This window comes from Pseudomonas sp. F9001 (assembly GCF_013385435.1).
Classification (GTDB): Bacteria; Pseudomonadota; Gammaproteobacteria; order Pseudomonadales; family Pseudomonadaceae; genus Aquipseudomonas.
In genome coordinates this window covers 194,558-248,279 of record NZ_JACAPX010000032.1, presented here as the reverse complement: position 1 = coordinate 248,279, position 53,722 = coordinate 194,558, and the positions used below count along the sequence as shown (strand labels likewise).

The 53,722-nt window shown below is 60.0% G+C and carries 46 protein-coding genes and 2 pseudogenes; 20 read left to right on the top strand and 28 right to left on the bottom strand.

The features are described from left to right. Nucleotides 1-345: 345 nt before the first annotated feature. On the top strand, nucleotides 346-1,584 hold the full coding sequence (locus tag HX818_RS25820) for an MFS transporter (protein WP_177020968.1): 1,239 nt from the start codon (nucleotides 346-348) through the stop codon (nucleotides 1,582-1,584). Between the two features lie 143 nt (nucleotides 1,585-1,727). Continuing rightward, the gene (locus HX818_RS25815; RefSeq protein WP_256346372.1) at nucleotides 1,728-4,235 is read left to right on the top strand and encodes a membrane-targeted effector domain-containing toxin; all 2,508 of its coding nucleotides are present in this window, start codon (nucleotides 1,728-1,730) and stop codon (nucleotides 4,233-4,235) included. Nucleotides 4,236-4,296: 61 nt separating this feature from the next. Here the strand turns inward: HX818_RS25815 and HX818_RS25810 are convergent, their stop codons facing one another. The 4 genes from HX818_RS25810 to HX818_RS25795 all read right to left on the bottom strand — a co-directional run bounded on the left by HX818_RS25810 (nucleotide 4,297) and on the right by HX818_RS25795 (nucleotide 8,546). Then, nucleotides 4,297-6,480 (bottom strand): xanthine dehydrogenase family protein molybdopterin-binding subunit, encoded by a 2,184-nt coding sequence (locus HX818_RS25810; protein ID WP_177020967.1) that lies wholly within the window; start codon nucleotides 6,478-6,480, stop codon nucleotides 4,297-4,299. Continuing rightward, on the bottom strand, nucleotides 6,477-7,466 hold the full coding sequence (locus HX818_RS25805; protein WP_003215563.1) for a xanthine dehydrogenase family protein subunit M: 990 nt from the start codon (nucleotides 7,464-7,466) through the stop codon (nucleotides 6,477-6,479). The genes HX818_RS25810 and HX818_RS25805 overlap by 4 nt, the downstream gene beginning before the upstream one ends. After that, on the bottom strand, nucleotides 7,463-7,987 hold the full coding sequence (locus tag HX818_RS25800; protein WP_008436633.1) for a (2Fe-2S)-binding protein: 525 nt from the start codon (nucleotides 7,985-7,987) through the stop codon (nucleotides 7,463-7,465). The genes HX818_RS25805 and HX818_RS25800 overlap by 4 nt, the downstream gene beginning before the upstream one ends. A 106-nt stretch (nucleotides 7,988-8,093) precedes the next feature. Then, nucleotides 8,094-8,546, bottom strand: a complete 453-nt coding sequence (locus HX818_RS25795) for a DUF4879 domain-containing protein (RefSeq protein ID WP_177020966.1) — start codon at nucleotides 8,544-8,546, stop codon at nucleotides 8,094-8,096. 200 nt (nucleotides 8,547-8,746) lie between these two features. Here HX818_RS25795 and HX818_RS25790 point away from each other — a divergent pair, with 200 nt between their 5' ends. Then, on the top strand, nucleotides 8,747-10,042 hold the full coding sequence (locus HX818_RS25790) for an NCS2 family permease (RefSeq protein WP_003215557.1): 1,296 nt from the start codon (nucleotides 8,747-8,749) through the stop codon (nucleotides 10,040-10,042). After that, on the top strand, nucleotides 10,039-11,118 hold the full coding sequence (gene trmA, locus HX818_RS25785) for a tRNA (uridine(54)-C5)-methyltransferase TrmA (RefSeq protein ID WP_177020965.1): 1,080 nt from the start codon (nucleotides 10,039-10,041) through the stop codon (nucleotides 11,116-11,118). Before HX818_RS25790 ends, trmA begins: the two co-directional genes overlap by 4 nt. 163 nt (nucleotides 11,119-11,281) lie before the next feature. Here the strand turns inward: trmA and HX818_RS25780 are convergent, their stop codons facing one another. The 7 genes from HX818_RS25780 to HX818_RS25750 form a co-directional block, all read right to left on the bottom strand. Next, nucleotides 11,282-12,610 (bottom strand): TolC family outer membrane protein, encoded by a 1,329-nt coding sequence (locus HX818_RS25780; protein ID WP_177020964.1) that lies wholly within the window; start codon nucleotides 12,608-12,610, stop codon nucleotides 11,282-11,284. Further along, entirely contained in the window at nucleotides 12,607-13,938 is a 1,332-nt protein-coding gene (locus HX818_RS25775) for an HlyD family type I secretion periplasmic adaptor subunit (protein ID WP_177020963.1), read from the bottom strand. The genes HX818_RS25780 and HX818_RS25775 overlap by 4 nt, the downstream gene beginning before the upstream one ends. Next, entirely contained in the window at nucleotides 13,935-15,677 is a 1,743-nt protein-coding gene (locus HX818_RS25770) for a type I secretion system permease/ATPase (RefSeq protein ID WP_177020962.1), read from the bottom strand. Before HX818_RS25770 ends, HX818_RS25775 begins: the two co-directional genes overlap by 4 nt. Nucleotides 15,678-15,853: 176 nt before the next feature. Beyond that, on the bottom strand, nucleotides 15,854-16,474 hold the full coding sequence (locus HX818_RS25765; RefSeq protein ID WP_003215551.1) for a heme acquisition protein HasA: 621 nt from the start codon (nucleotides 16,472-16,474) through the stop codon (nucleotides 15,854-15,856). A gap of 108 nt (nucleotides 16,475-16,582) precedes the next feature. Then, on the bottom strand, nucleotides 16,583-19,333 hold the full coding sequence (locus tag HX818_RS25760; RefSeq protein WP_102369949.1) for a TonB-dependent receptor: 2,751 nt from the start codon (nucleotides 19,331-19,333) through the stop codon (nucleotides 16,583-16,585). Nucleotides 19,334-19,467: 134 nt separating this feature from the next. After that, nucleotides 19,468-20,457 (bottom strand): FecR family protein, encoded by a 990-nt coding sequence (locus HX818_RS25755; RefSeq protein WP_177020961.1) that lies wholly within the window; start codon nucleotides 20,455-20,457, stop codon nucleotides 19,468-19,470. 63 nt (nucleotides 20,458-20,520) lie between these two features. After that, nucleotides 20,521-21,042: an RNA polymerase sigma factor gene (locus HX818_RS25750; protein WP_003215543.1), complete on the bottom strand. Its 522-nt coding sequence runs from the start codon at nucleotides 21,040-21,042 to the stop codon at nucleotides 20,521-20,523. Between the two features lie 205 nt (nucleotides 21,043-21,247). Here HX818_RS25750 and aroQ point away from each other — a divergent pair, with 205 nt between their 5' ends. After that, complete coding sequence (gene aroQ / locus HX818_RS25745; RefSeq protein WP_087693554.1) at nucleotides 21,248-21,688, top strand: type II 3-dehydroquinate dehydratase; 441 nt, start codon at nucleotides 21,248-21,250, stop codon at nucleotides 21,686-21,688. Continuing rightward, complete coding sequence (locus HX818_RS25740; protein WP_166742179.1) at nucleotides 21,685-22,551, top strand: shikimate dehydrogenase; 867 nt, start codon at nucleotides 21,685-21,687, stop codon at nucleotides 22,549-22,551. Before aroQ ends, HX818_RS25740 begins: the two co-directional genes overlap by 4 nt. Nucleotides 22,552-22,673: 122 nt before the next feature. Here HX818_RS25740 and HX818_RS25735 read toward each other — a convergent pair whose 3' ends face one another. Both HX818_RS25735 and quiC read right to left on the bottom strand, forming a co-directional pair. Further along, nucleotides 22,674-23,339: a TetR/AcrR family transcriptional regulator gene (locus HX818_RS25735; protein WP_003215538.1), complete on the bottom strand. Its 666-nt coding sequence runs from the start codon at nucleotides 23,337-23,339 to the stop codon at nucleotides 22,674-22,676. 71 nt (nucleotides 23,340-23,410) lie between these two features. Continuing rightward, nucleotides 23,411-25,309, bottom strand: a complete 1,899-nt coding sequence (gene quiC / locus HX818_RS25730) for a 3-dehydroshikimate dehydratase QuiC (RefSeq protein ID WP_177020960.1) — start codon at nucleotides 25,307-25,309, stop codon at nucleotides 23,411-23,413. 254 nt (nucleotides 25,310-25,563) lie between these two features. Here quiC and HX818_RS25725 point away from each other — a divergent pair, with 254 nt between their 5' ends. Continuing rightward, complete coding sequence (locus tag HX818_RS25725) at nucleotides 25,564-26,898, top strand: MFS transporter (protein ID WP_003215533.1); 1,335 nt, start codon at nucleotides 25,564-25,566, stop codon at nucleotides 26,896-26,898. Between the two features lie 5 nt (nucleotides 26,899-26,903). Here the strand turns inward: HX818_RS25725 and HX818_RS25720 are convergent, their stop codons facing one another. Continuing rightward, nucleotides 26,904-27,782, bottom strand: coding sequence for a DMT family transporter (locus tag HX818_RS25720; RefSeq protein ID WP_003215531.1), 879 nt, complete (start codon nucleotides 27,780-27,782; stop codon nucleotides 26,904-26,906). A 186-nt stretch (nucleotides 27,783-27,968) separates the two neighbouring features. On the opposite strand from HX818_RS25720, the gene HX818_RS25715 reads away from it, so the two are divergent. From HX818_RS25715 to HX818_RS25705, 3 genes are all read left to right on the top strand, one after another. Beyond that, on the top strand, nucleotides 27,969-28,385 hold the full coding sequence (locus HX818_RS25715) for a hypothetical protein (RefSeq protein WP_008436613.1): 417 nt from the start codon (nucleotides 27,969-27,971) through the stop codon (nucleotides 28,383-28,385). Between the two features lie 115 nt (nucleotides 28,386-28,500). After that, a complete protein-coding gene (locus tag HX818_RS25710; protein WP_003215526.1) occupies nucleotides 28,501-29,391 on the top strand; it encodes a neutral zinc metallopeptidase in 891 nt (296 codons plus the stop codon). Continuing rightward, nucleotides 29,392-30,369 carry a hypothetical protein gene (locus HX818_RS25705; RefSeq protein ID WP_003215523.1) on the top strand — a complete coding sequence of 326 codons (978 nt, stop codon included), beginning with the start codon at nucleotides 29,392-29,394 and terminating at the stop codon, nucleotides 30,367-30,369. 135 nt (nucleotides 30,370-30,504) lie between these two features. Here the strand turns inward: HX818_RS25705 and HX818_RS25700 are convergent, their stop codons facing one another. Genes HX818_RS25700 through HX818_RS25690 form a run of 3 tightly spaced genes read right to left on the bottom strand, consistent with a single transcriptional unit; the run spans nucleotide 30,505 to nucleotide 32,569 of the window. Further along, nucleotides 30,505-31,092: an HAD family hydrolase gene (locus HX818_RS25700; RefSeq protein WP_177020959.1), complete on the bottom strand. Its 588-nt coding sequence runs from the start codon at nucleotides 31,090-31,092 to the stop codon at nucleotides 30,505-30,507. Beyond that, nucleotides 31,089-31,958 (bottom strand): acyl-CoA thioesterase II, encoded by an 870-nt coding sequence (tesB, locus tag HX818_RS25695; RefSeq protein ID WP_003215520.1) that lies wholly within the window; start codon nucleotides 31,956-31,958, stop codon nucleotides 31,089-31,091. The genes HX818_RS25700 and tesB overlap by 4 nt, the downstream gene beginning before the upstream one ends. A gap of 41 nt (nucleotides 31,959-31,999) precedes the next feature. Further along, nucleotides 32,000-32,569 carry a GNAT family N-acetyltransferase gene (locus tag HX818_RS25690; protein ID WP_177020958.1) on the bottom strand — a complete coding sequence of 190 codons (570 nt, stop codon included), beginning with the start codon at nucleotides 32,567-32,569 and terminating at the stop codon, nucleotides 32,000-32,002. A 76-nt stretch (nucleotides 32,570-32,645) separates the two neighbouring features. Here HX818_RS25690 and HX818_RS25685 point away from each other — a divergent pair, with 76 nt between their 5' ends. Together HX818_RS25685 and HX818_RS25680 are read left to right on the top strand one after the other, a co-directional pair. Continuing rightward, nucleotides 32,646-33,566: a histone deacetylase gene (locus tag HX818_RS25685; protein WP_008436610.1), complete on the top strand. Its 921-nt coding sequence runs from the start codon at nucleotides 32,646-32,648 to the stop codon at nucleotides 33,564-33,566. A 172-nt stretch (nucleotides 33,567-33,738) separates the two neighbouring features. Beyond that, nucleotides 33,739-34,983, top strand: coding sequence for a TIGR03862 family flavoprotein (locus HX818_RS25680; protein WP_177020957.1), 1,245 nt, complete (start codon nucleotides 33,739-33,741; stop codon nucleotides 34,981-34,983). Between the two features lie 43 nt (nucleotides 34,984-35,026). Here HX818_RS25680 and HX818_RS25675 read toward each other — a convergent pair whose 3' ends face one another. The 3 genes from HX818_RS25675 to yedA all read right to left on the bottom strand — a co-directional run bounded on the left by HX818_RS25675 (nucleotide 35,027) and on the right by yedA (nucleotide 38,032). After that, nucleotides 35,027-35,554 carry a hypothetical protein gene (locus HX818_RS25675; protein ID WP_238544249.1) on the bottom strand — a complete coding sequence of 176 codons (528 nt, stop codon included), beginning with the start codon at nucleotides 35,552-35,554 and terminating at the stop codon, nucleotides 35,027-35,029. A gap of 195 nt (nucleotides 35,555-35,749) precedes the next feature. After that, entirely contained in the window at nucleotides 35,750-37,087 is a 1,338-nt protein-coding gene (locus HX818_RS25670; RefSeq protein ID WP_003215511.1) for a DEAD/DEAH box helicase, read from the bottom strand. Between the two features lie 48 nt (nucleotides 37,088-37,135). Next, the gene (yedA, locus tag HX818_RS25665; RefSeq protein WP_008436601.1) at nucleotides 37,136-38,032 is read right to left on the bottom strand and encodes a drug/metabolite exporter YedA; all 897 of its coding nucleotides are present in this window, start codon (nucleotides 38,030-38,032) and stop codon (nucleotides 37,136-37,138) included. Nucleotides 38,033-38,192: 160 nt separating this feature from the next. Here yedA and HX818_RS25660 point away from each other — a divergent pair, with 160 nt between their 5' ends. Beyond that, a complete protein-coding gene (locus HX818_RS25660; protein ID WP_003215506.1) occupies nucleotides 38,193-38,654 on the top strand; it encodes an Lrp/AsnC family transcriptional regulator in 462 nt (153 codons plus the stop codon). Between the two features lie 192 nt (nucleotides 38,655-38,846). Here the strand turns inward: HX818_RS25660 and HX818_RS25655 are convergent, their stop codons facing one another. After that, entirely contained in the window at nucleotides 38,847-39,101 is a 255-nt protein-coding gene (locus HX818_RS25655) for an acyl carrier protein (protein ID WP_177020956.1), read from the bottom strand. A 197-nt stretch (nucleotides 39,102-39,298) separates the two neighbouring features. Between HX818_RS25655 and HX818_RS25650 the strand changes: the two genes are divergently transcribed. Beyond that, nucleotides 39,299-39,592 (top strand): DUF6124 family protein, encoded by a 294-nt coding sequence (locus HX818_RS25650; protein ID WP_177020955.1) that lies wholly within the window; start codon nucleotides 39,299-39,301, stop codon nucleotides 39,590-39,592. Nucleotides 39,593-39,722: 130 nt separating this feature from the next. On the opposite strand, the gene HX818_RS25645 is transcribed toward HX818_RS25650, so the two are convergent. The 3 genes from HX818_RS25645 to HX818_RS25635 all read right to left on the bottom strand — a co-directional run bounded on the left by HX818_RS25645 (nucleotide 39,723) and on the right by HX818_RS25635 (nucleotide 41,735). After that, a complete protein-coding gene (locus tag HX818_RS25645; protein WP_003215504.1) occupies nucleotides 39,723-40,334 on the bottom strand; it encodes a PolC-type DNA polymerase III in 612 nt (203 codons plus the stop codon). 24 nt (nucleotides 40,335-40,358) lie between these two features. Beyond that, entirely contained in the window at nucleotides 40,359-40,835 is a 477-nt protein-coding gene (locus HX818_RS25640; protein ID WP_003215502.1) for an NYN domain-containing protein, read from the bottom strand. Between the two features lie 129 nt (nucleotides 40,836-40,964). Then, nucleotides 40,965-41,735 carry a DUF2076 domain-containing protein gene (locus HX818_RS25635; protein ID WP_008436594.1) on the bottom strand — a complete coding sequence of 257 codons (771 nt, stop codon included), beginning with the start codon at nucleotides 41,733-41,735 and terminating at the stop codon, nucleotides 40,965-40,967. Nucleotides 41,736-41,914: 179 nt separating this feature from the next. Between HX818_RS25635 and HX818_RS25630 the strand changes: the two genes are divergently transcribed. Further along, nucleotides 41,915-42,574, top strand: coding sequence for a YciC family protein (locus HX818_RS25630; protein ID WP_003215498.1), 660 nt, complete (start codon nucleotides 41,915-41,917; stop codon nucleotides 42,572-42,574). Between the two features lie 40 nt (nucleotides 42,575-42,614). Further along, complete coding sequence (locus tag HX818_RS25625) at nucleotides 42,615-43,703, top strand: endonuclease/exonuclease/phosphatase family protein (RefSeq protein WP_177020954.1); 1,089 nt, start codon at nucleotides 42,615-42,617, stop codon at nucleotides 43,701-43,703. Between the two features lie 138 nt (nucleotides 43,704-43,841). On the opposite strand, the pseudogene hrpB reads toward HX818_RS25625, so the two are convergent. Beyond that, a pseudogene (gene hrpB / locus HX818_RS25620) lies at nucleotides 43,842-45,983 on the bottom strand (ATP-dependent helicase HrpB); the annotation flags it as partial. 72 nt (nucleotides 45,984-46,055) lie between these two features. Between hrpB and HX818_RS25615 the strand changes: the two are divergent. The 4 genes from HX818_RS25615 to HX818_RS25600 are packed head-to-tail and all read left to right on the top strand — an operon-like array spanning nucleotide 46,056 to nucleotide 52,440. Beyond that, on the top strand, nucleotides 46,056-48,305 hold the full coding sequence (locus HX818_RS25615; protein WP_177020953.1) for a hypothetical protein: 2,250 nt from the start codon (nucleotides 46,056-46,058) through the stop codon (nucleotides 48,303-48,305). Next, complete coding sequence (locus HX818_RS25610) at nucleotides 48,259-50,412, top strand: site-specific recombinase (RefSeq protein ID WP_256346374.1); 2,154 nt, start codon at nucleotides 48,259-48,261, stop codon at nucleotides 50,410-50,412. The genes HX818_RS25615 and HX818_RS25610 overlap by 47 nt, the downstream gene beginning before the upstream one ends. After that, the gene (locus HX818_RS25605; RefSeq protein ID WP_087693564.1) at nucleotides 50,399-50,998 is read left to right on the top strand and encodes a hypothetical protein; all 600 of its coding nucleotides are present in this window, start codon (nucleotides 50,399-50,401) and stop codon (nucleotides 50,996-50,998) included. The genes HX818_RS25610 and HX818_RS25605 overlap by 14 nt, the downstream gene beginning before the upstream one ends. Beyond that, complete coding sequence (locus HX818_RS25600) at nucleotides 50,995-52,440, top strand: site-specific integrase (protein ID WP_177020952.1); 1,446 nt, start codon at nucleotides 50,995-50,997, stop codon at nucleotides 52,438-52,440. Before HX818_RS25605 ends, HX818_RS25600 begins: the two co-directional genes overlap by 4 nt. Nucleotides 52,441-52,622: 182 nt before the next feature. Here HX818_RS25600 and HX818_RS31330 read toward each other — a convergent pair whose 3' ends face one another. From HX818_RS31330 to HX818_RS31065, 3 genes and pseudogenes are all read right to left on the bottom strand, one after another. Next, nucleotides 52,623-53,165, bottom strand: a complete 543-nt coding sequence (locus HX818_RS31330; RefSeq protein WP_256346375.1) for a hypothetical protein — start codon at nucleotides 53,163-53,165, stop codon at nucleotides 52,623-52,625. A gap of 92 nt (nucleotides 53,166-53,257) precedes the next feature. Beyond that, nucleotides 53,258-53,521: pseudogene (locus HX818_RS25590) on the bottom strand (ATP-dependent helicase C-terminal domain-containing protein); the annotation flags it as partial. A gap of 12 nt (nucleotides 53,522-53,533) precedes the next feature. Beyond that, the coding region (locus HX818_RS31065; protein WP_218176120.1) for a hypothetical protein at nucleotides 53,534-53,722 on the bottom strand (189 nt) is incomplete at its 5' end.

Genomic DNA, 53,722 nt, shown 5'->3' with positions numbered 1-53,722 from the left:
GGCCGCAAGTAGGCACGGTGGAGCGGGTAAACCGGCAAGGATGCCGATTTAGCCGCGCCGGGCCATGGATGGCCCGTCGCGGCGGCCCGCGGAACCGGGCCGGAGTGCGGGCATGCCGAGCCTAGGCGAGGCACCGAGTGGTGGGGCAAAGACCTTTTGGTTACTTTTGGGGCGTTTGCCAAAAGTGACCCGCTGTAAGAGCGGAACCATAAGTGGCCGTTACCGAAGAAACGGATATGTACTCAGCCAGACTGAACATATCTCATACCCCCCAACCCACCACGCAACTATTGGTTACAAGTTGGTGATAACCTCACCGTTCCCCCACCCAGACCCGTCTCCCCGATGCCCAGTGAACCCGCGCTGCTGTTACGTCACCACCACCCTTTCATCGCGTTCTGGCTGGCGCGGATCTTTACCGCCAGCGGTTTCCAGATGCTCACCGTGGCCATCGGCTGGAACCTCTACCAACTGACCGGCAACGTGCTGGACCTGGGTTTGGTCGGCCTGGTGGAGTTCGTACCGCGGGTACTGTTCATGCTGCACACCGGCCATGTGGCCGACCGCTATGAACGGCGCAAGGTCGCAGCCATCTGCCAGACCGTTCAAGCGTTGATCGCGCTATCCCTGGCAATCGGCGGACTGACCGGCAATGTCACCCGCGAGATGATTTTTATCCTGGCATTCCTGCTGGGCGCAGCCCGCTCGTTTGAAATGCCCACCACCCAGGCCCTGCTGCCGAGCATCGTGCCCACGGCACTGTTCCCCCGCGCGGTGGCGTCGTCGCAGTCGGCACAGCAACTGGCCACCATCGTGGCGCCAGCGTTGGGCGGTTTGTTATACGCCTTCGGCAGTGTCTGGGTGTACGGCCCCACGGTGGTGCTGTACCTGATCGCCTGCGTGTTGACCCTCAACCTGCCCGCGCGCCAGACGCCGCTGAACAAGGCCAAGGCGACCATGGATTCGTTGCTGGCCGGGATTCGTTTTATCCGCAGTCGGCCGGATATCCTCGGCGCGATTTCCCTGGACCTGTTCGCCGTATTGCTGGGCGGCGCCACGGCCTTGCTGCCGGTGTTTGCCAAGGACATTTTGCTGACCGGGCCGTGGGGCCTTGGGCTGCTGCGCTCGGCACCAGCGGTCGGGGCGTTGTTGATGTCGTTGTGGCTGGCGCGGTTTGCCGTCGACCGGCATGTGGGGCGGATCATGTTTACGGCGGTCGGGGTGTTTGGCGTAGCCACCATCGCGTTCGGCCTGTCGACCTCGTTCTGGTTCTCCCTGGCGGTGCTGGTGGTATTGGGCGCAGCGGACATGATCAGCATGGTGATCCGCGCCTCGTTCGTGCAACTGGAAACCCCGGACGAAATGCGCGGCCGGGTGAGCGCGGTCAACGGGCTGTTTATCGGCGCGTCGAATCAGTTGGGCGAGTTCGAGTCCGGGATCACCGCCCACTGGTTCGGCACCGTGCCCGCCGTGGTCATGGGCGGCATCGGCACGCTGGTGGTGACCGGGGTCTGGATCAAACTGTTCCCGACCCTGGCCAACCGCGACCGCATGCATGTGCCGGTGGAACAGGCCAGGGCATAAGCCGGCAAGGGGGGCCCGCCTGTTGCGTCGGTGTGTATCAGGCGAGATGGAACGATTTCTTACGTCAGAATCACTCAAGGGTTACGACGTCGCGGGAAAACTCCCGCGACACCGTAAACCTTTAATCTTGACAGAGAATCAAAATGACCGTTGCTGGCACATCTATTCGGACAACCCCGCCCACTCTTTCGCAGAGCGCATCCTGGGATGTCCCCAATGACAGCTATACCCTCCAAACCAGCAAGGATCGGTTCACGGAGCGATTGGCAAACGAGCTGAATACCGGGCGCATGAGTCCTGAAGTTAATCAAATGGCTGACGCGGTGATGTGGCCGGGCAAAAAGGGGCTGCCCAACGTCCAAGTCAAGACGTTCGCTGTCGACGGTATCCAAGCCAAGGACATCGTTTTTATACAACGTACCCCCCCCGTGTCCAACGCCCCCAACGTCGTACTTTTTATTCCAGAAAAAGAAGGGAGCTCGTTTCATGCCTTCAATACAGTCGAAGACATGAATCGATGGTTAAAGACACTGGCCAATGACCCCAAGCAACTGGAAATATTCAGCCAGCACTTCGCAGAGGGTGGAAGCTCTGCAAAAAAAGCACACGTCGTCGATACGATGACGCGCTACAAAGACAACGATATCAATGCCATTGTCGGGCCTTATGCCAATGAGGGCGGCGATATTTTCGCGCGCCTGGATAAGGAAACGTCTGCGCCACCGGCTGCTGTTAACGGTTTGACGCATCTTAAAGAGGAGCGCACGTCGCCCGAGGGCAGGACGCTTTACTCTGGGCAACGACCTGACGGTGGAACGGTCTTTTTTGAATATGACGCCTACGGAAACTTTCTGGGCAAAGATAAACAGAACAACTTCTATTTTGTTAAGGATGGCTTGAACACCCACAAGCCACTTATTGCGATAACAGAGCAAGCATTCAAAAAAAAGGTTTTGAATGAAGCCGCCAGTAATGTAGGCGCGAACGATATCAGGGGGCTCTACGATGAGCTTCTCAATCACCTTGAGCACCCCTTTTACGGGGTCAAGGACGTTTTGCTACAGCTAGGCGTGAATAAAAACACCGCGGACACTATAGACCGGTACCTGGACAACCCCTTCAGCGCACTACTGCTGGATCTGAACAAGAATAATCAGATCGGCAAGGTGTTCGGCGTCGATAAACCGACCATGGACTCCGTATTACATAGCGTCGGTGACACCGCCCAAGGATTTGTCCCTTACTATGGCCAGGCCAGGTCGCTCTCCGCGTTATTGGCGAAAGCCCTTCGAAATGAGCCAATGAGCGATCAGGAGAAAAGAGATCTGGCCGATGGGCTTGCACTGAAACCGGAAAGTCCTGCCAGGAAAAACCTGCCAGGACCACTCGCCCCCCGTGAGCCTTACGGCAAGACCAATCAATACACCCCCCCTGCGCCTGATGCCAAGCCTGCAGAGCCTTTCAAAAATCCAGGTGAGAACTCTGGTCCGAGTGGCACCGAGCAAGATCCAGCAACGCCTGCGGATCGCGCTGACCCCGAGGTAAATCGTCTGCGCCCATCTCAATGGTCCGACATCACCAGCCACGCCGCGGCGCAGGGTGAACAATTGATCTCGGGGGCCCACGCCAACGCCAAAGGCATATATCAAGTCAAAGGCCCAGAAGGCGCAGATCGGTGGTTCATACGGATGAGCGATGCGGAGAATATCAGCCATGTGTATGAGATCGACGGCAAATTCAAACTCAGTGACGGCTATGTCAACGTTATCGACCCCATTACCAGGAAACCTGTAATAACCGTCCACTCCACTGGGGACGGCGCCTGGGAACCGATCAATGGGCCAGGGGGCATAAAGTGGCCATGGCAATCGGCAAGCTCCACGACTAAACCCTTTGACCCCGGTGCTTATGACTATCCGGCGAAAGGAGAACCTTCATCTTCAAAGACGCGCGAAAAAATAGATAAACAGTTGAAAAAAGACGCCGACAGCTATCATAAAAAAGCCAAAACCAAGGATCGTCCGGTTCACCCAGAACTACCCCACGACGCGACCGCGCCAAAGGTTATCGACACAGTCTACAAAAAATCAGACGGCATGATTGTTGGGGAGGATCATTCCCAATCTGCCGGGCTGCGCCTGCTTATTGATAATGCCGGCGAACTGCAGAATAACCAGGTCAAAACTCTGTACTCGGAGGGCTTCGATCATTCGCTTCAACCCGATCTGGATCATTTTTACGAAACGGGTGAGTTTTCTGCGCCATTAAGAGCAAACTTGAAATTAATTGACCGAGCCCACAGCGGGCATGGTAACTACACCAACCGAGAGCTTTTGATAAAAATGCGGGCACATGGCATTCGCGTGAAAGCGATTGATGTGCCCTCTGTAGAGCCTAAATCGACGCGCCTTAAAAACATGAACTACTATGCGGCCAAAATGATCGAGAGCGATCAGGCCGCAAACCCCCAGGCAAAGTGGGTCGCCCGCGTTGGCAGCGACCATGTGTTCACCTATGACGGCGAACCGCCTGTTCGCGGGATTTCTGAATTGACCGGTTCAACGGGGGTTTCCGTGGATACAGCGCCCCCCAACAAAGGGCCCTCGGTCATTCAATCGCGAGACAATACAGAAATCTACATGGAGCTATAAAGCCTGGGGTTGTAATTCCGCCGGGCAAGGGTAGTGGCGCACACTCCATCCGAAGTGAGTGCTAGAGCACCTTGTCGAGGGTGACGGGAAAGTCCCGCACCCGCTTGCCGGTGGCGTGATACACCGCGTTGGCCACCGCCGCCGCCACCCCGACTATCCCGATCTCGCCGACGCCCTTGGACCCAAGGGCGTTGACGATCTCGTCGTGTTCTTCGACAAACAGCACATCAATCTCGCCGATATCCGCGTTTACCGGAATGTGGTATTCGGCCAGGCTGTGGTTCATGGAGCGACCCAATGCGTGATCGACCTGGGTCTCCTCATGCAACGCCATGCCGATGCCCCAGACCACCCCGCCGAGAATCTGGCTGCGGGCCATCTTCGGATTGACCACCCGCCCGGCCGCAATCGCACTGACCACCCGACTGACCTTGATGGTGCCCAGGTCCTCATCCACCCGCACTTCGACAAACACCGCCGAATGCGTGGCAGAGGCATAGCCTTCGCGCTGTTTGCCCGGCTCGCAATCCACCTGCACTTCCAGCGCCTGCTCGCCGCTGTCTTGCACCAATTGCGCCAGGGAGATGCGCTGGTCACCGGCGTGCAGCTGGCCATTCTCAAACCGCGCCGACTCAGCGTCCTTGAACGCCGGGTACGTCTTGCGCGCAATGTCCAACAGCTTGGCGTTCAACGCTTCACAGGCCTGTTGCACCGCACTGCCCACCGACGACACGGTAAACGAGCCGCCCTGCAATGGCGCCGTCGGCAGCGATGAATCCCCCAGCAGGAACGTCACATCGCCTACCGGCACGCCGCTGGCCTGGGCGGCGATCTGCGCCATGACCGTGTAAGTGCCGGTGCCGATATCGGTGGTGGCGCTGCTGACCGTGAGCTTGCCCAGGTGGTCGATCCGCGCCTTGGCGCTGGCTTTCATTTGCAGGGCCTCCCACACCCCGCCGGCCATGCCCCAACCAACCAGTTGGCGACCATCGCGCATGCTTCGCGGCTCCGGGTTGCGCTGGCTCCAGCCAAAACGCTCGGCACCTTCGCTGTAGCATTCGCGCAACGCTTTGCTGGACCAGGGCTTGTCTTCGTTCTGATTGCGCTCGGCATAGTTGATCAGCCGCAATTGCACCGGGTCGATGCCCAGGGCGCAGGCCAGTTCATCCATGGCGCATTCCAGGCCGATCACCCCCAGCGCTGCGCCGGGAGCGCGCATGTCCAGCGGTGTGAACACGTCCAGCGGCACCAGCTTGTAGGTCAGCAGCACGTTATCGCAGCAATAGAGCATGCCGCTCCATTCCACCACGTGTTCGCTGAAGTCCTCGAAGCGCGAGGTCTGGCCGATGGCGGTGTGGCCCAGGGCAAGCAAGCGGCCATTGGCGGCAGCACCCAGTTGCAGGCGCTGCAAGGTGCGCGGGCGATAACCGAAGGTGAACATCTGCTGGCGCGTGAGGGTGACGCGCACCGAACGCTTCAGGGCCAGCGATGCCATCACTGCCAGCGGCAACTGGTACTGCGGGCGCAGACCGGAACCAAAGGCGCCGCCGACGAACGCGGCGAAGATCCGCACCTGGCTTTTATCCAGGCCGAAGACTTTCTGCACATAGGCCTGGCAGTTCTGCGGGCCCTGGGTCTTGTCGTGGATATGCAGGGTGCCGTCCGGCTGATACAGCACGGTGCTGGCGTGGGGTTCCATGGGGTTATGGTGTTCGATGGGCGTGCTGTAGTGCAGGTCCAGGCTCGTGGCGGCGCCGGTCCATTCGGCCTGGAAGTTGCCGCGCGGCTTGGGCGGTGTTTGCGGCGACGGGTGCGCCTGCTCCTGCAAGGCCAGCAGATCGGTCTCGGCAGGCTCGGCGGCGTATTCGATCTGCACCAGGGAACCGGCGTGGCGCGCCAGCTCCAGGTTGTCGGCAATCACCAATGCCAACGGCTGGCCGCTGTAGAGCACGCGGTCGTTGTACAGCGGGCGAAACGGCGAGCCGTCGGCAGCATCGGCATCGGCGTAGCTGTCGTCGTAGCTGGCCAGTTTCGGGCGGTTGAGGTGATCAAGCACCATCACCACGCCGGGCAGCGCCAGGGCTTGGGACGCATCAATGCGGATGACCCGGCCCTTGGCGATGTTGCTCGACACCACGCTGCCGTGCAGCAAGCCATCCTCGGGAAACTCACCGGCATAGCGCGCTTGCCCGGTGACCTTGAGCAGACCGTCGACCCGGTCCAACGGTTTGCCGATTGCGCTCATGACGTGGCTCCTGCAACAGCGGCATCGCTCAGGGCGCGAATGATCGCGCGGCGTGCCAGTTTGATCTTGAAGCCGTTGTGCTCCAGCGGCTCGGCGTCCAGCAGCAGGGTTTCGGCGGCAGTGCTGAAAGTTTCGCGGCTGACGGACTGGCCAATCAGCGCGGCTTCCACCGCGCGATCACGCCATGGCTTGTGGGCGACGCCGCCCAGGGCCAGGCGAGCGTCGACGATCACATCGCCATCCAACTCCAGCGCCGCCGCGACGGATATCAGGGCGAAGGCGTAGGAAGCCCGGTCACGGATTTTCAGATAGTGACTGTGGGCAGCCAGGTGGTCGGCAGGCAACTCGATGGCGGTGATCAGTTCGTCGTCGGCCAACTGGTTATCCCGCTGGGGCGCATCGCCCGGCAGCCGGTGAAAGTCGGCGAACTCGATGACCCGCGCACCACCCCGGCCCTGCACATGCACCCGCGCATCCAGGGCGGCCAGGGCCACGCACATGTCCGAAGGATGGGTGGCGACGCACTGGTCGCTGGCGCCGAGGATCGCGTGGATGCGGTTCAAACCGACCCGCGCCGGGCAGCCACTGCCGGGCTCGCGTTTATTGCAGGGCACGGCGGCGTCATAGAAGTAGTAGCAACGGGTGCGTTGCAGCAGGTTGCCGCCGGTACTGGCCATATTGCGCAATTGCGGCGAGGCGCCGGCGAGGATGGCCTGGGACAGCAGCGGGTACCGTTCCTCGATCAGCGGGTGCCAGGCCAGGTCGGCGTTGCTCACCAGGGCACCGATCATCAAGCCGCCCTCGGGAGTTTCTTCTACGTCGCGAAGTGGCAGCCCGGTGATATCAATCAGGTGCTCCGGGCGGCTGATGTTCTCTTTCATCAGGTCCAGCAGATTGGTGCCACCGGCGATAAACCGCGACGCCGGGCTGACCAGGTGCACCGCCTCCTGCACGTCGGCCGGCTTGCTGTAATGGAAGGGATTCATTGCTCACCTCCCTGCACGCGGCACGCCGGCAAGGCTTCTTCGATGGCATCGCGGATGTTGTTGTAGGCGCCGCAGCGGCAAAGGTTGCCGCTCATCAGTTCCTGGATCTGCGCGGTGTCGTGGGCACGGCCTTCACGGGCCAGGCCCACCGCCGAGCAGATTTGCCCCGGCGTGCAGTAGCCACACTGGAAGGCATCGTGCTTGATAAAGGCCTGTTGCATCGGGTGCAGGTCTTCGCCCGAGGCCAGGCCTTCGATGGTGGTCAAATCGGCACCGTCACACATCACCGCCAGGGTCAGGCAGGCGTTCACCCGCTTACCGTTGAGCAACACGGTGCAGGCGCCGCACTGGCCGTGGTCGCAGCCCTTCTTGGTGCCCGTCAGGTCCAGTTGCTCGCGCAGCAGGTCCAGCAGGGTGGTCCAGGGCAATACATCCAGTTGGATGGGGTCCCGATTGAGGGTCAGGCGTATCGGATGACTGACGAACGGCTTGGCCGCCGCGCCATTGGGAGTTGCGCTCATAAACACCTCACGGATTGGTGTGCAATCGCGGCGTTCAGAAAAGTCGCCGTCTTAGCGGTCCGACTTCCGGAGTTTATGAGCGTTCAAGGCAATTGATGGGTGGCGATCAGCGAATGCCGAGGGTGGTGACCAACTGGTTGCGCGGTGGGTTGATCGAGGTGTTGCTGTACTGGAACGTGCCGCCGGCTTCGACATTATCCAGCTGGAACGTATAGATGTAGCCCATCAACGTTCCCGCGCCGCTGCATGGCTGGCTGATGGAACCCACCTGGCAGACGGCGGTGGTGCTGATACGGGGCACCGACGCGCCGTCGAAAAATGCCTGTGGGCTGTTGCCCAGGCCGACTTCCATCACGTACACCAGTGTCTGCCCCCGGTGCGTGCACATCTGGGTGCTGTCGGCCCGCTCGGGAATGGTTTCAGTGCACTTGGCCGACTGAACCTTGAATACCCGCACCTCGCTCAACGCCGGTGCAGGCGCGCCCCACGCCGGTGCCGCACCGAGCCACAGGCCGATGCAACCGAACAGAGCTAGACTCCAGGCGCTGGCTTTTTTCATGCTGTCGATGACCCTGTAATAAACGTCGGCGCAGTATGCCTCAAGGCCATGATCAAGCCTATGCGCCACTGGCCCTCGGCTGCTGGTATGATGCGCCGCTTTTTCCGATCCTCTCTGGAACCACAGGCGCTTGGCGCAGTTTGTGCTTTGACTTAGAGGTCAACAAATAACGACGCAAGATAGCGTCACAGGGAGCAGGCATGCTGGAAAAGCTGTTTCAACTCAAGGCACACAACACGAATGTGCGCACCGAGATTCTCGCGGGCGTCACCACCTTCCTGGCCATGGCCTACATCCTGTTCGTCAACCCGAGCATTCTCGGCGAGACCGGCATGGACAAGGGCGCGGTCTTTGTTGCGACCTGCCTGGCGGCGGCCATCGGTTCCACCGTGATGGGCCTGATCGCCAACTACCCGATTGCCCTGGCACCGGGCATGGGCCTCAACGCATTCTTCACCTACACCGTGGTCCTGCACATGGGCCACACCTGGCAAGTGGCGCTGGGCGCGGTGTTCATCTCGGCAGTGCTGTTCTTCCTGCTGTCGATCTTCCGCATCCGCGAATGGATCATCAACAGCATCCCGCTGCCCCTGCGCTCGGCGATTGCGGCGGGTATCGGCCTGTTCCTGGCGCTGATCGCCCTGCACAACGCCGGCATCGTGGTCAGCAACCCGGCCACCATGGTGGGCCTGGGCGACCTGAAACAACCCGCGCCGATCCTCGCCACCCTCGGCTTCGCGCTGATCGTTGCGCTGGAAGCCCTGAAAGTGCGCGGCGCGGTATTGATCGGCATCCTGGTGGTGACCATCGCCTCCATCGTGCTGGGCTTCACCCCGTTCGGCGGCGTGATGTCGATGCCACCTTCGCTGGCCCCGACCTTCCTGCAACTGGACATCAAGGGCGCCCTGGACATCGGCCTGGTGAGCGTGATTTTCGCCTTCCTGTTCGTCGACCTGTTCGACAACTCCGGCACCCTGATCGGCGTGGCCAAGCGCGCGGGTCTCATGGGCAAGGACGGCCACATGCCGAAAATGGGCCGTGCGCTGATCGCTGACAGTACGGCGGCCATGGCCGGCTCGCTGCTGGGCACCTCGACCACCACCAGCTACATCGAATCGGCGGCAGGCGTGAGCGCCGGTGGCCGTACCGGTTTGACCGCCGTCGTGGTCGCGATCCTGTTCCTGCTGGCGCTGTTCTTCTCGCCACTGGCGGCCAGCGTTCCGGCCTTCGCCACCGCACCGGCGCTGCTGTTCGTGGCCGTACTGATGACCTCGGGCCTGGCCGAAATCGACTGGGACGACATCACCGTCGCCGCACCGGTGGTGATCACCGCCCTGGCGATGCCATTCACTTATTCCATCGCCAACGGCATTGCCTTCGGTTTCATCGCCTGGACCGCCATCAAGCTGCTTTCGGGCCGCTACCGTGAGCTGAACCCGGCGCTGGTGATCCTGTCGATTCTGTTTGTGATCAAGCTGGGCTGGTTCAACGCATGACTTTTGACGCCGCAAGCTACACCGTTCAACTGGAAGAAAAGGTCACGCGCCTGCGTGACCTGCTGGCGCCGTTCGACGCGCCAGAGCCTCAGGTTTTCGACTCGCCGTTGCAGAACTTCCGCCTGCGGGCGGAGTTCCGCCTGTGGCGCGAAGAGGGTCACCGCCACTACGCAATGTTCTCCCAGGAGGACAAGCGCACACCGATCCTCATTGAAGAGTTTCCGATTGCCAGCCTGCGCATCAACCAGTTGATGCCGCAACTCAAGGCCGCCTGGCAAGCCAGCGCCGCCCTGAGCCACAAGCTGTTCCAGGTGGAGTTCCTCACCACTCTGGCCGGCGACGCGATGATTACCCTGTGCTATCACCGCCCGCTGGATGAGCATTGGCATACGGCGGCGAACAAGCTGGCGGCGGACCTGAACGTCAGCATCATCGGCCGCTCCAAGGGCAAGCGCGATGTGATCGGCCGCGATTACGTGGTCGAGAAACTCGACGTCGGCGGTCGCACCTTCAGCTATCGCCAGCCTGAAGGCGCGTTCACCCAGCCCAACGGCACGGTGAACCAGAAGATGCTCAACTGGGCATTCGAAGCCCTGGGCGATCGCAGTGACGACTTGCTGGAGCTGTACTGCGGCAACGGCAACTTCACCCTGCCCCTGGCCACTCGCGTGCGCAAAGTGCTGGCCACCGAGATCAGCAAGACTTCGGTGAACGCGGCACTGAGCAACCTCGATGAAAACGCGGTGGATAACGTCACCCTGGTGCGTTTGTCTGCCGAAGAGCTGACCGAGGCCTTGAATGAAGTGCGGCCGTTCCGCCGCCTGCACGGCATCGACCTCAAGAGCTACGAGTTCGGCAGCGTGTTCGTCGACCCGCCGCGTGCCGGCATGGACCCGGACACCTGCGAGCTGACCCGGCGCTTCGAAAACATCCTGTACATCTCCTGCAACCCGGAGACGTTGGCGGCGAACATTGCGCAACTGCATGACACGCACCGGATTACCCAGTGCGCGATGTTTGACCAGTTCCCGTGGACGCACCATATGGAATCGGGTGTGTTACTGACCCGGCGTTAAATCCCCAGCACTGCAAAGATCAAAATGTGGGAGCCGTCGAGCTTTAGCGAGGCCGCGATGGCGGTGGGTCAGACAGAAAAATGTCATCAGTCCCGCCGCCATCGCAGCCTCGCCAAGGCTCGACAGCTCCCACAGTGGATCGGTGTGTTAGCCGATATAGCCATCATGCCGATGGCTGGAAATATCCCGCCAACGCCCGCAGATCCTGCTCGTTGAGCAACCCTGCAAAATACTTCAGTTGTATCCGCGCCAGCAGATACGCATGCCGCGCATCCGCCAGGTCGCGGCGTGCCGTGAACAGTTGCTGCTCGGCATCCAGCACATCGAGGTTGACGCGCTCGCCACCGGTCACGCTTTTCTTCGTCGCCGTCACCAGGGCGGTGGCCGAGCTGACCGCCATTTCATACGCCCGCACTTTGGCCGCGCCGCTGGTGTTGAGGTTGAATTGCTTGCGCAGTTCGATCAGCGTCCTGGCGGTCTGCGCGTCCAGTTCATATTGGGCCTGGGACAGTTGATTGGCGGCCTGACGGGTTGACGCCGACACCGAGCCACCGGCGAACAGCGGCAGGCTGACCTGGATGCCGACGCTGTTGGTGTCGTACTTCTGGTTGTAGCTGCTTTCCGAATCCGAGCTGGTCTGGCGACTGCTCGCATACAGGCTGACCTTGGGCATGTGCCCGGCGCGCTTGCGCTCCACTTCGTATTCGGCGACGTCCAGCGCGTGGTGCTGGGATTTGAGCTCCGGGTTGTTGGCCATCGCCATTTCCCGCCAGGTCTCGAAACGGTTGGGCTCCAGCGGCGGGATCTCGAACTGGCGAGTCAGCGGCGCCAACTCGTCTATCTGCAACGGCTGGCCCACAATCGCTTCCAGCTCGCGCAAGGCTGCGTCCTGGGTGTCCAGGGATTCGATCTCTTCGGCCTGGGCCAGGCTCAGGCGTGCCTGGGTTTCCAGCACATCGGTGCGGGTGCCCTCGCCGCCCTTGAGCAGCCGTTCATTGAGTTGCAGGCGCTCGGCATACGCGCGTTTCTGGGCGCGGCTCAGCTCGATCCGCTCCTGGGCCAGCAACGCCTGGCTGTAGGCGCTCAACACCCGCACGGCCAGTTCCTGGCTCTTGCTGCGAAAGCGTTCATCGGCAAACAGCGCCTGCGCTGCACCCTGGCGATAGCGCGCATAGGCTTCGTAATCGAGCAGCGGTTGTTGCAGGGTCAGGGTCGAGGCATAGCTGCGGTAATCGCGGTCGCTGGTGACGTTGCCCACCGCCGTCGACTGGGTGACTTCGGACTCATTGCGCGAGTTGTTGTAGCTCCAGGACAGGTTCGGCAACAGCCCGGCGCGGCCGATGATGCGGTTTTCCTCGCCGGCCTCGCGCTCCTGGATTGCCGCCTGAAACGTCGGATCGTTGCGCAGGGCCAAGTCATAGGCGTCGAGCAATCCCAGCGCCTGAACCGATCCACTGCAGGCACAACACAGACCGAATAACAGCGCCTTCATTCTTCCACCAACGCCATGTGAGTCCGATCCATCAAGGGTTTGAACAGGTAGTTGAGCATCGAGCGCTCACCGGTTTTGACGAACGCTTCCACCGGCATGCCCGGGCGAATCTGCAAGCCGTCGAGCTGGCGCATGCCAGCTGCACTGACCTGGGCGCGCAAGGTGTAATACGGCTCATCGGTGCGCTCGTCGACCTGGCGGTCGGCCGACACCAGCGTCACTTCACCGGCAATGCGTGGGGTGGTGCTCTGGTTGAACGCCGAGAACAGCAACTCCACCGGCAAGCCCGGGTGCACCTTGTCGACCATCTGCACCGGCACCCGCGCTTCCACCAGCAGTGGTTCGCCCTGGGGCACGATGTCCATCAGCGCCTGGCCGGGCTTGATCACGCCGCCTTCGGTGTACACCTCCAGCCCCACCACCACGCCAGCCGCCGGCGCGCGCACCAGGCTGTTGGCCAGTTCGAATTCGGCCGAGGCCAACCGGTTGCGCAAGTCGTCGCTGCGGGTGCGGGTTTCGGCCAGTTGGCCGCGCAGGTCTTTCTGGAAGTCTTCGCCGAGCTGGCGGATGCGCAGGCGCAGTTCGAGGACTTGCCGTTGCAACTGGCCGATGCGGCCGAAATCCTCGGCAATCGCACCGTCGAGCTGGGCATACAGCCGTTCATTTTCCAGCAGCCGATTGCGCGGAATGTAGCCGTCCCGCGCCAGCTCGCGCAGGCCTTGCAGTTGTTCATTCATCGCGGTGCGTTGCAGCACTTTGCTGGCCTGGGATTCCCGGGTGCCGCGCAATTGTGCCTCGGCCCCGGCGATGGTTTCCCGCAGGCCTTGCTGCTCCGTGGCCAGGGCCTGGGCGCGACTGCTGAACAGTTGCCGTTGCAGGCTCAAGGTGGCGGCGGCCTCAGGCTCGTTCAGCAGTTCGGGGCCGAAGACGATGGCCGACAAGCCTTCGCTCTCGGCACTCAAGCGCGCTTCGCTGGCCCGGGACGCAATGAACTGGCTGCGCAAAGACTGCATCTGCCCGCGCAACGGGGTCTCCTTCAGGCGGATCAATACCTGGCCGGCGCTTACCACCTCGCCATCGCGCACCTCGATCCGCTCGACGATCCCGCCCGCGGGGTGCTGCACCGTCTTGCGGTGCCCCGACACCATGACCTTGCCGGACACCGCCACGCCCTTGTCCAACGGTGCCAGCGCGGCCCAGCCCAGGAACCCGGCAAACCCGCCGAGCACCAGCAACCAGCCCAGGCGCGCGTATTTTTTATCGTCCAGCGCCAGCACGTTGTTCACCGGCGGCACGCTGTTGTCCGTCACAAGCACAGGTCGGCTCATGCTTTTTTTCCTTCACCGAGGCGGTAGCTCATGCTCATCGCCGACACCGGTTTGGGCGGCGCGGTCGCCGGTTTCTGCGTGGCCTCCAGCACCCGCGCCGTGGGCCCGAACGCCTGCAACTGGCCGTCCCGCAGAATCAGTAATTGGTCCGTCAACGCCAGCACAGGGGTCTTGTGGGTGATCAGCACCAGCGTGCGACGCTGCGCCTTGAGCAAGGTGATGGCATGGAGCAAGGCCTGCTCGCCGGCCTCATCGAGATTGGAATTGGGCTCATCCAGTACGATCAGCGCAGGCACGCCGTACAGCGCTCGCGCCAGCGCGACACGTTGCTTCTGCCCGCCGGACAACCCGGCACCGCCCTCCCCCAGTTGGGTGTCGTAGCCTTGGGGCAACTGCAGGATCAGTTGATGCACGCCGGCCATTTGCGCGGCAGCGAGCACCTTGTCCGAATCCACGGTGTCGAAACGCGCGATGTTGTCGGCAATGCTGCCGGCGAACAGCTGGATGTCCTGGGGCAGATACCCAATGTGCGGGCCGAGTTGCTGCTTGTCCCATTGCGCCAGGTCCGCGCCGTCGAGCCGCACCTTGCCGGCCAAGGGCGCCCAGGCCCCCACCAGCAACCGCGCCAGGGTCGACTTGCCGCAACCGGAAGGCCCGATCACGCCCAGCACGTCACCGGCAGGCAGGCTGAACCCGAGGTTGGCCAATGCAGGCCGACGACTGCCAGGCGCACACGCGCTTACCTGCTCGACCGTCAACTGGCCGCTGGGCGCCGGCAAGCTCATGCGCTCGGTGCGCGCCGGGTTGGCCGCCAGCATCAGGGTCAAACGGTCATAGGCCAGGCGCGCCGAACTCCACTGTTTCCACACGCCGATCAGTTGGTCGATAGGGCTCAGTACCCGCCCCATCAGGATCGAGCCGGCGATCATCATGCCCGGCGTAATCGCCCCCTGCACCGCCAGCAATGCACCCAGACCGAGGACCAATGACTGCAACGCCAGGCGTACGCCCTTGGACCAGGCACTGATGGCAGCGGTCTTTTCACTGGCCAGGTTCTGCGCCGCCAGAAACGCCTGGTGCTGGGCAAACCAGCGCGCACGCAGGGTTGCCAGCATGCCCATGGCTTCGATGGCTTCGGCATTGCGCAGGTTGGCCGTGGCCTGCTGGCTGGCGCTGATCGACAGCTGATTGGCCTGAGTCAACGGTGCCTGGCAGATGTGCTGGTTGGCCCACGCCAGCGCCATCAGCATCAGCGCACCGGCCAGCGCCAGGACGCCGAGCCAGGGGTGGAACAGGAAGATCACCAGCAAGTACACCGGAAACCACGGCGCATCAAAAAATGCGAACAGCGCCTGGCCGGTGGCGAACTGGCGCAAGGTCGTCAGGTCGCTCAACGCCTGCCCGGCCGCCTGGGTACCGCCCTTGAGTTGCGCCTCGAACGCGGCGTCGTACACCCGCTGGTTCAGGCGCATGTCCATCTGTGTGCCAAGACGGATCACCACCTGGCTGCGCACCCACTCCAGCGCGCCCATCAAGCCGAACAAGCCAAGGATCATCAGCGTCAGCATCAACAGGGTCATCGAGTTGCCGGAGGCCAGCACCCGGTCGTAGACCTGCAACATGTACAGCGCCGGAGCCAGCATCAACAGGTTGATCACTGCCGAAAACAGGCCAATGTTGAGGAAGCCACTTTTATAGGCCGTGAGAGCGGCCAGGGTTTCGTTGCCGGCATGGCGCATCGAGGGAGTCTCATGGGGGAAATCGGGAAGCGCCGCCCGCGTTTGACACGCCGCGCGCCGCTGCGCAGAATTTGTCACCGCCGTCGCCCTGGCCTTCGAAACTCACGGCGACGACGGGGTTTACGCAGCGAATGGGAGAGCGATCTTCCATTCGCTTTTTTCATTGCACAGCCACATCAGGCAGCGAGTGCCCAGTCCTGTGCAACGTCCTGCACGCCTACCAGGGCGACGTCGGTGGTGGTTGCCGTAGCGTGTGCTGCCAGGCCGGCCGAGATCTCGTCGAAGGTGTTGGCGGTGGACAGGCCGAAGTCGTCCAGCAGGTTGTTGAGCACGGTTTCCAGTGCCGAGGTGTTGCCTTGCATCAGGCTGTAGATCACGTTCTGAACGTCGTTGCCGACGCGGCCTGCACCTTGTGCCGCGCTCAAGTCAAGGCCGTTGAAAGCCACTTTGAACGCATCGAGGGTGAAGTCGCTGCCATTGCCGCCGCCCAGGCCGGTGCCCAGTTGAACGTTATCCAGGTTGCCCCACAGGTAGTGGTTTTCGTTGTGGCTGGCTGGCAGCGCCGGGTTGAATACGTAGTGCAGGCCGTTGCTGGTGTTGCTGTCGGCAATGAACGCGTAGTCGGAATTGTTGGCGCCGTGGGTCGAATACTGGTCGCCGCTCAGGGAGCCGTTGCTGAAGCCACCGGTGTTGCTGCTGCCGTGACCCGCAGTGTTGAACCCCAGTGCCCAGTCGGTCAGGTAGTCCGAGACGGAGTAAGCACCGAGCGCAGCTTCGTAACTAACAGAAATAGTCATCACTTAACCTCGTTATAAACAACACGATTGATCAGCACGCTCATACAGCGCACTTTTTGCCCACCCTTGGGCAAAACCGTTGGTTGATAAAGTGCCGTGGCACCTTGATCAGAACTTGTATTCGAGCATCCCGCTCAACGTTCGCCCGCGCGCCAGGCTCAGGTTATTGGCGTCCCCCATCGCAACGAAGTAGGCCTCATCGGTGGCGTTTTCCAGCGCCAGGGCGATGTTCAATTGGTCGGTCATCCAGTAGCTGGCGTACAGGTCATAGAGGGTGTACTGGGGCCATAGCGCCTGGTCGATGAAGTCATAACCTTGTGAGTCGAGGTTCTCGCCATTGCCTGAGCTGTAGCGCACGCGGACGCCCATATCGAGTCGCTTTTCCAGGAAGCGCGCGCCCAGGGTCAGCGAGCCGCGATCAGCCGGCATATAGGTGGCGTTGCCCATGATCCGGCCACAGCTTTCCTTGTTGTTGGCGACATCGTCGTCCAGCACCTCATACGTGGTCACCGGGCGCAGGCCGGTCGTGCCGTTTGGCCGGGTGTAGCGTTCATAGCGTGTGGTGGACGGCCCGTTCTTCTTCGCCCCGCCCATGTAATAGTTCTTCGAGCAGAACTCATTACTGCCGATCATGTGGGTGTAACTAAGGTTGGCGTACGCCCGCCCCATGTCGTAGTTGAGCTGGTACTCCACCCCCCGAAAGCGCGTGGGGTTGGTGTTATTGACGTACGCCATCGTGCCGAGAAAACCGCCGACGGAGGTCTCCGGCAAACTGACGCTGTGATTGAGGAAAGAGAAGTTCTCGATCCGGGTATCGAAGTAAGCCACCTTCATGCCCAGGCGGTCGTCACCGAACAGCAGTCCCTCTTTGAATACGTTCACGCCCATTTCCCAGTCCCGCGACTCTTCGGGTTTCAGGAACGGGTTGGGAAACACCCGCTCTGATGAGCTGCCACCGTGAGGACGCCCGGTCATGAAGGTTTCCGTTACCGCCGGCGGGCGCCAGCCCTTGCCCCAGCGGGCGTAGAGTTGCATCCAGTCCAGCCCCGGCTTTATGCCGATACCGAACGTGGGAGAGAACTGGCCCTCTTCTCTATCAATGTCGAAAACCTCCTCGACACGCTTGGCACCTACCGTGCTGCTGTAGAACCGATCGCGCCGGTACAGCGTCATCCCGGTGACCCCTTCCAGCCGATAGCGGTCGTACCGCAAGCCCGCATCCAGCGTCAGCCAGTCGCCATATTCGTACTGCAGGTTGTTGAACAGGCTGGCGATGGTGCGTTTGCCACCGGGCGTCCCGCCTTCAACGTAAGGCAACAGGCCGGAAAGGTTGGTGGCCTCGACCTTGTTGGTACTGGGCTTGAACTTGTCTTGATACACCTCCACGCCGTAGTTCCAACTCACATGACCCAACGCATCGAAGTCGAACCGCGATGTGTTGTCGCCCTGTACACCCCAGGTATCGGTCTGAAAATGATCCGTGTAGCCCGCCACATAGTTGCCGGAGGTCAGCGACGCGGTGTTGGGCGCATTGTCCCGGTCCATCTGTGTGGTGACGTAGTAGACCTTGGCCTTGAAATCGATCAGCGGGTTATCCGGCGTGTAGCGATAATCCAGTCCGACGTTCCTGGCATTGAGGTTGTTCTTGCTGACGCGCTGGTAGTACACGCTCTGGTTATCCGGGGCGGTGTAGGCCCACGCGTCATTGCTGTCGCTGTCACTTTCCAGGTAGCTCAGTTGCACCCGTTGGTCATTGGGCAGGTTCAGGCCGAACTTGACGATTTGCGAGCGAGTCACGCTGCCGGTGTCACCGACCTCACTGTTCAGCCAATCGTCGAAGGCCGCAGGCTGGGAGTCACGAGCGCGCAAATGAGTGCCCAGTTTCTGGTCGTTGTGGGTACCGGCGCGGTAGTCGCCAAAATGCCGTTCGCTGTACCCCAGCAGCACGTCGCCGCGCTCGTCGCCAAAGGCAAACACACCGCTGCCGTTGAAATAGGTGCCGTTACCCAGTTCACCAATCCCGCTACCGGCACGCAGACGCCCGCCATAGTCCTTGCCATCGGCCAGGAACTCACTGGCCTCCAGGGTCTTGAAGGATGCAATCCCGCCCAACACGGCAGCACCGCCCTGCCCGGACTGGCTGCCCTTGTCGATTTCGATGCTGGAGATGAATTCCGGGTCGATCAACATCGTGCCGTTGCGCTGCTGGTGGCCGTTGACGTTGAAGTTCTGGCGCATGCCGTCGATGTTCATGTTGACCCGGCCGTAGTCCTGCACGCCGCGGATGTTCACCGACAAGCCCGGGTCACGCTGGTTGACGGCGGTGTACACGCCGGCGGTTTCTTCGAGCATGTCGGCGGCGTGGCGTGGTGGGCGTTTGTCGATCTGCTCGCGACTGATCACGGCCACCGAGCGCGGTGTGTCGTACACCCAGTCGCTTGGCTTGCCGTTGGTGTTGCCGGTGATGGTGGTGGTGCCCACGGTCAGCGCACCGTCATGGTCGGCGCCGACGCGAGTCAGCGTCACCTGCCGGTCCCCGGTAAAGCGGTATTCCACCGGTGCACTGCCCACCAATCGGCCGAGGCCTTCCTGGGCGCTGTAACGGCCCTTGAGCGCGGTGCTGGTGAGGCCTTGCAGGCGCGCGCTGTCGAACAACACTTGCAACCCGGCCTGGTCGGCGAACGTCAGTACGGCAAGGCCCAAGGGTTGCGCCGCAATATCAAACGTCAACGTGACAGGCTGTGATTCACCGACTGGCGCCTCGGCGGCCTGCACCTGGCAGGCGGAGGCTAACAGCCCCAGGTGGATGGCAAGGGCCAACCGGCTACCGGTGTTGCGCCCCTTGGTGATTGCAGACATCGACGTTATCCCTTCGCTGACCATTCTTGTTTATGCGAATACTTCTCACTTAACAGGACGTGTCAGGCGTCGGAACTCAGTAAGGTTTTTTTGAAAGTTTTTTCAAAGGGCGTAAACGGGGCCCGGCGACCCCATCAATAGATCAGGCTCAGCCCCGCCAGATCAAAGCGCTGCACCTGTAATTCTTCGGTCAGGGTGCCGAGGGCCGTGTCGAGCATATCGAGGCGGAACACGCCGCTGACTTCACGGGTGCCGAGGTCGGCATTGGTCAGCACCACCTTGCCCGGCCGGTAGCGGTTGAGCTGTTCGATGACCTTGGCCAGCGGCAAGCGGTCGAAGATCAGCACACCGCGACGCCAACTGGTGGCGCGCTCCAGGTCGAAGTCGTCGAGGGCGACCACGCCGTTCTCCGGGCTGTAGCGCGCAGCCTGGCCTTCCTTGAGCACCGTTTCTTTCTGCGGCAGCGCCTGCAGCGTGACGGCCACACTGTGCTGCAACACTCCGACCCAGGCCTGCCGGTCGTCCTCACGCTCGACCACAAACCGCGTGCCCAGGGCACGGGTTTGCCCGCTGGCGCTGTGCACCACGAACGGTCTTTTTTCCTCACCGGCCATGGGCGCCACATCAAAGATCGCCGAGCCTTTGATCAGGCTGATGCGCCGCTGCACACCGTCAAACTCCAGCTTGATCGCACTCGCAGAATCCAGTTGCACGCTGCTGCCGTCCGCCAGGTGCACGGTGCGCACTTCGCCTTTTTGGGTGAAGTAATCGGCCTGCATCTGCAGCAGCGCCTCAGGCCCGCGCACCCAGCCGACGCCCGCCACCACCAGCAACAGCGCAACACTCGCCGCCATGCGCCACGGCCTGCGCCGACGAGGGCCGCGCACCGGCGCAGCGGTAGCGGGCGGCCGCTGGCGATGCACCGTCTCATCGCGATGCACCTCGCCCAGCGCCGCCCACGTCTGCTCGGCAAAACGCAGCGCCGCTTCATGGCGGCTGTCTCTGGCGATCCATTGGCGCAGCTCGGCCTGCTCCTGATCAGTCAGGGCGCCGGCGTGCAGGCGCACCGCCCAATCGGCAGCCGCCTCGGTAATGCTGTGCTGTTGCGGACCCGGGCTATTCACGTGTGAATCTCGAATTTTTCGTTATATAACGCTGTGACGTCTGACCCCAGATTTGTCGGTAATTCATTCGTCGGACGGCCCCGCCTCACCTTCCTGCAAACGCTGCATGACATACGCCAGCGCCTTGGCCAGGTGCTTTTGCACTGAGCTGTCGGAAATGCCCAGGTGGCGCGCGACCTGGGCATGGGTCATGCCCTCGATCCGGTTGAGACGGAAAATCTGCCGGGTACGCTCCGGCAATTCCGCCAGTGCCTGCTTCAATGCCTGCCGCTGTTGCTGCGCCATCGCCTGAGCCTCCAACCCGGCCATTTCATCTTCAATCTCGGCCAGCGCCTCATGGGGCACGGAGTCGGTCTTGCGCCGCGCCTCCTGGCGGATATGGTCGATCAGCAGATTGCCGGCCGTGCGATAGAGATAGCCCTGGGAGTTGTCGATGCGCTCGCCGGCCGGCTTTTGCGCCAGGCGCAGGAAACTCTCCTGCACCAGGTCTGCGGCCAACTGCGGGTCCCGTACCTTGCGTGCGAGATACCCGCGCAGGGTATCGGCGTGCTTGAGAAACAGGCCTTTGAGATCCACGTCCGACAAACCGACTCCCTGGAATGTTAAGGAAACAGGCGGGCATCTTAAGCGTTGTCGAGAATGATTTTCAATTGATATCAACTCTGATCCACACAACGGTGGTTTTCATTCAGCGTTCGGTAATCGAACGGTTCCCACCCACGCGATTGACCAAATTAACCATTCAGTACATTTTATTGACATACATAAAAACAACAGTGGAGAACCCTCTATGCCGCCCATCGTGCTGGTGCTCAACGGCCCCAACCTCAACCTGCTCGGCACTCGCGAGCCTGCCACTTATGGCCATGAAACCCTGGCCGACCTTGCTGCCCTGTGTGGCCGCAGCGCCGAGCAACTGGGCCTGAAAGTCGAATTCCGCCAGACCAACCACGAAGGCGAATTGCTGGACTGGATCCACGGCGCCCGCGCCCGTTGCGCCGGCATCGTGATTAACCCGGCAGCCTGGACCCACACTTCAGTGGCGATCCGCGACGCACTGGTGGCCAGTGAAGTACCGGTGATCGAAGTGCATTTGTCCAACGTGCATGCCCGGGAAGCGTTCCGTCATCACTCGTTCGTGTCGCCGATTGCCAAGGCGGTGCTGGCCGGGTTTGGCAGCCACGGTTATCACCTCGCCCTCGAACATTTCAGCAAGACCTTGAAGGGATGAGCGCGGTGTCCAAACGTCGAATTCTGGCCGGCCTGATCGGCGCCGGCATTCAGGCTTCCCGCACCCCGGCCCTGCATGAGCATGAAGGCGATGCCCAGGGCCTGCGTTACCTCTATCGCCTGATCGACCTCGACCGGCTACAGGTGGATACCCGCGCCCTGCCCGACCTGTTGATGGCGGCCGAACAGATGAACTTCACCGGCTTGAACATCACCTACCCGTGCAAGCAGGCGATCCTGCCGCTGCTGGATGACCTGTCACCCGAAGCACGGGGCATCGGCGCGGTGAACACCGTGGTGCTTTGCGACGGTAAACGCATCGGCCACAACACCGACTGCCTGGGCTTTGCCGAAGGCTTTCGCCGGGGCTTGAGTGATGTGGCTCGAAAGTTCGTGGTGCAGATGGGCGCGGGCGGCGCCGGGGCGGCAGTCGCCCATGCGCTGCTGGGTGAAGGCGTGGAACGCTTGAGTATTTTCGACATGGACGCCGAACGTGCCCGCAGCCTGGCGAACAACCTCAACCAGCATTTTGGTACCGGCCGGGCGCAGGCCGGCAATGACCTGGAAAGCGCCATGGCCGAGGCCGATGGCCTGGTGAATACCACGCCGATGGGCATGGCCAAGCTGCCGGGCATGCCCGTGCCGTTGGGCACCTTGCGCGCCGACTTGTGGGTAGCGGAGATCGTCTACTTCCCACTGGAAACCGAACTGCTGCGCAACGCCCGCGCCTTGGGTTGCCGCACGCTGGATGGCGGCAACATGGCGGTGTTTCAGGCGGTGAAGGCGTTTGAGTTGTTCACTGGCGAAGTGGCGGATGCAGAGCGCATGCTCGCGCACTTCCAGAGCATGACCACCCAACTGTAGAAACCGGATTAGAAATGTGGGAGCGGGCTTGCTCGCGAATGCGGTGGATCAGCCAAACATCCGGCGACTGACACTCCGCCTTCGCGAGCAAGCCCGCTCCCACATTTTGCTCGGTGTTGAACTCAAGCCTGCAGGTAGCGCAACACCGACTCGCAGATCATCGCCCGATGCCGCTGCTTGACCGCCTCATCCGACAACTCGATCTGAAAGATCTCGCTGAAGGTGTGGCGGTTCGACACCCGGTAAAAACTGAACGAGTTGATCAGCAGGTGCACGTCCAGCGGCTCCAGCCCTTCCCGGAACAACCCCAACTCGGCGCCCCGGCGCAACGTGGTGCCAAGGGCTTCGAGGATGTTGCTGTTCATCGCCTTGATCGACGTCGACTGCTTTACATACTCGGCGTTGTGGATGTTCTCGATGCTCACGATGCGCACAAAATCCACGTTCTGATCGTGGTGATCAAAGGTGAATTCCACCAGCCGGCGGATCGCTTCCCGGGGCTCCAGGGCCGTCAGGTTCATCCGTGTCTCGGTGTTGCGAATGTCGCCGTAGAGTTTCTCCAGCACCTCGACGTAGAGCTGCTCCTTGCTGCCGAAGTAGTAATAGATCATGCGCTTGGAGGTCTGGATACGCTCCGCGATCGCGTCCACCCGGGCGCCGGAAAGGCCCTGGGTGACAAACTCGACGATGGCTTCCTGGAGAATGTTCTCGCGGGTCTTTTCCGGGTTGTTCTTGCGGCTCTTGCGCGGTGCGGTGGCCGCGGCGGGAAGCTCGGAGGTCAGGGTCATGGTGCGCTCACGGCCTTAGGTGCAGGCGCTGATTATGGGCCGCGCCGCACGCCGAAGGAAGCGCCGACACCTTACAACCTGGCCTGGCGCACCGCACCGCTGCGGGACTTGGCCATGGCCGCCAGGCGCACCGCCACGTTGGCCGCACCGTAGCCGGCGTAACCGTTCTTGCGCTGGATGATCTCGAAGAAAAACCGGCCCTCGAACGCTTCGGTATAAACGTGAAACAGTTCACCGCCCTGGGCATCGCGGTCGTACAGCACGTTGTAATACGCGAGCTGGCTGAGGAACTCGTCATCGAAATCAAACCGCGCGGCCAGGTCATCGTAGTAGTTCAGCGGGATATCCAGCAGCGGCACGCCCGCATCCTTGGCCCGGCTGACCTCGGCGAAAATGTCCGCGCAGTCGAAGGCAATGTGGTGCACGCCCGAGCCGCGATAGCTCGACAGCGCGTGGGAAATCGCGGTGTTGCGGTTCTCGGAAATATTCAGCGGCAGGCGAATCGAGCTGCAACGGCTGCGCAGTGCCCGGCTTTTCACCAGGCCATAGGGATCCGGCAGCACCACTTCGTCGTCGGCTTCGAAATCCAGCAAGCTTTTGTAGAACAACACCCAACTGTCGAGGCTGTCGGCGGGCAAGGCCATGGCCATGTGGTCGATGCGCAGCAGGCCGCCGCTGGCAGCGCTTGCGGGTTGCAGGTTGAAGTCGGTGTCGTAGAGGCCGCCTTCGCTCTGATCGACGAGGTAGATCAGGCTGCCATCCGGTGCGCGCACCGCTGCCAGCTCCAGCTCATTGGGGCCGACCAGCCCACGATACGGCTGGCCCTTGTAGGCCACCGCCCGCTCCAGGGCCTTGGCGCTGTCCTTGACGCGGATCGCCGTGGCGCACAACGACGGGCCGTGGGCCTCGAAGAAGTTATGGGCGAAGGAATAGGGTTCGCAATTGAGGATCAGGTTGATATCGCCCTGGCGCAACAGGCTGACGCTCTTGGATCGATGCTGCCCGGCCTTGACGAAGCCCAGGCGCTCCAGCCATGAAGTGAGCTTGGCGCCGAGGTTTTCATCCACGGCAAATTCCAGGAATTCAATGCCGTCGTATTCGCTGGCGGCCGGGGTTTCAAACAGGATCTCGGGGACCTGCGTCGCTTCTTGCTCCAATCGCTGGCGGGTTTTCTCTTCGAGGTACAGCAGCGAGCGCAGGCCGTCGGCGGCATTCGCCCGGGTCGGCGCGGCGCGGAAGCCGTCGTTGAAGATTTCCAGGGACAACGGCCCGGTGTAGCCGCTCTTGATGATCGGGGCGAGAAAGCCCGCCAGGTCGAACTCGCCCTGGCCTGGGAAGCAGCGGAAATGCCGGCTCCATTCCAGTACATCCATCGCGAGGATCGGTGCATCGGCCATCTGCACAAAGAAAATCTTGTCGCCGGGAATCTCGGCAATCGCACTCGGGTCGCCCTTGAGAGACAGGGTGTGGAAGCTGTCGAGCAACACGCCCAGGCTCGGATGATCGATCTTGCGCACCAGGTTCCACACCTGCTGCCAGGTGTTGACGTGCCGGCCCCAGGCCAGCGCTTCATAGCCGATGCGCAAGCCCCGGCGGCCAGCGTGTTCTGCCAGCAGGCTCAGGTCATCCAGCAGAATGCTTTCATCGCCCACGGAATCGGCTGACGCGTTACTGCACACCAACACCAGGTCGGTGCCCAGCTCCTGCATCAAGTCGAACTTGCGCTCGGCCCGCTCCAGGTTGCGTGTCAGGCGGTCGCGGCGGCAGCCCTCAAAGTCCCGGAACGGCTGGAACAAGGTGATGGCAATGCCGAGGTCGGCGCACATTTGCCTAACTTCACGCGGACTGCCGTCGTAATACAGCAGATCGTTTTCGAAGATTTCCACGCCATCAAACCCGGCAGCCGCGATGGCTTCGAGTTTTTCCGGCAATGTTCCGCTCAAGGAAACGGTGGCGATGGAGCGTTGCATGGGGCGACTCCCGGCATTGAGGCATGTCTTGTTTACGGCAAATTATTGGCCGCCAGGTTCATCACAGCAATTGAAATGTACGAACCGGTTAGTTTTATGGGCGATTATCGAACAGAATGGCAATCGGCGAATTGACGATTTTTTAGCCGCTGCGCACCATCGACAGCACATTGAGCCCCGCTTCCATTGAGCGGCCTCGATTAACCAAGACCCTGAACACACCATAAAAATTTCAAAAAAACGGGTACTTCCTCATGCCTTCGCAAAATCCCGCCGTGGCCGTGGGCCACAGCAATCCCCATAGCGGCATCGGTGACAAAATCCGTGGCGCCATGGCTGTCGGTAAAACCCGCTGGGGCATGCTGGCCCTGGTGTTTTTCGCCACCACCCTGAACTACATCGACCGCGCCGCCCTCGGCGTGATGCAACCGATCCTGGCCAAGGAAATGAGCTGGACGGCGATGGACTACGCCAACATCAACTTCTGGTTCCAGGTGGGTTACGCCATCGGCTTTGTGCTGCAAGGCCGGTTGATCGACCGGGTCGGCGTCAAGCGCGTGTTCTTCTGCGCGGTGTTGCTGTGGAGCCTGGCCACTGGCGCCCACGGCCTGGCCACCTCGGCGGTGGGCTTTATGGTCTGCCGGTTCATTCTCGGGCTGACCGAAGCCGCCAACTACCCGGCCTGCGTCAAGACCACCCGCCTGTGGTTCCCCGCTGGCGAGCGTGCCGTGGCCACCGGGATCTTCAACGCCGGCACCAACGTCGGCGCGATGATGACGCCGATGCTGCTGCCGCTGATCCTCCACGTGTGGGGTTGGCAGGCGGCGTTCCTGTGCATGTCGGCACTGGGCGGGATCTGGCTGGTGCTCTGGGGCTTGAAGTACTACAACCCGGAAGACCATCCAAGCGTGAAGCAATCGGAACTGGACTACGTGCAACAGGAAGTCGAACCGGAACAACCCCGCGTACCGTTCAGCCGGATCCTGCGGATGCGCGGCACCTGGGCCTTCGCCCTCGCCTACTCGATGACCGCGCCGGTGTTCTGGTTCTACCTGTACTGGCTGCCGCCGTTCCTGAATCAGCAATACAACCTGGGCATCAACGTGACCCAGATGGGCATCCCGCTGATCATCATTTACCTGACGGCGGACTTCGGCAGCATCGGCGGCGGGATCCTGTCTTCGTTCCTGATCGGACGCGGGATGAACCCGATCAAGGCGCGGCTGCTGTCGATGTTGCTGTTTGCCTGCTGCATCGTCGGAGTGATCATGGCCGCCGGCTCCAGCCACCTGTGGGTCGCGGTGTTTGCGATTTCCCTGGCCATCGGCGCGCACCAGGCCTGGACCGCCAACATCTGGAGCCTGGTGATGGACTACACGCCCAAGCACATGATGAGTACGGTGTTTGGTTTTGGCGGCATGTGCGCGGCCATCGGCGGGATGTTCATGACCCAGATCGTCGGCCATATCCTGACCGTGACCAACAACAACTACACCGTGCTGTTCACCCTGATTCCGGCGATGTACTTCATCGCGCTGATCTGGATGTACTTCATGGCGCCGCGCAAGATTCCGACCGTCGAGGTCTGAGTTTCCTACCTGCGCCGCTGCTGCCAGGCAGCGGCCAACCCGCTCAGGCAAATCACCCCGATCCCGACCACGGTGGTCAGGTCCGGGGTGTGGTTGAACACCAGCCAGCCCAACAACCCCGCAAACACGATCTGGCAATAGCCGAACGGCGCCAGCAGGGCCGGCGCTGCGAAGCGGAAGGCCTGGGTCAGCATCAAGTGTGCGGTCATCCCGCAAGTGCCCAGCGCCAGCATCAGCACCCCGTGCCACAGGCTCGGCACCTGCCAGAAGAACGGCACCAGCGCGCTCATCACCAAGGTATTGCACAACCCGGCGAAGAAGTTGCTGGTGGTGGGCGTGTCGTACTTGCTGAGGATGCGGGTGAGCAGTTGGTAGAAGCAGAAGAACAGCGCCGACGTCAGCGGCAACAACACCGCGGGGGTGAACAGCTCACCCCCCGGGTGCACAATGATCAGCACCCCGATAAACCCGCAAATCACCGCCAGCCATTGGCCGCGGGTCACGTGTTCACCCAACAGCGGCACCGACAACGCGGTGACCAGGATCGGCGCAAGAAAGTTGACCGCCGTGGCCTCGGCCAACGGGATAAAGTGCAGCGCCGCCGTAAAGAACAGGCTGGTGCCCAGCAGGCACAACGCCCGCGCCACTTGCAGTAAAGGGCGTTTGCTGCGCAGTACCCGCAGGCCCGATTGCGGCAGGAAGATCCCGGCCATCAACAGCGTGTGCACCAGGTAGCGGGCCCACACCACCATCACGATCGGGTAGAACCCGGCCAGGTATTTGGACAGCGCGTCGTGGCTGGAAAACAGAAAGGTCGCCACCACAATCAGCAAAATGCCTTTGAGCGGGTGGTTGACGCCGGAAAGTGGGGTACTGAGGGTCATTGCATTCTCTTGAGTGGCAGGCTGAAATGACCGCCGCATACCGCGGCATAATCTAGAACGGGTAAAGCGCCTCGCTCAAGAGCATAACCAAACACTGTTCGAACAGCGCACTAAATTGCGGTTTTCCAGTCCAACGCTTCACGCCGCCCCGCCCACTGCGCGTTTTTTAACCAAGGCCTTCTCACCATGAAAAAAACCCTGTTGATTCTTTCGACCCTGACGCTGCTCAGCGCCTGCGACAAGCAAGCCGAGACCGCCAAGGCGCCCGCCCCGCCGTCTGTCCAGGCAACGTTGGTACCGCAGGTGCTGCCCACCGACAAATGGGTCGGCAAGTGGATTGGCGTCGAAGGCCTGAACCTGACCATCGCCAAGGACGACAGCATTGGCCGTGGCCACTATGTACTGACCATGAAATACGGCCTGGATGACGATGATTCCGGCACCTTCAAGGGTCAGGCATCCGAAGACGGCATCACCTTTGAACGCCCGGACGGCCCGCAGATTCTGAGCGCTGGCGACGGCGAAGCCACTGGCCTGAAATGGCTGGCCGACAAGAAGGACTGCCTGATCGTCGACACCGGCGAAGGGTATTGCCGCGACTGACACAAGCTTCATACAGATCGGACGACGCAGCGTTTAGCATCGTCAGACAGCCGGACTGGCGCCAACCCTACACACCAACAACACTGAGCTGCAGGTTCACAAAGAGGATTGCCACATGCTATGGAAAAAAGGCCGACGCAGCGACAACGTGGTAGACGCCCGCGATGACAGCGGCGGCGGTGGCGGTGGCATGCGTTTTGGGGGCGGCAAGGGCCTGAGCCTGACGGCCATCGTGCTGATCGTCGGCATCGGCTGGCTGACCGGCCAGGACCCGATGCAGATCCTCGGGCAACTCAGCGGCCAGCTCACCGAGCAAGCGCCCTCCGTCAGCCCGCAAACCCGCCAGGCGCCGCCGGCCAATGATGAACAAGCCGACTTCGTGCGCGCCGTACTCGGCGACACCGAAGACACCTGGGCCCAGGTGTTCCAGGAAAACGGCCTGACCTACAAGAACCCCAAACTGATCCTGTTCCGTGGCCGGGTGAACTCCGCCTGCGGTGGCGCCACGTCCGCCAGCGGGCCGTTCTATTGCCCGGCAGACCAACAGGTATACCTGGACCTGGATTTCTTCCGGGAAATGTCCCAGCGCTTCAAGGCCGCCGGCGACTTCGCCCAGGCCTACGTGATCGCTCATGAAGTCGGACATCACGTGCAGACGCTGCTGGGCATCTCGGCGAAGATTCAGGCAGCCCGCCAGCAAGGCCGGCAGATGCAAGGCGACGGCGGCCTGCTGGTGCGCCAGGAGCTGCAAGCCGACTGCTTCGCCGGGGTGTGGGCCAACCGCGCGCAAAAGCGCCTGAACTGGCTGGAGCCCGGCGACATTGAAGAAGCACTGAATGCGGCCAACGCGATTGGCGATGACCGCTTGCAGCAACAGGGCCAGGGCCGCGTGGTGCCTGACTCGTTTACCCACGGCACCTCGGCACAGCGGGTTCGCTGGTTCAAGACCGGCTTCGCCCAGGGCCAGATCACTCAATGCGACACCTTTACCGCCAAGAGCCTTTAAATGAATAAACGACTGGGTCTGCTGTTAGGTTTGTTGATCACCTGTTCCTCCTCCACCTGGGCTGCCGAACATGGCGTCAAGGTGGTCAGTCCCGATCGTTTTCACCTGGATGCCGGCGACCTGAGCGTCGGCTTGAGCCAGGACTGGCGCCAGCCGCTGCCTCAAGTTACCCGCGCGCTGATCATCGTGCATGGTCGCCTGCGCAACGCGATGACCTACCTGGACAGCGGCGAAAAAGCGGCCGAAGCCGCAGGACAAAACGCCAATACCCTGGTGATTGCGCCACAGTTCCTCAACCAGACCGACCTCAAGCGCAACCAGATCGACAGCCAGACCCTGCGCTGGAACAGTAACGACTGGATGGCCGGCGAGCCGTCCACAGGCCCGGGCCAGATCAGCTCCTACGGCGCGCTGGACCAGATCATCAAGCACCTGGGCAACCGCAAGCTGTTCCCGAACCTGAAGGAAATCGTGGTGGCCGGCCATTCCGGTGGCGGCCAGGTGGTGCAGCGTTTTGCGCTGACCGGGCATGATCACCCGCTGCTGCAAACCGAGGGCATCAGCCTGCGTTATGTGGTGGCCAACCCGTCGTCCTATGCGTACTTCAGCCCACAGCGTCCGGTGAAATTCGATGTTGCCAGTTGCCCGGGCTTCAACGACTGGAAGTACGGCATGCAAAACCTGCCGGCCTACGCCAAGGGGCAAAGTGCCGAGCAACTGGAGCAGGCTTACGTCTCGCGTAATGTCACTTACTTGCTGGGCCAGCAGGACACCGACCCGAATCACCCGGCGCTGGACAAGAGCTGCGGTGCTGAAACCCAGGGCGCGTATCGCTTGATTCGCGGGCACAATTATTTTGACTACCTCAAGCAGCGGCACCCGCAGTTGGGCCACAAGCTGGTGGAAGTGCCGGGGGTTGGGCATAACGGGGACAAGATGTTTACGTCGCCTGAAGGGCAGAAAGTACTGTTCCAATAACCACTGAAGAAAAAACCGGATCAAAAATGTGGGAGCTGGCTTGCCTGCGATGGCATCACCTGGGTGTTACTGATACACCGCAGTGTCTGCATCGCAGGCAAGCCAGCTCCCACATTTGATCTTCATTGCCTGGGGTTAGAGCATCCGGCGCAATACCGCGCAATCTTCGGCATGCCAATCCGCCAGCTCCGGCCACGGGTTATCCGGCAAGTTAACCAACACCGTCCTGGTCCCCGCCGCCCGCCCGCAATCCAGATCAAACCGGTAATCACCGACCATCACCATCTCTTGCGGCGCCACTTCCCACGCTCGCGCCAGCTTCAACAAACCACCCGGGTCAGGCTTGGGCGGCGCATCATCACGCCCCAACACATCCTCGGCCGCAAAGCAGTCCGCCAGGCCGATCGCCTGCAATGTCACATGGGCCAGCTCCCGCGCATTGCGCGTCAGGATGCCCAGGCGATAACCCCGCCCGGCCAATTCCCGCACCAACTCCACCGCCCCCTCCGCCGCCACCGAACCCAGCGCCAACTCACGCTCATGCGCAAGCAACCACGCATGCTTGGCCGCTGCTTCATCGGCGGGCAACGCCGCCAGGTGCGTAAGAATGTCGTCAGTCGCCGGAATATCCAGGGCCACGCGGATCGCCGCAAAATCATGCACGGCCACCGTCAGGGTGCCATCCATGTCGAACACCCAGTGCTTCACATCACTGAGGCTCATGCCCAATCCTTGCGATGACGAATCAAGCCTTCCTGGGTAACCGATGCCACCAGTTGCCCGGCGCGGTTGTACACGCTGCCCCGGGAGAACCCACGGGAATTGCCGGCCCATGGGCTGTCCATGGCGTAGAGCAACCAGTCATCGGCACGCAGGTCGGCGTGGAACCACAGCGCGTGGTCGAGGCTGGCGACTTGCATGTCTTTCTGCCACACGGTCTTGCCGTGGGGCAGCAGCGAGGTGGTCAGCAGGCCGAAGTCCGAAGCGTAGGCCAGCAGGTATTTGTGCAGCGCCGGCGAGTCGGCCAGGGCGCCGTCCGCACGAAACCACACGTATTTGACCGGGTCGGACGGCTGCGGGTTGTACGGGTCTTTCTCGGTCACCGGCCTTACTTCGATCGGCTTGGGGCACAGCAGCTTTTCGCGCATGTGCTCGGGAATCAGGTGCGCACGCTGCTGGGTCAGCTCCAGCTCCGACGGCAGGTTCTCCGGGCCGACCACCACGGGCATGGTGGTCTGGTGCTCGAAGCCTTCTTCGTCGTACTGGAACGAAGCGCTGCAGGTGAAGATCGGGTTGCCCTTCTGGATCGCCGTCACCCGGCGCGTGCTGAAACTGCCGCCATCGCGCACCCGGTCAACCGAATACACCACCGGCAACGCCGCATCGCCGGGGCGCAGGAAGTAACCGTGCAACGAATGCACATGCCGCGCCTCTTCAACGGTCTGGCTGGCCGCCGACAGCGACTGGCCGAGCACCTGGCCGCCGAACAGCTGGCGAAAGCCCAGGTCCTGGCTGCGGCCGCGAAAGAGGTTTTCCTCGATCGGTTCCAGGGTCAGCAGGTCCACCAGATCTTCCAACACTTGGCTCATAGAGCATCTCCTACAACAATCTATTGGGCATTCCGGGCTGCTTATCCGTGCAGCGTGTCCAACCATTGGGCGCGGGTGATGCGATACAACACATGATGCCGCAAGGGGTCATCGGCTGCGACCTTGGGGTGTTCAAAATCTGCCAGGGGATCGTAATGCATACCGATGGCCTGCATGACTTTTTGTGATGGCAGATTGGCTTCAGTGGTAAACGAAACGATTTCGTCCAGCTTCAGCCGGTCGAAACCACAGCGCAGGGCAGTCCAGGCGGCTTCGCTGGCGTAACCCAGGCCCCAGTGTTCCCTGGCCAGGCGCCAGCCGATCTCCACCGCCGGAGTGAACGGGGCCTCGAAGCTCACATTCAGCAAGCCGGTGAGGCCGATGAACTCGCCGCTGTCCTTGCGCTGCAACGCCCACAGGCCAAAACCGTACTCGGCAAAATGGCCGCGAATACGCCCGATCAGCGCGGCACTTTCCAGGCGGCTCAAGGTGGCCGGGAAATACCGCATCACCTGCGGGTCGGCGCACATGCGCGCAAACTCCGGCAAGTCGGCATCCCTCCATTGGCGCAGCACCAGGCGTGCGCTTTCCAATTGCAGTATCGGCTCCATTGGTCCCCCTCCCTTGCCATGTGCGTGAGTGTAACGCGCTGTTAAGATCCGTCGCTGGTTCCCGTCAGAAATCCCCATGCCCTTGCCATTGATCTACCACGACGACTACAGCCCCGAGTTCCCGGCAGACCACCGCTTCCCCATGGATAAATTCCGCCTGTTGCGTGACCATCTGGTGGAGAGCGGCCTGACACGGGACAGCCAACTGCTGCGCCCGGAACTATGCCCCGCCGAGATTCTGGCCCTGGCCCATGAACCTGGGTATATCGAACGCTACATGAGCGGCGAGTTGTCGCGCGAAGACCAACGGCGCCTTGGCCTGCCTTGGAGCGAAGCCCTGGCCCGGCGCACCGTGCGCGCGGTGGGCGGCTCGTTGCTGGCCGCCGAGCAGGCCCTGGAGCACGGCCTGGCCTGCCACCTGGCCGGCGGCACCCACCACGCCCACTACGATTACCCGGCGGGTTTCTGCATCTTCAATGACCTGGCCGTGATCAGCCATTACCTGCTGGCCAGCGGGCGGGTCAACCGGGTGCTGATCTTCGACTGCGACGTGCACCAGGGCGACGGCACCGCACGCATCCTCCACGACACCCCGGATGCAATCACCGTGTCCCTGCACTGCGAAAAGAACTTCCCCGCGCGCAAGGCGCAAAGCGACTGGGACATCCCGCTGCCGATGGGCATGGGCGACGCGGACTACCTCAAGGTGGTCGACGATGCCCTCAACTACCTGCTGCCGCTGTATCAGCCCGACCTGGTGCTGTATGACGCCGGCGTGGATGTACACAAGGACGACGCCCTCGGCTACCTCAAGCTGACAGACCAAGGCGTCGCCGCCCGCGATGAAAGCGTGATGCGCCACTGCCTGGGCCGCGATATTCCGGTGGTCGGGGTGATCGGCGGCGGCTACAGCAAAGACCGCCCTGCCCTGGCCCGTCGCCACGGGATCCTGCACCACAGCGCGCAGCGCGTCTGGACGTCATCAGGCTGTCATTGAGTTATGCGCGTTACCCACAATCGCTGTGGAACTGCCTGTGGATAACCTGAGTGAAAGCCCCTGCAGGCCATAAGCCGCCTGGCCTGCAGAAGGCTGTATGTTTTTTGATCAGGCAGCATGAGCATCCTCGGGTAGAATGCTCGGCCTACTTTGCCGAACCGCAGTTATCCCCATGCCCCAGACTCAAACCCCATCTCAACACGTCATCATCATCGGCGGCGGCCCGGCGGGGCTGATGGCCGCCGAAGTGTTGAGCCAGGCCGGGATCCGGGTCGACCTGTACGACGGTATGCCCTCGGTAGGCCGCAAGTTCCTGCTGGCGGGCGTGGGCGGCATGAACATCACCCATTCCGAACCGTACCCGGCGTTTCTGGCGCGCTATGCCGAACGGGCGCCGTGCATGGCGCCGTTGCTGCGTCAGTTCGGTGCCGAAGCGTTGTGCGAATGGATACACGGGCTGGGGATTGAAACCTTTATCGGCAGCTCCGGCCGGGTGTTTCCTACTGACATGAAAGCCGCCCCGCTGCTGCGGGCCTGGCTCAAGCGCCTGCGCGACCAGGGCGTAGTTATCCACACCCGCCATCGCTGGCTGGGTTGGAATGCCGATGGCAGCCTGCTTATCCACAGCCCCGAGGGCGAAAAAAGCGTACGCGGTGATGCAGTGTTGCTGGCCTTGGGCGGCGGCAGTTGGTCGCGCTTGGGCTCGGATGGGGCGTGGCTGAAGTTGCTGGAAGACAAAGGCGTGCCTTACGCGGCGTTGCAACCGAGCAACTGTGGCTTCGAGGTGTCGGCCTGGAGCGAGTTGATGGTCAGCAAATTCGCCGGGGTACCGCTGAAAAACGTCGCCATTGGCCTGGCAGACGACAAGCCACGGCTGGGGGAATGTGTGGTCACCGCCACGGGCATCGAAGGCAGCCTGATCTATGCGTTGTCGGCACCGATTCGTGAGGCGATCAACCGGGATGGATCGGCCACGGTGCACATTGACCTGTTGCCGAGTAAGCCACTGGACAAGGTGATCGCAGCGCTGAGCAAGCCGCGCGGCTCACGCTCGATGAGCAAGCATTTGCACAGTCAGTTGGGATTGGATGGGGTGAAGGCGGCGCTTTTGCGCGAGCTGTCACCGGCGGAGCACTTCAATGATCCGGCGCAGCTGGCGGTGGATATCAAGGCGCTGCCGCTGAAGCTGGTGAAAACCCGGCCAATGGACGAAGCCATCAGTACCGCAGGCGGCGTGCCGTTTGAGGCGCTGGATGAACGCTTGATGATCAAGCAATTGCCGGGCGTTTTTTGCGCAGGCGAGATGCTGGACTGGGAAGCGCCGACGGGCGGGTATTTGCTGACGGGGTGTTTTGCCAGCGGGCAGGCGGCAGGGCGCGGTGTTCTTGAGTGGTTGAGGCCGGCCACCCCGGCATGACCCACTCACCCCATCACCGCCCGGCAGCAAAGTTACCTCTGACTCAACTGGCTGTTAGATCGGGATAGGCACGTTTAAAAGCTGTTACTTGCTTCTGCAGGAAAGCATCCTCTTCAGGCAGTAAAATTTTCAGATTTTCTATATAACCTGAATACGCACTGAAGAGTCTGGAAGGATCGCCGTGTTTCAAATCGTTCCATTCCTGCTTGAAGGCGTAGCTGAGTTTCTGGCCCTCTTCCTGACTGGTATAAAGCATATCCTGTAGATACTTATCCAATGGCGCCCTTATCTCAGGACTGATCGAATAATTAGCCTCATACAACGACATCAACTCTCTGAACGAATGGATTGCCTGCCCATACTCGCCGCGCGCCGCATGGTCTTCAACCCGGGACCTTAATTCGGCCACACGCAACTCTACCTGCTTGAAAGCTTTCTCGTCAGCAGCCTTGCCTTTCTTGATTTCGCCGTCTACAACAACGCCGCCGATAATGCCCGCCGCCGCCAGGACCGGCAAAACAAAAGGTACTAAAAACACAGCCATATCTACATCTCCATCTAAGTTCGTCATTCAGAAATCAGTTTCTGACTCAACCTCAGTGGAAATGAAGCATTTTAAGTTCCAGCACTTAAACACGGCGACAATTACAAAAAATATCCAAATCACAAGCAATAACTCATCAAGGATGACGAGGCACAACTTGACGCGAGCGGAATTGCTCCGCTCACGGTAGTCACTCTGCGTTTACATGATAACCAACAAGCCCTACTTCTTTTTCCGCGGCCCGGTGTTAAACACGGGCACCTTACGCACTGGCTTGATCGAAGGCTCGACCGGCGTCGCCTCCCCGCTGTCCACCCACTTGCCCAGGTTGCGCTTGCCACCACCGCCGCCCGAAGCCTTGGGTTTCTTCGGCTTTTTCGGCTTCTTCACCACCTGACCAGTGGCATCGGTATCCGGCACACGGTGCTCCGGTTCGAAGTCCTGCTCCATCTTCCGGGTCAACGTCTGACGGGTCAGCATCTCGATGGCCGACAGCATGTTCACTTCATCGGCGCACACCAGGGAAATCGCCTCACCGGTGTTGCCCGCACGACCGGTACGGCCGATGCGGTGGATGTAGTCCTCGGCCACGATCGGCAGGTCAAAGTTGACCACCAGCGGCAAGTCTTCGATATCCAGGCCACGGGCCGCCACGTCCGTGGCCACCAGAATCTGCACGTCGCTGCTCTTGAAGCGATCCAGCGCACGCTGGCGCGTGGCTTGTGGCTTGTCGCCGTGAATCCCGTCGGCATTGATGCCCAGGCCCTGGAGTTTTTCCACCAGCGCGTCCACACCGTTACGGGTCTTGGCGAACACCAGCACCTGCTTCCAGCGGCCCTTGCGCATCAGGTGCACAAACAGCTCGGCCTTGCGCTTCTTGTCCACCGGCACCACCCATTGCTTGACGGTGTTGGCGGCGACGTTGCGCGGGCTGACTTCGACGGTCAGCGGGTCGTTGAGCATCTGCCCGGCCAACTGGCGGATCTCGTCGGAGAAGGTTGCGGAGAACAGCAAGGTCTGGCGCTTTTTCGGCAGCATGCGGTAGATGTTCGCCAGTTCTTCGGAGAAGCCCAGGTCGAGCATGCGGTCGGCTTCATCCAGCACCAGGGTTTGCAGCTGGTTGAGTTTCAGCGCGTTCTGGCGGAACAGGTCGATCAGGCGGCCAGGGGTGGCGACCAGCACATCAACGCCTTTGCGCAGCTTCATCATCTGCGGGTTGATGCTCACGCCGCCGTACACGGCGTAAGTGGTCAGCGGCACGTTTTGGGCGTACTCGGCGACGCTCGCATGAACCTGCTCGGCCAGTTCGCGGGTCGGGCACAGGATCAGCGCGCGCACCGAATTGGCGCTGACTTTCGGCCCTTCCATGGTCAGCAACTGCAGCAGCGGCACGGCGAAACCGGCGGTCTTGCCGGTGCCGGTCTGGGCCGCAGCCATCAGGTCACGGCCTGCCAGCACCGCCGGAATGGCTTGCGCCTGCACCGGCGTCGGGGTCTGGTAGCCAAGCGTCTCAAGGGCGCGCAGCAAGGGTTCGATCAGGCCAAGTGTGGCGAAAGTCATGGAAATACCGTAGGAAAAAGTCAGCGCAAGGTCGCAATGCGCGGCAGTTTACCTTATTTCCGGTTTTGGCTTTCGCCACTGTGGCAGGCTGATCAGCAGCACCGCGCTGATAATCACCAACATCGCCAGGGCTTCTTCCGTGCCGATGGTCTCACCGACAAACACAATCCCAAGCAACACCGCCACCGCCGGGTTGACGTAGGCATAGCTGGTGGCCGCCGCCGGGCGTACGTGCTTGAGCAGGTACATATAGGCATTGAAGGCGATGATCGAGCCGAACACGGTCAAGTACGCCAGGGCCAGCCAGCCTTCCAGCGGCGGCATGGCTTGCAGGTGTTCGCCGCTGACGGCACTGAGCAACAACAGCACGAAACCTGCGATCAGCATCTCCGCCGCACTGGCCATCGCGCCTTGAGGCAGCGGCAAATGCTTGCTCCACACCGAACCAAAGGCCCAGGCCGCCGCCGCAAAGATCAGCAAGGCCGCACCGGTGGGGCTCGATTGCAGGTTGGAGCCCATATTGAGCATGGCGATACCGATAATCCCCAGCACCACCCCGGCCCATTCCAGACGGGTATTGCGCGCGCCCCAGAAATAACCACAGAGCAAGGTGAACAACGGCACCGTCGCCACCGCCAACGCGGCAACCCCGGACGCCACGCCCGTATGTTCTGCCACACTGACCGCACCGTTGCCGAAGGTCAGCAGCAAAATGCCGATCTTCGCGGCAGCCTTCCACTGCACCCACGTCGGCGCCGGCGCCCCGCGCCAGCGCAGGAAGGCATACATCAGCGCGCCCGCCGTCATAAAGCGAATCCCCGCCAGCAACAGCGGCGGCCAGTACTCCACACCAATGCGAATCACCAGGTAGGTAGACCCCCAGATCACGTACAACGCAAAAAAGGCGGCGATCAACGGTAAGGGAAAGCGACGTGGGCCAGGCATTGGGCAGCTCTGTGGCAGGACAAGGGAGCGTTATTTTAGAAATCCCCGGCCGTAAACATAAGTTACAAAACCTGTTTAAAGCGCCAGTACACTTTTCAAAACATGGTTATCAAGGCTATAAACCGTGCTTTCGAAAGCTATGCATTCCCGGAGCCTTATCATGGACAAATACGACCGTATGCTTCTCAGCGCCCTGCTGGAAGACGGCCGCGCGTCCTACGCGCAACTGGCGCGCACCGTGAACCTGTCCGCGCCCGCCGTGGCTGAGCGAGTGGCGAAACTCGAAGCCAGTGGTGTGATTACCGGGTATCAGGCCAAGGTCGACCTGTCGAAGGTGGGGTTGCCGATCCAGTGCGTGATTGAGTTGCGGTTGACCAATCATGGGAGCCAGAAGGTTTACGACGCGCTGTCGGAAATTCCCGAGTTGACTGAATGCCATCGGGTGACGGGCGATCCATGCGTGATCATGCAGGCGGCGGTGGGCTCGATGCCGGAGCTGGAGAACCTGATCAATCGGGTGGCGAAATTCGGGTTCAGCAAGACCTCGATCATCTTGTCGAGCGCGATAGAGCGGCGGGTGCCGTTGGGGCAGTTGGAGGGGAATGGGAAGAGTGGCAACTGAACACGCCGCTCTGCAGCTCGTTCCCACGCTCTGCGTGGGAACGCATCCGGTGACGCTCTGCGTCACGACTTCAAGAGCGGACGCAGAGCGTCCAGGGCGGCATTCCCACGCGGAGCGTGGGAACGATCGCCATCCAGCCTCACAACGCGGTCAACTGTGGGAGCTGGCTTGCCTGCGATGACGTCAGTAGCTTCACTGATGCAGAACAATCAAGTCGACGATTTGCTCGATGGTAGTAATACCCCTCCAGTCTTCCTGGGCCGCGCGCAGATCGAACTGCCACTTGATCTGCATGACGAAGCAAGTCAGGTCGTCATCAATGATCTCAAAGTCATGAATAAAATCCGTTTGCTCTGTCACTTGGCTTCGGTCGATGAAGCCGACGATATCAACAAAAAGTTGAATGACTTTTTCGCTGATCTCAAATCGCGCGAGGTTACTTTCCATTTCCTTCCTCATACGCCTACTTTTTTGGGGCCAGCAAGACTGATCCCTTTCATTTGCAGGACCTTTCCTAGCGCGCTTTCAAGCCTTGCCCACGCTGGTTCATATCGCTAGTCTCGCCCGGTCATCGACCATTCGGTGACCGGATGTGCAAGTCCGATTTGCGGGAGGTAATAGCTTCAGTTTCAGGAGTTTCCCCCTTGATCAAAACAACCAGTTCCCACGAAGAAATCCTCGGCGACAACACCCTCACCCGCCGCGCCATCGATTACTACCTCAAAGCCTCCGCACCGGACGGCGCACCCTTCGTGCTCAACGACAACATGAGTTTCGAAGACGCCCTGGCACGGGCGGCCGATTTGCTGCATTGCGCCGTGGCAACCGCGCAGATACCCGGCGAACACATGAACGGGCAGCAGCGGGCGGTGATGCATTTGGTGGAGATGGCGAAGGTGGTGGTGGATCGGTCGCTGGACTGCTTACAGCCTCGATAACCACCGCAACTCGTTCCCACGCTCTGCGTGGGAATGCATCCGGTGACGCTCTGCGTCACGACTTCAAGAGCGGACGCGGAGCGTCCAGTGCGGCATTCCCACGCGAAGCGTGGGAACGATCATTGCCAGGTCAGAACCCGCGATGCTTCTTCAGATGATCATTGATCTTCGCCGCCGGAACCTTCTGCAAGCTGCACAGCAATTCGTGTGACAACTCCCGCAACCCGTGGGTGCGACGCAGTTCCTCGGCCAGGTGAGCGGTAAGGTTCGCCGCCATCTCCGCGTCCGCCATCGCCCGGTGAGCCTTGCCGGTGTGGGGCAGTTGGGCAAATGAGGTCAGGGTACCCAGCTTGTGATTCGGCGCCGCCGGCATCAAGCGTCGCGCCAGCAATAGCGAACAGGCAAACTTCTGCAAACGCGTACGCCGGATCAACCCCAGCTCGAAATCCCAGAACTTCTGGTCAAACGCAGCGTTGTGGGCCAGCAGCGGCGTGGTGCCGACAAACTCGTTCACCTCGTTCATCACCCGCTCCGCCGACGGTGCGGTGCGCAGCATGGCGTTGCTGATGCCGGTCAGTTGCTCGATAAACCCCGGCACACGCACACCAGCGTTCATCAGGCTCTGGTAGCGGTCCACGATCTGGCCCTGCTCCAGGATGACCACCGCGATTTCCGTGGCCCGGCAGCTGCTGCTCGGCTGGATGCCGGTGGTTTCAAAGTCGATGACCGCTATACGTTCCAAACCTGTTCCAACTCCGTCAAAAATCTATTTAAGCAGCAACGCGCCTTCGATCGGCACGTAGCGGCTGGCGGCGCGTATCAATGAGTTGGCCGTCAGCCCCGGCACGCCGTAGGCCACGGCTTCGACGCCGTGCTTGCTGATGATGCGGTCCAGCAGCATGTCGAAATCACCGTCGCCGGAGGCCAGCACCACTTCGTCGACATGGGCGGCGGCGTCCATGATGTCGATGGTGATGCCCACGTCCCAGTCGCCCTTGGCCGAGCCGTCGCTGCGCTGGATGTAGGGCTTGAGCTTCACGGTAAAACCCAGGTTGCGCAGGATCTGCTGGAACTGCTGCTGTTTGCTGTCGCCACGGTCGATGGCATAGGCATACGCCTCGACAATCTGCCCGCGCTGGCTGATATCAGCCCACAGGGCGGCGTAGTTGAAGTGACAGCCGTACGCCTGGCGCACGGTGTAGTAGAGGTTTTGTACATCGGCGAACACGGCTATCTTTTTCACCGCAAATCCTCATGACACGCGCATGGACCCCGGACTCAAAGGCCCGGAAAGGTTGCCAGTATGCCAGCCACACGGGAGTTTCCGAGAAAAATCAGCCCGGGGCGACGAAGCGCCCCGGTTGAGTGTGGGTCAGACGAAGGAATCGTCGTCGCCAAAGGAGGAGGAGTCGTCGGAATAGTCGTTGTCGGCGAAGCTGTCGGAGGCGTTGTCGCTGCCCCAGCTGTCGTTGCCGGCATATTTCTGGTCGTCGTTGCCCCAGTTGCCGTTGTCGCTGGCCGGAGCCGGCTCTTCGCGGATGATCTCTTCAACCACTTGCGGTTGTTGCGAGTTGTGGCTGAACAGGCTGCTGATGCCTTCTGCCAGCATCACACCACCGGCCACGCCAGCTGCGGTTTTCAGGGCGCCGCCGAGGAAACCGCTGCCAATCGGCGCTGCGGGTGCCTGTTGTGGCTGCTGATAGTTCTGCTGGGGAGCACCGTAGTTCTGCTGCGGCGCAGGTTGCCCGCCAAACGACGGACGCGCCGGTTCACGCCAGCCACCGCCCGACGACGCAGGTGCGCTCTGGGTCGGCTGCGGGTCACGGGAACCGCCGCCGAAAATGCTCGACAGGAAACCGCCACTGCTCGGTGCAGGCTGCGCCGCCTGGGACCTGGCCTGTTGCAGTTGGTCCTGCAACTCCTGGATCTGCTGGGCCTGCTGCTTGTTCTGCGCATCGAGGCTCTTGATCGCGTGCTCTTGCACCAGAATCGACTGGGTCATGTAGTACGCAGCGGCCGGTTGGCGAGTGACGTGTTCCTTGATCCGCGCTTCAGCCTGGGCGTCGCGGGGGGCTGAGTCCGTTTCGGCTTGCTGCAACCGTGAAAACAGTCCGTCGATCAGGGTTTGTTCTTCGCTGTTCATGGCGACCTCGTTAGATTGCCGGTAGAAATCTTCGCCTTGCGCACGATGTGCAAGGTACAACCCAGTTATGGGGCTGTTGCTGATTGTTTCAATGGTCTTTACGCAAGGTTTACGTTTGCTTGCATCTGCTCTTGATCGGTTAAAGTAACGCCCTTGCTTTTCGGCCTGTGAAGACCCTGATGAATCCGTTAGACGTATTGCGCGACTCCTTCTTCTTTTTCAAGCGCAACCTGGGCGCCATCGTGCAGTTGTGCCTGCCACTGGTGATCCTCGAAGCCCTGCTGCAACAGGTGCTCGACCACACGCTCGGCCCAGACGCGTTTCCCGGTTACAGCGTGGTGATCGGGCTGCTGGTGTACCCGCTGTACACCGGCGCACTGATCCTGTTCCTCGACGCCCGCACCCGGGGTGAATCGCCGCGCACCCTGGATGTGCTGGCCATGGCCCTGACCCTGTGGCCGCGCTTTGCCTTGCTGACGGCAATCAGCACGCTGCTGATCCTGCTGGGCCTGTCGCTGTATTTCCTGCCCGGCCTGTGGCTGATGGTGGTGCTGGCTTTCGCCGAATATCTGCTGGTGCTGCGGGGCATGTCGGCGCTGTCGGCCATGAAGGAAAGCCTGCGCCTGACCCGTGGGCATTTCTGGCGGATCCTGGTGTGCCTGCTGTGCGTGATGACCCCGCTGTGGTTGCTCAAGGGCGCCAGCGTGGCGGTCTATCCGGACCCGAACCCGCTGCTGGGCCTGCTGATCGACAGCGCACAAAGCTTCCTGCAACTGTTCACCAGCGTGGTGTTGTTCCGCCTGTTCATGTTGATTGGTGGCGACGCCGACGCGCGGTGATATGCTCCGGGCCTGTCCTGCAACGCCATAAGCCGAGCCGATGACCCGACTACTGCGCATTACCTTGCTGGGCCTGCTGATCCTCGCGGCCCTGCTGACCGGCTTGATCTACAGCCTGACCTGGCGCCCTGCCGACAAGGAAACCCTGCCCATCCGCTGCGTCGCGCCCCGTGCGCCGACCCTGCTGCCTGGGCAGGCGCTAAAGGTCATGACCTGGAACGTGCAGTACCTGGCGGGCAAGAACTACGTGTTCTGGTACGACACCCCGGACGGCAGCGGCCCGGACGACCGCCCGACCGTTGAAGACATGGCTTCAAGCCTCGACGAAGTGGCGCGGGTGATCCGCGACGAGCAGCCCGACATCCTGCTGTTGCAGGAAGTCGACGAAGGCGCCAAGCCTTCCAGCTACCAGGACCAACTGGCCTTGCTCCAGGAGCGACTGGCCGACCTCTACCCGTGCAGCGCCCAGGCCTTCGACTGGAAAGCCGACTTCGTGCCCGACCTGCATATCTTCGGCAGCGTCGGTCGCAAGCTGGTGACCATGAGCCGCTACCAGATCGAACACGCCGAGCGCCTGCAATTGCCGGTAGCACGCGCCAACCTGATCAGCCGTCAGTTCCAGCCCAAGCCCGCGTTATTGCTGACCTACCTGCCGTTGAGCGATGGCGGCCAGTTGGCCGTGCTCAATACTCGCCTGGACGGCGCGGCCCCCGGGCACAACGCCGTGCTGGAACAGGTGCAGGCGACCGTCAAGCTGGTGGATAAATTCGAGAGCCGCGGCACGCCATGGCTGATGGGCGGGGATTTCAACCTGATGCCGCTGGGACAGTTCCTGCGCCTGGACCCCGGCAAGCGCGGGCAATACTCGCCGGACAGTGAGCTGCACCTGCTGTGGGAAAAGTACCCGATGATCCCGAGCAACAGCCAATCCAGCGGGATTGACCGGGACCAGTGGCTGACGTATTTCCCGAATGACCCAACCGTAGAGGGGCCGGATCGTACGCTGGATTACCTGTTCCACAGCTCGCGCATCAAGAAGGTTGAGAGCAAGGTGCGCCAGAGCGATACGGTGCGTATCTCCAATCATTTGCCGGTGATTGCGCGGTTCCTGTTGCCCGCCGCGCAGTAACTAACACTGCAAAATGGTGTGGGAGCTGGCTTGTGTGGGAGCCGGGCTTGCCCGCGATGCAGGCACCTCGGTCTATCCGACAGACCGAGGTGATGCCATCGCAGGCAAGCCAGCTCCCACATTAGATCTGCGATGTACTTACTTTTTCGGCTTGATCCGGGCAGTCGGTTCAGCAATCAACGGATCATCCGGCCAGTAATGCTTCGGATACCGCCCCTTCAAATCCTTCTTCACCTCGGCGTAAGTACTGCGCCAGAAGTTCGCCAGGTCCTGCGTCACCTGCACGGGCCGTCTGGCCGGCGACAACAGGTGCAGCTTGACCACCTGCCGCCCGCCGGCGATCCGCGGCGTATCCGCCAGCCCGAACAATTCCTGCAAGCGCACCGCCAGAATCGGCGGCTGCTCGCTGTAGTCCAGCCGCACCGACGAGCCCGACGGCACCTTCAGATGGTGCGGCGCCAGCTCGTCCAACCGCGCCGGCAACGGCCACGGCAGCAGGTTATGCAGGAAGCTGGAAATATCCAGACTGGCGAAATGGCTCAGGCGCGACACCTTGCCCAGGTACGGCATCAACCAGTGCTCCAGGCTGGCAAGCAAAGCGCTGTCGCTGACATCCGGCCATTCACTGGCCTTGCCGCTATCCAGACCACGCAGCAGCATCACCCGCGCCTGCCATTGGCGCAGCTCCGGGGTCCAGGGCAGCAATTCCAGGCCTTTGCGCCGCACCAGGTTGACCAGCGCCTGGCTGCGGGCGGACTCGTCGAGGCCGGTCAGCGGTTCGCGGCTGAGCACCAGTTCGCCGACCTTGCGCTGGCGTTCGGCCCGCAGCACGCCCTCGCGCTCATCCCAGTCAAGCTGGTCGACATTACGCACCTGCTCGGCCAACACCGAGTCGAACAGCGCCGGATCAAAATCCGCCGCGAGGTAAATCCGTTCTTCACGCTGGCCCTGGCGGCTGCCCAGATCGGCGATCACCAGCCAGGGTTGCTTCATCAGGCTGTCGGCTTCGGCGAACAACGCGGCACGGCCGTTGGCGAGGCGGTATTCGGCACCGCCCGCCCGCCGTTGCTGGGCGACGCGGTCCGGGTAGGCCAGCGCCAGCAACGCGCCGAGCCAGCGCGGATGATCGGGATCAGCCACCGGCTGCTCTGCCTTGCCTCTTAAATAGCCACGGTATTGCCGCGCCAGTTGGCGGGCACGCTGCACACCGCCCTGGGTGCCACGGGCCTTTTCTTCACCGGATAACAGGGCCAGGCGGCTGTGCAAATCCGCACCGGCACCACGCAGGATATCGCGCTCACCCAACAGTGCCGCCACGTCACAGGCCATGCTCGCCAGGCCCAGATCCTGACCACGCAGCAGCAAATGAGCGATTCGCGGGTGCGCCGGCAACCCGGCCATTTTCTGGCCGTGGGCGGTCAGCTTGGTATCGCTCAACGCTCCGAGGCGCTCGAGCAAATCCTGGGCCTGTGCATAAGCCGCGGTGGGCGGAACGTCGAGCCATACCAACTGAGTAGGCGCCACGCCCCAGCGGCCCAATTGCAGGGCCAAACCGGAAAGATCCGCCGAGAGAATTTCCGCACTGGAATACGCCGCCAGCCCTTCATGCTGGTCCTCGGACCACAACCGATAACACACCCCCGGCTCCAGTCGCCCTGCCCGGCCGGCACGCTGGGTGGCGCTGGCGCGAGAGATGCGCTGGGTGTCGAGACGGGTCATGCCGCTGCCCGGGTCGAAACGCGGGACCCGCGCCAACCCGGCGTCGATCACCACGCGCACGCCGTTGATGGTTAGGCTGGTCTCGGCAATGTTGGTGGCCAGCACCACTTTGCGCTGGCCGGCGGGCGCCGGGTCGATGGCGGCGCGCTGGGCGGCCAGGTCCAGTTCGCCGTGCAGCGGACATAGCAGCACATCGGGGTTATCGCCCAGCGCATCAGCCAATTGCTGACTAACCCGACGAATCTCGGCCTGCCCCGGCAGGAACACCAGCACGCTGCCGGTTTCATCATGCAGGGCTTCAAGGATGGTCTGCACCAACCGCGGTTCGATAAATTCACCGGGCTGGAATGGCCGGCCCCAGCGCATCTGCACCGGGTACATGCGCCCTTCGCTGCGCAGGATCGGCGCGTCGTCCAGCAACCCGGCCAGGCGTTCGCCTTCCAGGGTGGCGGACATCAGCAGGATCTTCAGTGGCTGCTCGTCGCGAAACAGGTCTCGACCATTAAGACTAAGGGCCAGCGCCAGATCGGCGTCCAGGCTGCGTTCGACCATTTCCCCATAATGTATTTTCTTGTCAACCTGACAAACCCTTCTATTATTGGTACAAGAAATAAATTTTGGTTAATAATCTTAATGACAGTCATCAAATACTCAATTTCACTATCCAACTACCCTCTCCAGTGGGTATCGGCGGAAGCTGAGGAGATGATCGGAGCGCAGATGGTCGATGCAGACGCTTCGGACAGCCAAGCTCTACGCCTGATCGAGTGCGTCGCCCACGTGTCGGAGACACCACTGGGTGCGACCTGTCTGACTGATGGCTCGATTGAAAAGGTGGTTGGATTGCTCGTGGCGGCCCTCAAAGACGGCAGCCTCGTAGAGTTAGGCGCGCAGATGCGCCGCAGGTACATCAGAAAATTCACATCGCTACTCGTGCCGGATCCGAGCAATGACAGCGCATTCGACTCGGAGCACCTCTCAGACGAGGCTGCAGAAAATTGGGGGCGGATGCTTGCGGCCTGTGCGAAAGACACCCTGCTGTACTGGGGCGGCTGGCCGTTGTTCAGCAGGAAGCGTCACACCAAGTACTTGAATATCCAGCAGGTCTGGATTTCCCATGGCAGCGCCTTCGCACAGCAAGTCTACGGAGCCCTGCACAGCTACTACCTAAAACAGGCAAGGCCCGCCATCGCGGTTCACAACCGAGTCCTCAATCACATCGCCCTGAACCAAGACAAATGGCCGGTAGAAGCGTTTCAAGACCCCGACCGGGTGAGCGAGCTTTTCACGGACGTGATGAACGACTCGTTCCTGGACATGTATGACCGTAATCGTGATACCGACGCGTACGCCCGCATCTGGAACACCAGCATGTTGTGCTTTGAACAGTCGCTAATCGCCCGATCCATCTGGGCGGCCCCCTACGATGGCTTACCCAGAGCCCCGGTGAACGGAAGCGACACTCGCCATTGGCACCGCGTAGGCAAAGACGGCAGCGAGTTCATTGGCAAAACGATCACTCGTGTTCCCGTCGAGGTCACCGATGAGCAAGCCATGAAAATCTTGTTCGAGGACGTACAGTCTGACCTGAAAACCGTGCTGGACTGGGCGCAAGACAGGGCCCAGAACCTAAGAGAGCGTGCTGTGCTTCGTAGGTATATCGGGACAAGGTCAGACACCAATACGGTGCTAGCCGATCACAGCCCTGGATACATCTCAGAGTGCCGGACATTTGAAACCGACGGTTTCAGTAGCAACACTAATTACATCAATGCCACATATGGCAAGTATCTGAAGGCAGAGCTGTCCTGCAACTTTGGCCTTCCCATCAGCCATAGCCTCTTCCCCTTTCAGTTACTACTTGTTAATCAGCAACCTGCAATAACACCGACATTTCTTTATGACCTGCGATTGTTCAAACCGAACGGAGACCCATATGGTTTCAGGCGTATTGACGGCGTATATTATTTAACTGGCCGAAAAGATCGTCTAGGCCCTAAGAAAGCAGAGCAAACCCTAGAACTAACTACTGCGGCTGCCAAACTTGTCATGCAGGTGATCCGGATCACTCAGCCGCTACGTGACCGGCTAAAAAAAGATGGCAATGACGCTTGGCGATATTTGTTCCTTACCTGCGGCACGGCCATGGAGTACCCGAAAAAATCATCCCCCACCCAGCTCAACAAGGTGACCCTCGCAACATCTACAGGGCAAAAATTCCTCTCGCAATTCTCATATTTCACTGCCAAACGGGGCGAGGAGCTTTTCAATTTCTTGTGCAGGGTTAGCTTGGCCAGTGTACGGGCCACAGTTGGCTTAAATGTCTACATCGAAACGGGCAGTATTTCAAAAATGGCGAAAGCCCTTGGCCACACATCTCGTACGGTGACACTGGGCCATTATCTTCCAAAGGCGATTCTTGACTTCTTTGAAGTCCGGTGGGTGCGCATATTCCAACGAAACATGGTATGCCTGGCAATGGAGGATAGCCCGTACCTCTTCCAGGCCAGCCATTTTAAAAATATGGAAGAGCTCGACACATTCCTGAAGAATCACGCGCTGAGCGAAATCCCTTATCACATGAAAGATCCCGAAAGGAATGAATCGGCGACGACAATCCCCGATACCGTTTACGTTCATGTCAGCGTCGGCGTTCTCACTATCCTGTTGTCCCTAGAAAAGGCTGTCGAACGAGCAAGGAAAGATACCGTGACAGCGTTACATGCCATCAGTGGTTACGCTGCGTACTGGACTCGGTTTTGCAAAGCGCTTGTGAATGACATCAACAAAAGTCATGACCGAGTGTTGAAGGGTTACTTGGAGACTGCACGCACGCATGCAAACGCTGACTTGGCTGAAGATTTTATTTATGAAGCCGCATAGGAAAATCCCGGAGAAGCTCTCATTCCTGAAGACGCTGAAGAAGCCTTCTTCTGAAGGCTATCGAAAAGCCCCATGGCTGCTGAATGACTTCAGTCAAAACATTTGGCATGTGAATTTTGAATACAAGGAAGCTAAACACCTTAACTGGTGCGTGGAGTTATATGATGGATCAGTGCTAACTGAGCCGAAAAATGAGCGACTTCTGACTAGCTTCAAGCACTTCGTGATTATCGCCACGAGTAATCATGGCTATTATGACGCACACACCAATGGCCTTAAAACCCAAGTGCGCAGCTACAGCATTGCCTTGAAGATAATCGATCATCTTCTGCTCAACGCCGAGGCCTATGGCCTGTTAGTGACAGGACTGGCTGGGCTCAGTGACCAGAACCTCATGGGAATGCTGAATCAGTTTGCTCAGAGTAGCTCGTCTGTAGAGTCGGTATATGAATGGCCTGAACGTCTCGCCTCATTTTTGCTAAAACTTCGCTCGGATACCTCCGATAGTGCGATCAACCAACTGCTCGCATCCTACCCTCACCTTTCGGTGGTCACCGAGCAGCAAATTGAACTGAGCCCCCTTCCAATTCCGATGGATGAAGTACCTGCAATCCGGGCCAGTTTAATTCTCAATGGTTATGCATCTAGGTGGCCACCAGAGGCGAAAGCCTCGATCGTCAACATACCAAAAATCAGCCATCACATTTTATCATCAACTGTGAAAGCAAAGGATGTTCGAAAACCTATTTATCCGATTTTAGATATAGATAACGATGACTTCTACCGTACAGAATACGAGGCAATGCCGGTATCCACGACCGAAGGCAGCAAAATGACCGACAGTATTTTCTTGTCGTATCGGAAAGCGCTGTACTCCATGGGTACACTTCACAAGCTCGGAGCCGATGTACCGTCACCAAAAAGCTTACAAGCAATCCAGAAGTTCGTTGCTCACGATAGCAAGGCTGGAGGGTCTTTTCGAACAGCCCCTTCAGAGGTGGTGCTAAGCAGCGTTAAAAACGCCATCGAATTCCATTATAAATATGGCAGTGACATTGTCTTGTTGATGAGCAGACTGCTTAAAAAATGCCAATCGGAAAACGTGACTCTCAACAAGATCACCGACAAAGATGTCATGAGCCTCTGCCCCGAGTCACTCATGGCGCTGGGGGTAAAAAAGCTGGGTATCACAGCGCTAAACGTAGGCTCACCCTATGGCCCCGCCTCCGCCGACCGTAAGGGGAGTCGAACAAACTACTACAAAAAGCTCAGGGCGAATGTTGGTTTCCTGGAGCTATTCGGCGTCTATGTGGGCTGCGTACAAATCGTCACCGGGGCAATGACCGCTCGGCGGCTTGGGGAGTTGACCGATCTCCCAGCCAAAGGGAGCTTGGACAAAAGTCGGCAGTGGTTGAAGTTTTGGCTGCGCAAAAGCAGTCGAGGAATGATGGGGCGGCGCAAAAGCATCATGCGCCCCATTGAGCCCGTGGCTGCGGAGATGATTGGCAGTCTCGAAGCATATCATCAGACGCTTCTTGAGACTGGCTTCACCGATGAAGACCTGCCGCTGTTTGCGTCTCCCACGTTGAATGCAAAGGGCACGATCAGCTCCGGAGTGTCCGTCTACCTGAGAAACCTTGATCTGTTCTGCGACTACTTTGAGACGGCCCTTTGTGACGGCAAACGCTACTACCTGCGTCAACACCAACTCCGTCGGTTCTTCGCCATGTTGTTCTTTCACTGCGCCCAAGATGGCGATGAGTCGACAATCCGGTGGATGCTGGGGCACGTTGACCTTGAACACCTGTGGCACTATATCAACGAAAATATTGATGGCACGATTTTGGCCGGCGCCAAGGCTCACCACCTCGCACAACAGATCTATACAAAAGGCGAAGAGGGTTACACAGACCTCATGGATCTGATCAATGAAACCTACGGCACGCAGACCTATGTCAAAGGTGACGCGGCGAAGCTGGAAGAGCGCATCGAGCAGTTGGTGAACAACGGCTTAGTCGATGCTGAACCTGAGTTCATTTTGCAACCAGGTGGCACCAAATTGAGAATTGTGACGACAGTCCGGAGAAATATTCATGAACAGGACTGAGAAGTACAGGGCCGACGGCCAGGCCGCAATCAATTCACTCAGGGAGTTCTTGTATTACGTTATTTCCAATCCGGGCGAATTCAACGCCCGTGCAGACCTTGTTAAGGCCCTTGGGAGCCAAGGGGGCATGGTGTCGCTCAACGACCAGATCGACACTGAAAAGGGATCGATCAAGCTCGTTCCAATGTCACTCAACACCGCTAAAAAACATGCATCTACTTGTCTACCTCAGGGCTTTGAAACGCTTGAAAAGCTTCGAGCTGAAGCCCTTTCAACACTGTCAGCCTGGGCTGCCGCTCCTGCAAAGAAATTGACCAAAGAGGGTTTGAAGAGACAAAAGACAAACCTTGAATCTGAAGTTGAATCGCTAATAAATTCAAACTTTGTCCTTTTGCAGTGCGTCTCAATAGCCATGGGTGCTCTCGAATCTGTTCGAACAGAACGAGATGGGCAACAACGAGAAAAAATAATTTTTGATACGAGTGCAACATTGAAAGCAGCACTCAGCATAAACAAGCCACCTTTTAACTCCCCCGTATCCGACACTAACGTGACCCCAATCGGGAAAGGGAGGGCAAAGAAATGAGCGCAGACTCGATTAAGACTCGAAGGGTTGTCAAAAAAGTTACGCTCTTCAGCCACTACTCCCTGAACCGTCTTGCCGTCAAGGAAGCTGATAATCTCACATTTCTCTACTGGCCCAACGGCAAGCCCTGCCACCTCGCTAATCTCTACATGGTCTCGCTACGAAATCGCGTCAGCATGGGCCGCAGAAGTGGACTGGCGCGTCGAGGTAAAGGAGGCGGTACGATAGGTGGATATGCACACAAAATAAATAGATTACTGAAATTTGCTTTTGATCTAGGAATCGATCTGACTGATTTAAATGACGGGCTGTTTAGCGACTTTATAGAAGATCTTAGATCAGAAAAAAGCAAAAGATATACCTCTGAACTCGCCAGAAACGAAAATACTCTTCACGACATAGGCAGCGCGTGCCTTTATTTTCTTGAATTTATAGGCTCACTATTTGAAAATGACAGATTCGTCGCAAAAAATGGGATTATCAAAGCCTACCAAGAAAAGGTCAAAAATCCCGCAGGATACGACACATTTGTCTGGAGACATCATTCTTTCAGTTCTGGCGAGGCATGTGAGAAACGTAAACCTATAGATCAGCGCACAGTAAAAGATTTACGTGAAACAGCAAACAAACTTCCAACATCCGATCATATTGCCGCGCGAACGCAACTTATACTATCGATGCTTGAGAACCTCGGGTGCCGTAGAGCTGAATTAGCGGAAGTATTAGTAGAAAGCGTTCTAGAAGCCATGGCAATGAAATTTCCCAGCCTGAAAATGATCACACTCAAGCGAGGCAAGCCGCATATTAGAACAGTGCCCGTCACTCGCATGCTGTTGAATGAAGTATACAACTATATTGAGCTGTATAGGATAGATGTCATTGACAGGTGTCTAAAGGGAAAAGATCACGGCTTTCTTCTTGTTGCCGAGACCACTGGACAGCCCTACAGCCCGGATAGCATCACCAATGAAATCCGTTTACTTAGGAAAAAGGCCAATATAAGCGAGCCGGCCACTGCTCACCTGTTCAGACACGCTTTCATTACAAATCTATTTGTGCTAATGATCGAGAGGCACCGTTTCAAAGATGAGGGTAGCTTCAAGAACCAATTCATAAGCGACACTTTCTTCAAACATCAAATCCTTCAATTGACGGGGCAAAAGACTCTCGCGTCATTAGACACGTACATCAATATAGCCTTCGCACGTATCAACAACTACACAGCATCCGTATCTGCTGCTGATCTGCTGAGAATCCATAGACAATTCGATGATTATTTTGATCGTCTGCTTTCAGACTACACCGATGGCCGAATGTCCAAAGAAAAGTTCTACAGCGCATTGGCCAAGCTCAGATCCGCACGCGACTCCGACTACGAGGGTGCAGAAGAACTGGAGACTAGGTTCAGAGATGGCACCTCCGGCACGCTATTCCCAGAGTAGTAGCGTGACCCACCATCCCCGTCGAACTCATGCCGTCACCCAGCCTAAAACATTAGAGGGCCTTTCTAAGGTCAAAAGCTGCCTGAACAGAATCCTCTGCGGCGACCTGTATGGCATGGTAAAAGTCTCGGAACGCGGTCATATCGGCATGGTTTTCAGCAAGTCAAAAACGCCCGCTTATCCTAGCGTTCGGCCACTTTGTCCCGAATGGCTACATAAGCCTCGACCACCCGGTCGAATCGCCCTTGCATGATGGCTGCCTGCTGCTGCGCGCCGTGGATCAGGAGCGCTCTAGCATGGGCAGCGTCCGCCTCGGTGTTATGTCTATCAGCGTGATGGCCTAGCTGGGCCGAAAAATGATGAAACTCGTGAGTTACTGTGTGGCTGCCTGACACCAACTGTATGACCGCTTCATCAAACGGATCAATCGCCTGCGATGGCACCTCTGCGATGGACTTCCTCAGGAACACCCTCTCGGAGTACAGCAAGTCACGTCGCTCCATGACAAACTCGACCATGTCCTTAAACGGCACGCCCTTTTTCAAGTCACGCTCAACGACATTGTAGAAGTCTTGGTAATCGTTATAGACGAGCTTCGCCGCATTGAAGGTGGGAAGGATGTAATGCTCATATGAGACGGCCCTGTGCCGTTTCCTCTCGTTGAGCAGAGCGATAAATGCGTCAATCAGCGTTTTAAATAGATCAAGTGCCATATTGCCTTCCATGGTTTTAGTCTTGGAGGAGCGATCACAAGACTGGTCGTCGAATTACGTGATGAGGAAAACAACATACCAACAAAATCGCATACCGAGAAAGTTTACGTCCCGCGAGGCTTCGCCCGCCCCGTCGCCTCTGCCACCAGGGGATTTTCAGGCCAATAGTGTTTGGGGTACCTGCCCTTCAAGTCTTTCTTCACTCCGGCATAGGTCGTGCTCCAGAAGCTCGCCAGATCCTGAGTAACCTGTACCGGGCGCCTGGCGGGCGATAGCATGTGCAGCTTGAGCACCTCCCTTCCGTTCGCGTTTCGAAGCGTCTCCGACAACCCAAAGATCTCCTGCAGCCGTACAGCGAGGACATTCGGATATGAGCACATCTATAAAAATATCATTCGACCTGTCCAAGAGGAGGGTAAGTCAGGGGTTAAGGCCACGGTGAAGTGGGCCATCCTCAGCATCCTGATTTCCACAGCTATCTCGCTGGTGATCAGCAACTGGTCATTCTTGAAGGATGGAGTTAAGGCTTTGTTTGCTACCTGACCCGACCTCCTCCTCCTCCTCCTCCT

Bases quoted from the DNA above. Each gene is read 5' to 3' on its own strand.
- HX818_RS25820 (WP_177020968.1), top strand. From the start codon at position 346: ATGCCCAGTGAACCCGCGCTGCTGTTACGTCACCACCACCCTTTCATC.
- HX818_RS25815 (WP_256346372.1), top strand. From the start codon at position 1,728: ATGACCGTTGCTGGCACATCTATTCGGACAACCCCGCCCACTCTTTCG.
- HX818_RS25810 (WP_177020967.1), bottom strand. From the start codon at position 6,480: ATGAGCGCAATCGGCAAACCGTTGGACCGGGTCGACGGTCTGCTCAAG.
- HX818_RS25805 (WP_003215563.1), bottom strand. From the start codon at position 7,466: ATGAATCCCTTCCATTACAGCAAGCCGGCCGACGTGCAGGAGGCGGTG.
- HX818_RS25800 (WP_008436633.1), bottom strand. From the start codon at position 7,987: ATGAGCGCAACTCCCAATGGCGCGGCGGCCAAGCCGTTCGTCAGTCAT.
- HX818_RS25795 (WP_177020966.1), bottom strand. From the start codon at position 8,546: ATGAAAAAAGCCAGCGCCTGGAGTCTAGCTCTGTTCGGTTGCATCGGC.
- HX818_RS25790 (WP_003215557.1), top strand. From the start codon at position 8,747: ATGCTGGAAAAGCTGTTTCAACTCAAGGCACACAACACGAATGTGCGC.
- trmA (WP_177020965.1), top strand. From the start codon at position 10,039: ATGACTTTTGACGCCGCAAGCTACACCGTTCAACTGGAAGAAAAGGTC.
- HX818_RS25780 (WP_177020964.1), bottom strand. From the start codon at position 12,610: ATGAAGGCGCTGTTATTCGGTCTGTGTTGTGCCTGCAGTGGATCGGTT.
- HX818_RS25775 (WP_177020963.1), bottom strand. From the start codon at position 13,938: ATGAGCCGACCTGTGCTTGTGACGGACAACAGCGTGCCGCCGGTGAAC.
- HX818_RS25770 (WP_177020962.1), bottom strand. From the start codon at position 15,677: ATGCGCCATGCCGGCAACGAAACCCTGGCCGCTCTCACGGCCTATAAA.
- HX818_RS25765 (WP_003215551.1), bottom strand. From the start codon at position 16,474: ATGACTATTTCTGTTAGTTACGAAGCTGCGCTCGGTGCTTACTCCGTC.
- HX818_RS25760 (WP_102369949.1), bottom strand. From the start codon at position 19,333: ATGTCTGCAATCACCAAGGGGCGCAACACCGGTAGCCGGTTGGCCCTT.
- aroQ (WP_087693554.1), top strand. From the start codon at position 21,248: ATGCCGCCCATCGTGCTGGTGCTCAACGGCCCCAACCTCAACCTGCTC.
- HX818_RS25740 (WP_166742179.1), top strand. From the start codon at position 21,685: ATGAGCGCGGTGTCCAAACGTCGAATTCTGGCCGGCCTGATCGGCGCC.
- HX818_RS25735 (WP_003215538.1), bottom strand. From the start codon at position 23,339: ATGACCCTGACCTCCGAGCTTCCCGCCGCGGCCACCGCACCGCGCAAG.
- quiC (WP_177020960.1), bottom strand. From the start codon at position 25,309: ATGCAACGCTCCATCGCCACCGTTTCCTTGAGCGGAACATTGCCGGAA.
- HX818_RS25725 (WP_003215533.1), top strand. From the start codon at position 25,564: ATGCCTTCGCAAAATCCCGCCGTGGCCGTGGGCCACAGCAATCCCCAT.
- HX818_RS25720 (WP_003215531.1), bottom strand. From the start codon at position 27,782: ATGACCCTCAGTACCCCACTTTCCGGCGTCAACCACCCGCTCAAAGGC.
- HX818_RS25715 (WP_008436613.1), top strand. From the start codon at position 27,969: ATGAAAAAAACCCTGTTGATTCTTTCGACCCTGACGCTGCTCAGCGCC.
- HX818_RS25710 (WP_003215526.1), top strand. From the start codon at position 28,501: ATGCTATGGAAAAAAGGCCGACGCAGCGACAACGTGGTAGACGCCCGC.
- HX818_RS25705 (WP_003215523.1), top strand. From the start codon at position 29,392: ATGAATAAACGACTGGGTCTGCTGTTAGGTTTGTTGATCACCTGTTCC.
- HX818_RS25700 (WP_177020959.1), bottom strand. From the start codon at position 31,092: ATGAGCCTCAGTGATGTGAAGCACTGGGTGTTCGACATGGATGGCACC.
- tesB (WP_003215520.1), bottom strand. From the start codon at position 31,958: ATGAGCCAAGTGTTGGAAGATCTGGTGGACCTGCTGACCCTGGAACCG.
- HX818_RS25690 (WP_177020958.1), bottom strand. From the start codon at position 32,569: ATGGAGCCGATACTGCAATTGGAAAGCGCACGCCTGGTGCTGCGCCAA.
- HX818_RS25685 (WP_008436610.1), top strand. From the start codon at position 32,646: ATGCCCTTGCCATTGATCTACCACGACGACTACAGCCCCGAGTTCCCG.
- HX818_RS25680 (WP_177020957.1), top strand. From the start codon at position 33,739: ATGCCCCAGACTCAAACCCCATCTCAACACGTCATCATCATCGGCGGC.
- HX818_RS25675 (WP_238544249.1), bottom strand. From the start codon at position 35,554: ATGACGAACTTAGATGGAGATGTAGATATGGCTGTGTTTTTAGTACCT.
- HX818_RS25670 (WP_003215511.1), bottom strand. From the start codon at position 37,087: ATGACTTTCGCCACACTTGGCCTGATCGAACCCTTGCTGCGCGCCCTT.
- yedA (WP_008436601.1), bottom strand. From the start codon at position 38,032: ATGCCTGGCCCACGTCGCTTTCCCTTACCGTTGATCGCCGCCTTTTTT.
- HX818_RS25660 (WP_003215506.1), top strand. From the start codon at position 38,193: ATGGACAAATACGACCGTATGCTTCTCAGCGCCCTGCTGGAAGACGGC.
- HX818_RS25655 (WP_177020956.1), bottom strand. From the start codon at position 39,101: ATGGAAAGTAACCTCGCGCGATTTGAGATCAGCGAAAAAGTCATTCAA.
- HX818_RS25635 (WP_008436594.1), bottom strand. From the start codon at position 41,735: ATGAACAGCGAAGAACAAACCCTGATCGACGGACTGTTTTCACGGTTG.
- HX818_RS25630 (WP_003215498.1), top strand. From the start codon at position 41,915: ATGAATCCGTTAGACGTATTGCGCGACTCCTTCTTCTTTTTCAAGCGC.
- HX818_RS25625 (WP_177020954.1), top strand. From the start codon at position 42,615: ATGACCCGACTACTGCGCATTACCTTGCTGGGCCTGCTGATCCTCGCG.
- HX818_RS25615 (WP_177020953.1), top strand. From the start codon at position 46,056: ATGACAGTCATCAAATACTCAATTTCACTATCCAACTACCCTCTCCAG.
- HX818_RS25610 (WP_256346374.1), top strand. From the start codon at position 48,259: ATGCAAACGCTGACTTGGCTGAAGATTTTATTTATGAAGCCGCATAGG.
- HX818_RS25605 (WP_087693564.1), top strand. From the start codon at position 50,399: ATGAACAGGACTGAGAAGTACAGGGCCGACGGCCAGGCCGCAATCAAT.
- HX818_RS25600 (WP_177020952.1), top strand. From the start codon at position 50,995: ATGAGCGCAGACTCGATTAAGACTCGAAGGGTTGTCAAAAAAGTTACG.
- HX818_RS31330 (WP_256346375.1), bottom strand. From the start codon at position 53,165: ATGGAAGGCAATATGGCACTTGATCTATTTAAAACGCTGATTGACGCA.